56 protein-coding genes and 1 tRNA gene (2 of these 57 cut by a window edge) are annotated in these 55,186 nt (G+C 70.1%); 26 read left to right on the top strand and 31 right to left on the bottom strand.

Translation table 11 applies throughout. The features are described 5' to 3' along the window. From JUB13_RS09485 to JUB13_RS09415, 15 genes are all read right to left on the bottom strand, one after another. Window positions 1-228, bottom strand: partial view of a LysM peptidoglycan-binding domain-containing M23 family metallopeptidase gene (locus JUB13_RS09485; protein WP_328702900.1) — the start only. 1,062 nt of this gene lie to the left of the window's left edge; 228 of the gene's 1,290 nt are visible here — the first part of the coding sequence; the start codon lies at window positions 226-228; its stop codon lies beyond the left edge, outside the window. Next, on the bottom strand, window positions 153-821 hold the full coding sequence (locus JUB13_RS09480) for a protein-L-isoaspartate(D-aspartate) O-methyltransferase (protein ID WP_207478546.1): 669 nt from the start codon (window positions 819-821) through the stop codon (window positions 153-155). The genes JUB13_RS09485 and JUB13_RS09480 overlap by 76 nt, the downstream gene beginning before the upstream one ends. Further along, window positions 818-1,594, bottom strand: coding sequence for a 5'/3'-nucleotidase SurE (gene surE, locus JUB13_RS09475; RefSeq protein WP_207478545.1), 777 nt, complete (start codon window positions 1,592-1,594; stop codon window positions 818-820). The genes JUB13_RS09480 and surE overlap by 4 nt, the downstream gene beginning before the upstream one ends. Next, on the bottom strand, window positions 1,587-2,867 hold the full coding sequence (gene serS / locus JUB13_RS09470; RefSeq protein WP_207478544.1) for a serine--tRNA ligase: 1,281 nt from the start codon (window positions 2,865-2,867) through the stop codon (window positions 1,587-1,589). The genes surE and serS overlap by 8 nt, the downstream gene beginning before the upstream one ends. Window positions 2,868-2,992: 125 nt before the next feature. Next, entirely contained in the window at window positions 2,993-3,787 is a 795-nt protein-coding gene (tatC, locus tag JUB13_RS09465; protein ID WP_407928105.1) for a twin-arginine translocase subunit TatC, read from the bottom strand. A gap of 4 nt (window positions 3,788-3,791) precedes the next feature. Next, entirely contained in the window at window positions 3,792-4,313 is a 522-nt protein-coding gene (tatB, locus tag JUB13_RS09460; RefSeq protein ID WP_207478543.1) for a Sec-independent protein translocase protein TatB, read from the bottom strand. A 25-nt stretch (window positions 4,314-4,338) separates the two neighbouring features. Next, window positions 4,339-4,617, bottom strand: coding sequence for a twin-arginine translocase TatA/TatE family subunit (tatA, locus tag JUB13_RS09455; protein ID WP_207478542.1), 279 nt, complete (start codon window positions 4,615-4,617; stop codon window positions 4,339-4,341). Between the two features lie 101 nt (window positions 4,618-4,718). Next, window positions 4,719-5,984 carry an ABC transporter ATP-binding protein gene (locus JUB13_RS09450; RefSeq protein ID WP_207478541.1) on the bottom strand — a complete coding sequence of 422 codons (1,266 nt, stop codon included), beginning with the start codon at window positions 5,982-5,984 and terminating at the stop codon, window positions 4,719-4,721. A gap of 117 nt (window positions 5,985-6,101) precedes the next feature. Continuing rightward, window positions 6,102-6,749 carry an SMC-Scp complex subunit ScpB gene (gene scpB / locus JUB13_RS09445; protein WP_207478540.1) on the bottom strand — a complete coding sequence of 216 codons (648 nt, stop codon included), beginning with the start codon at window positions 6,747-6,749 and terminating at the stop codon, window positions 6,102-6,104. Between the two features lie 4 nt (window positions 6,750-6,753). Continuing rightward, window positions 6,754-7,548, bottom strand: coding sequence for a segregation and condensation protein A (locus JUB13_RS09440; RefSeq protein WP_207478539.1), 795 nt, complete (start codon window positions 7,546-7,548; stop codon window positions 6,754-6,756). A gap of 2 nt (window positions 7,549-7,550) precedes the next feature. Continuing rightward, window positions 7,551-8,234, bottom strand: a complete 684-nt coding sequence (locus tag JUB13_RS09435) for a site-2 protease family protein (RefSeq protein ID WP_328702899.1) — start codon at window positions 8,232-8,234, stop codon at window positions 7,551-7,553. A 5-nt stretch (window positions 8,235-8,239) separates the two neighbouring features. Continuing rightward, window positions 8,240-9,268 carry a beta-N-acetylhexosaminidase gene (gene nagZ / locus JUB13_RS09430; RefSeq protein WP_207478537.1) on the bottom strand — a complete coding sequence of 343 codons (1,029 nt, stop codon included), beginning with the start codon at window positions 9,266-9,268 and terminating at the stop codon, window positions 8,240-8,242. Window position 9,269: 1 nt separating this feature from the next. Next, complete coding sequence (locus JUB13_RS09425; protein ID WP_207478536.1) at window positions 9,270-10,151, bottom strand: SPOR domain-containing protein; 882 nt, start codon at window positions 10,149-10,151, stop codon at window positions 9,270-9,272. Next, entirely contained in the window at window positions 10,148-11,905 is a 1,758-nt protein-coding gene (gene argS, locus JUB13_RS09420; RefSeq protein ID WP_207478535.1) for an arginine--tRNA ligase, read from the bottom strand. Before argS ends, JUB13_RS09425 begins: the two co-directional genes overlap by 4 nt. Then, the gene (locus JUB13_RS09415) at window positions 11,905-13,116 is read right to left on the bottom strand and encodes a deoxyguanosinetriphosphate triphosphohydrolase (protein ID WP_207478534.1); all 1,212 of its coding nucleotides are present in this window, start codon (window positions 13,114-13,116) and stop codon (window positions 11,905-11,907) included. Before JUB13_RS09415 ends, argS begins: the two co-directional genes overlap by 1 nt. Window positions 13,117-13,236: 120 nt before the next feature. Here JUB13_RS09415 and erpA point away from each other — a divergent pair, with 120 nt between their 5' ends. The 3 genes from erpA (at window position 13,237) to JUB13_RS09400 (ending at window position 15,091) form a co-directional block, all read left to right on the top strand. Next, window positions 13,237-13,608 (top strand): iron-sulfur cluster insertion protein ErpA, encoded by a 372-nt coding sequence (erpA, locus tag JUB13_RS09410; protein WP_207478533.1) that lies wholly within the window; start codon window positions 13,237-13,239, stop codon window positions 13,606-13,608. 58 nt (window positions 13,609-13,666) lie between these two features. Next, on the top strand, window positions 13,667-14,440 hold the full coding sequence (locus JUB13_RS09405; RefSeq protein ID WP_207478532.1) for an exodeoxyribonuclease III: 774 nt from the start codon (window positions 13,667-13,669) through the stop codon (window positions 14,438-14,440). 75 nt (window positions 14,441-14,515) lie between these two features. Continuing rightward, window positions 14,516-15,091: a hypothetical protein gene (locus JUB13_RS09400; protein WP_207478531.1), complete on the top strand. Its 576-nt coding sequence runs from the start codon at window positions 14,516-14,518 to the stop codon at window positions 15,089-15,091. Window positions 15,092-15,137: 46 nt separating this feature from the next. Here JUB13_RS09400 and JUB13_RS09395 read toward each other — a convergent pair whose 3' ends face one another. Then, window positions 15,138-16,532, bottom strand: a complete 1,395-nt coding sequence (locus JUB13_RS09395) for a BON domain-containing protein (RefSeq protein WP_236024832.1) — start codon at window positions 16,530-16,532, stop codon at window positions 15,138-15,140. A gap of 139 nt (window positions 16,533-16,671) precedes the next feature. On the opposite strand from JUB13_RS09395, the gene JUB13_RS09390 reads away from it, so the two are divergent. The 9 genes from JUB13_RS09390 (at window position 16,672) to JUB13_RS09350 (ending at window position 22,022) form a co-directional block, all read left to right on the top strand. Beyond that, complete coding sequence (locus JUB13_RS09390) at window positions 16,672-17,223, top strand: ATP-dependent Clp protease proteolytic subunit (protein ID WP_207478530.1); 552 nt, start codon at window positions 16,672-16,674, stop codon at window positions 17,221-17,223. 169 nt (window positions 17,224-17,392) lie between these two features. Beyond that, a complete protein-coding gene (locus JUB13_RS09385; protein WP_207478529.1) occupies window positions 17,393-17,890 on the top strand; it encodes a tetratricopeptide repeat protein in 498 nt (165 codons plus the stop codon). A gap of 64 nt (window positions 17,891-17,954) precedes the next feature. Then, a tRNA-Ser gene (locus tag JUB13_RS09380) sits at window positions 17,955-18,044 on the top strand. Window positions 18,045-18,088: 44 nt separating this feature from the next. Then, complete coding sequence (locus tag JUB13_RS09375) at window positions 18,089-18,541, top strand: hypothetical protein (protein WP_207478528.1); 453 nt, start codon at window positions 18,089-18,091, stop codon at window positions 18,539-18,541. A gap of 142 nt (window positions 18,542-18,683) precedes the next feature. Beyond that, a complete protein-coding gene (locus tag JUB13_RS09370; protein WP_207478527.1) occupies window positions 18,684-18,875 on the top strand; it encodes a hypothetical protein in 192 nt (63 codons plus the stop codon). A 350-nt stretch (window positions 18,876-19,225) separates the two neighbouring features. Further along, entirely contained in the window at window positions 19,226-20,110 is an 885-nt protein-coding gene (gene rpoH, locus JUB13_RS09365; RefSeq protein ID WP_207478526.1) for an RNA polymerase sigma factor RpoH, read from the top strand. A gap of 80 nt (window positions 20,111-20,190) precedes the next feature. Beyond that, window positions 20,191-20,439 (top strand): hypothetical protein, encoded by a 249-nt coding sequence (locus tag JUB13_RS09360; RefSeq protein ID WP_207478525.1) that lies wholly within the window; start codon window positions 20,191-20,193, stop codon window positions 20,437-20,439. A gap of 4 nt (window positions 20,440-20,443) precedes the next feature. Beyond that, window positions 20,444-21,328 (top strand): CopD family protein, encoded by an 885-nt coding sequence (locus JUB13_RS09355; RefSeq protein WP_207478524.1) that lies wholly within the window; start codon window positions 20,444-20,446, stop codon window positions 21,326-21,328. 331 nt (window positions 21,329-21,659) lie between these two features. Continuing rightward, entirely contained in the window at window positions 21,660-22,022 is a 363-nt protein-coding gene (locus JUB13_RS09350) for a response regulator (RefSeq protein ID WP_236024856.1), read from the top strand. 58 nt (window positions 22,023-22,080) lie between these two features. Here JUB13_RS09350 and JUB13_RS09345 read toward each other — a convergent pair whose 3' ends face one another. Continuing rightward, window positions 22,081-23,409 carry an HlyD family type I secretion periplasmic adaptor subunit gene (locus JUB13_RS09345; RefSeq protein WP_207478522.1) on the bottom strand — a complete coding sequence of 443 codons (1,329 nt, stop codon included), beginning with the start codon at window positions 23,407-23,409 and terminating at the stop codon, window positions 22,081-22,083. 12 nt (window positions 23,410-23,421) lie between these two features. Next, window positions 23,422-25,137, bottom strand: coding sequence for a type I secretion system permease/ATPase (locus JUB13_RS09340; protein WP_207478521.1), 1,716 nt, complete (start codon window positions 25,135-25,137; stop codon window positions 23,422-23,424). 264 nt (window positions 25,138-25,401) lie between these two features. On the opposite strand from JUB13_RS09340, the gene JUB13_RS09335 reads away from it, so the two are divergent. Continuing rightward, window positions 25,402-25,770, top strand: coding sequence for a YbaN family protein (locus tag JUB13_RS09335; RefSeq protein WP_207478520.1), 369 nt, complete (start codon window positions 25,402-25,404; stop codon window positions 25,768-25,770). A 6-nt stretch (window positions 25,771-25,776) separates the two neighbouring features. Here the strand turns inward: JUB13_RS09335 and JUB13_RS09330 are convergent, their stop codons facing one another. Further along, window positions 25,777-26,271, bottom strand: a complete 495-nt coding sequence (locus JUB13_RS09330) for a hypothetical protein (RefSeq protein ID WP_207478519.1) — start codon at window positions 26,269-26,271, stop codon at window positions 25,777-25,779. Window positions 26,272-26,367: 96 nt separating this feature from the next. Further along, complete coding sequence (locus tag JUB13_RS09325) at window positions 26,368-26,757, bottom strand: acyl-CoA thioesterase (RefSeq protein WP_207478518.1); 390 nt, start codon at window positions 26,755-26,757, stop codon at window positions 26,368-26,370. A 103-nt stretch (window positions 26,758-26,860) separates the two neighbouring features. Between JUB13_RS09325 and parE the strand changes: the two genes are divergently transcribed. The 3 genes from parE (at window position 26,861) to JUB13_RS09310 (ending at window position 32,563) form a co-directional block, all read left to right on the top strand. Next, entirely contained in the window at window positions 26,861-28,852 is a 1,992-nt protein-coding gene (gene parE, locus JUB13_RS09320; protein ID WP_207478517.1) for a DNA topoisomerase IV subunit B, read from the top strand. A gap of 454 nt (window positions 28,853-29,306) precedes the next feature. Further along, window positions 29,307-31,898, top strand: coding sequence for a cation:proton antiporter (locus JUB13_RS09315; protein WP_207478516.1), 2,592 nt, complete (start codon window positions 29,307-29,309; stop codon window positions 31,896-31,898). Window positions 31,899-32,074: 176 nt separating this feature from the next. Next, window positions 32,075-32,563 (top strand): hypothetical protein, encoded by a 489-nt coding sequence (locus JUB13_RS09310; protein ID WP_207478515.1) that lies wholly within the window; start codon window positions 32,075-32,077, stop codon window positions 32,561-32,563. A 57-nt stretch (window positions 32,564-32,620) separates the two neighbouring features. Here the strand turns inward: JUB13_RS09310 and JUB13_RS09305 are convergent, their stop codons facing one another. From JUB13_RS09305 to pehA, 9 genes are all read right to left on the bottom strand, one after another. Next, window positions 32,621-33,601 carry an aldo/keto reductase gene (locus JUB13_RS09305; RefSeq protein ID WP_207478514.1) on the bottom strand — a complete coding sequence of 327 codons (981 nt, stop codon included), beginning with the start codon at window positions 33,599-33,601 and terminating at the stop codon, window positions 32,621-32,623. A gap of 118 nt (window positions 33,602-33,719) precedes the next feature. Beyond that, the gene (locus tag JUB13_RS09300) at window positions 33,720-35,189 is read right to left on the bottom strand and encodes an alkaline phosphatase family protein (protein WP_207478513.1); all 1,470 of its coding nucleotides are present in this window, start codon (window positions 35,187-35,189) and stop codon (window positions 33,720-33,722) included. A gap of 43 nt (window positions 35,190-35,232) precedes the next feature. Continuing rightward, window positions 35,233-36,087, bottom strand: coding sequence for an ABC transporter permease (locus tag JUB13_RS09295; RefSeq protein WP_207478512.1), 855 nt, complete (start codon window positions 36,085-36,087; stop codon window positions 35,233-35,235). A 3-nt stretch (window positions 36,088-36,090) separates the two neighbouring features. After that, window positions 36,091-37,023 (bottom strand): ABC transporter permease, encoded by a 933-nt coding sequence (locus JUB13_RS09290; RefSeq protein WP_207478511.1) that lies wholly within the window; start codon window positions 37,021-37,023, stop codon window positions 36,091-36,093. Further along, on the bottom strand, window positions 37,023-38,015 hold the full coding sequence (locus JUB13_RS09285; RefSeq protein WP_207478510.1) for an ABC transporter ATP-binding protein: 993 nt from the start codon (window positions 38,013-38,015) through the stop codon (window positions 37,023-37,025). The genes JUB13_RS09290 and JUB13_RS09285 overlap by 1 nt, the downstream gene beginning before the upstream one ends. Then, the gene (locus JUB13_RS09280; protein ID WP_207478509.1) at window positions 38,012-39,010 is read right to left on the bottom strand and encodes an ABC transporter ATP-binding protein; all 999 of its coding nucleotides are present in this window, start codon (window positions 39,008-39,010) and stop codon (window positions 38,012-38,014) included. The genes JUB13_RS09285 and JUB13_RS09280 overlap by 4 nt, the downstream gene beginning before the upstream one ends. Before the next feature lie 16 nt (window positions 39,011-39,026). Continuing rightward, a complete protein-coding gene (locus JUB13_RS09275) occupies window positions 39,027-40,664 on the bottom strand; it encodes an ABC transporter substrate-binding protein (RefSeq protein ID WP_207478508.1) in 1,638 nt (545 codons plus the stop codon). Between the two features lie 45 nt (window positions 40,665-40,709). Further along, entirely contained in the window at window positions 40,710-42,359 is a 1,650-nt protein-coding gene (locus JUB13_RS09270; protein ID WP_207478507.1) for an ABC transporter substrate-binding protein, read from the bottom strand. Further along, on the bottom strand, window positions 42,359-43,927 hold the full coding sequence (gene pehA, locus JUB13_RS09265; protein WP_207478506.1) for a phosphoric/sulfuric ester hydrolase PehA: 1,569 nt from the start codon (window positions 43,925-43,927) through the stop codon (window positions 42,359-42,361). The genes JUB13_RS09270 and pehA overlap by 1 nt, the downstream gene beginning before the upstream one ends. 367 nt (window positions 43,928-44,294) lie before the next feature. Here pehA and JUB13_RS09260 point away from each other — a divergent pair, with 367 nt between their 5' ends. The 5 genes from JUB13_RS09260 to JUB13_RS09240 are packed head-to-tail and all read left to right on the top strand — an operon-like array spanning window position 44,295 to window position 47,996. After that, window positions 44,295-45,296: an aliphatic sulfonate ABC transporter substrate-binding protein gene (locus JUB13_RS09260; RefSeq protein ID WP_207478505.1), complete on the top strand. Its 1,002-nt coding sequence runs from the start codon at window positions 44,295-44,297 to the stop codon at window positions 45,294-45,296. Between the two features lie 10 nt (window positions 45,297-45,306). Then, the gene (locus tag JUB13_RS09255; protein WP_207478504.1) at window positions 45,307-46,131 is read left to right on the top strand and encodes an ABC transporter permease; all 825 of its coding nucleotides are present in this window, start codon (window positions 45,307-45,309) and stop codon (window positions 46,129-46,131) included. A 10-nt stretch (window positions 46,132-46,141) separates the two neighbouring features. Then, window positions 46,142-46,915, top strand: coding sequence for an ABC transporter ATP-binding protein (locus JUB13_RS09250; protein WP_207478503.1), 774 nt, complete (start codon window positions 46,142-46,144; stop codon window positions 46,913-46,915). Window positions 46,916-46,923: 8 nt separating this feature from the next. Next, complete coding sequence (locus JUB13_RS09245) at window positions 46,924-47,436, top strand: OsmC family protein (RefSeq protein WP_207478502.1); 513 nt, start codon at window positions 46,924-46,926, stop codon at window positions 47,434-47,436. Continuing rightward, window positions 47,370-47,996: a nucleotidyltransferase family protein gene (locus tag JUB13_RS09240; protein WP_328702907.1), complete on the top strand. Its 627-nt coding sequence runs from the start codon at window positions 47,370-47,372 to the stop codon at window positions 47,994-47,996. Before JUB13_RS09245 ends, JUB13_RS09240 begins: the two co-directional genes overlap by 67 nt. On the opposite strand, the gene JUB13_RS09235 is transcribed toward JUB13_RS09240, so the two are convergent. Both JUB13_RS09235 and JUB13_RS09230 read right to left on the bottom strand, forming a co-directional pair. After that, window positions 47,987-48,691, bottom strand: a complete 705-nt coding sequence (locus JUB13_RS09235) for an alpha/beta fold hydrolase (RefSeq protein WP_207478501.1) — start codon at window positions 48,689-48,691, stop codon at window positions 47,987-47,989. The two genes, JUB13_RS09240 and JUB13_RS09235, sit on opposite strands and share 10 nt — an antisense overlap. An 11-nt stretch (window positions 48,692-48,702) precedes the next feature. Continuing rightward, a complete protein-coding gene (locus JUB13_RS09230; protein WP_236024831.1) occupies window positions 48,703-49,248 on the bottom strand; it encodes a hydrolase in 546 nt (181 codons plus the stop codon). Between the two features lie 190 nt (window positions 49,249-49,438). Between JUB13_RS09230 and JUB13_RS09225 the strand changes: the two genes are divergently transcribed. The 5 genes from JUB13_RS09225 to JUB13_RS09205 all read left to right on the top strand — a co-directional run. After that, the gene (locus tag JUB13_RS09225; RefSeq protein WP_207478500.1) at window positions 49,439-51,058 is read left to right on the top strand and encodes a DEAD/DEAH box helicase; all 1,620 of its coding nucleotides are present in this window, start codon (window positions 49,439-49,441) and stop codon (window positions 51,056-51,058) included. 4 nt (window positions 51,059-51,062) lie between these two features. Then, on the top strand, window positions 51,063-51,305 hold the full coding sequence (locus JUB13_RS09220; protein ID WP_207478499.1) for an Lrp/AsnC ligand binding domain-containing protein: 243 nt from the start codon (window positions 51,063-51,065) through the stop codon (window positions 51,303-51,305). Between the two features lie 220 nt (window positions 51,306-51,525). Continuing rightward, on the top strand, window positions 51,526-52,668 hold the full coding sequence (locus JUB13_RS09215; RefSeq protein WP_207478498.1) for an efflux RND transporter periplasmic adaptor subunit: 1,143 nt from the start codon (window positions 51,526-51,528) through the stop codon (window positions 52,666-52,668). A 104-nt stretch (window positions 52,669-52,772) separates the two neighbouring features. Next, window positions 52,773-54,722, top strand: a complete 1,950-nt coding sequence (locus JUB13_RS09210; RefSeq protein WP_207478663.1) for a MacB family efflux pump subunit — start codon at window positions 52,773-52,775, stop codon at window positions 54,720-54,722. Between the two features lie 14 nt (window positions 54,723-54,736). Then, a protein-coding gene (locus tag JUB13_RS09205; protein ID WP_207478497.1) for an efflux transporter outer membrane subunit crosses the window boundary here: on the top strand, window positions 54,737-55,186 show its 5' portion. 915 nt of this gene lie beyond the right edge of the window; the window shows 450 of its 1,365 coding nt (coding positions 1-450); it begins with the start codon at window positions 54,737-54,739; its stop codon lies off the right edge, out of view.

The raw sequence follows: 55,186 nt of genomic DNA, 5'->3' as shown, positions 1-55,186 counted from the left end.
CACCACCAGCGCGCCGCCGGCGCTAGGCGGCGGCGGAGCCTCCACTCCGTGCTGCGTCACCGGGATCAGATCGCCCATGGCGGCCGGTCGCGGCGCCGGGGCGCAGGCTCCCAGCACCAGCGCCGCGGCGAACGCGGGCAGCGCGCCCCGGGTCAGGCCGGCGCGCCCGCCGGCGAGAACGCCTCCGGCACGGCGTTCGGCAGCAGGGGTACGAAACGCGTGGGCCACAGCTCCTCCCGCTCCAGGCCGGATTCGGTCCTCCGGACGCGCCACACGCTCTGCGCGCGGCCCCGCCCCTCCATCGGGAGAATCATGATACCACCGACGGCAAGCTGATTGGTTAATGGCTCCGGTATTTCCCGCTGGGCAGCGGCTGTCACGATGATGCGGTCGAAGGGCGCCTGCTCGCGCCAGCCGCGCATCCCATCGCCGTGACGGGTCGTGATGTTGTGCAGCCGGAGCGCGGCGAACCGCGCCTCGGCCTCGCGCAGGAGCGGGCGGTGCCGCTCCACCGTATAGACCCGGCGGCACAGGCGGGAGAGGACGGCCGCCTGGTAGCCGGAGCCCGTGCCGATCTCCAGGACCTTCTGCCGGTCGGTGAGCTCAAGGGCCTGCGTCATCTGGGCGACCACCAGCGGTCTGCTGATCGTCTGCCCCTCGCCGATCGGCAGAGCCTTGTCCTCCCAGGCCTGGTCGTGGAAGGCGGGAGGCAGGAAAGCCTCGCGCGGGAGCCGTTCGATGGCGCCGAGGACTGAGGTGTCCGTCACCCCGGAGCGCCGCAGTTGCATGATCAGGCGGATCTTCCGGGCTTGCAGGCTCACCGGAACAGCTCCCCCAGCGGCTCCAGCGTCGGGTAATGCGTGAGGTCGAGCTGCAGTGGCGTGACCGAGATGCCGCCGTTCAGGACGACGCCCACGTCGGTGTCCTGGCGGACGTCCTCCTCGCCGCGCAGCGTGCCGATCCAGAAATAGGCGCGCCCGCGCGGGTCGACGCGCTCGTGCAGGTCGTCGCCGATCTTGCGCTTGCCGTGGCGGACGACCTGGATCCCCGAGACCTCATCCGGCCCGACCGCCGGGAAGTTCACGTTCATCAGGACATTGCGGCTCCAGGAAGCCGTCAGCAGGCGCCGCACCACTTCCGGACCCCAGCGCAGCGCCGTGGACCAGTCCGGCGGCCTCCCGGCGAGGTGCTGGGACAGCGCGACCGCGCGGACCCCCAGCAGCGTCGCCTCCATGGCCGCCGCGATGGTGCCCGAATAGGTCACGTCCTCGCCGATGTTGCTGCCGCCGTTTACGCCCGACAGGACCAAGTCGGGCCGGCGGTCCTTCATCACGTGGTTGATCGCCAGCAGCACGCTGTCGGTCGGCGTGCCGTCCACTGCGAATCGCTGCGGATCGAGCTGGCGCAGCCGCAGCGGCCTGTGGATCGTCAGGGAGTGGCTGGCGCCGGACTGCTCGACCTCCGGCGCGACGACCCAGACATCGTCCGAGAGCTGCCGGGCGATCTCCTCGAGCACGCCAATCCCCGGCGCCTGGATCCCGTCGTCGTTGGAGATCAGGATCCGCGGGGCGCGCGGGGCTCCGGTGTCAGCCATGCCGCTCGATCCTCTCAAGACCGCCCATATAGGACCGCAGGACGTCCGGAACGGCGATGGATCCGTCCTCCTGCTGGTAGTTCTCCAGCACCGCGATCAGCGCGCGCCCGACCGCAGTCCCCGAGCCGTTCAGCGTGTGCACGAAGCGCGTCTGCTTCTCGCCGCGCGGCCGGCACCGCGCCTTCATGCGACGCGCCTGGAAGTCGCCGCAGTTCGAGCAGCTCGAGATCTCGCGATAGGCGCCCTGCCCGGGCAGCCAGACCTCGATGTCGTAGGTCTTGCGCGAGGCGAACCCCATGTCGCCGGTGCACAGCACCACGGTCCTGAAGGGAAGCCCCAGGCGCCTGAGGACTGTCTCGGCCGCCTCCGTCATGCGTTCGTGCTCGGCCTCCGACTGCTCCGGCGCCGTGATCGAGACGAGCTCGACCTTGTAGAACTGGTGCTGGCGGATCATGCCGCGCGTGTCGCGCCCGGCGGCCCCCGCCTCCGCGCGGAAGCAGGCCGTGCGCGCCGTGAAGCGCAGCGGCAGCTCCTCCTCGTCCAGGATCTCGTCCGAGACGAGGTTCGTGAGCGGGACCTCGGCGGTCGGGATCAGCCAGTGCCCGGAGCTGACGGCGAACTGGTCCTCGCGGAACTTCGGCAGCTGGGCGGTCCCGAACATCGCCTCGTCGCGCACCAGGAGCGGCGGCGAGACCTCGGTGTATCCGAACTCGCGGGTATGGACATCCAGCATGAAGTCTCCGAGCGCGCGCTCGAGCCGGGCGAGCGGGCCCTTCAGGACCGTGAATCGCGCACCCGAAAGCTTGGCGGCCGCGCCGAAGTCCATGTAGCCCAGAGCCTCGCCGAGTTCGAAATGCTCGGCCTCCCTGCCGGGATGCCCGGGCGTGCCGACTCGCCGCAGCTCGACGTTCCCGCTCTCGTCGGGACCGTCCGGCACGTCGGCTGCGGGCAGATTCGGCAGGCCGGCCAGAATGCCGTCGAGCTCCGCGCCGAGGTTGCGTTCCTGCGCCTCGGCCTCGGTCATGCGGTCCTTCAGGGACGCAACCTCCTCCATCAGGGCGCGGGCCCGGTCCTCGTCGCCCTGCTTCTTGGCGGCTCCGATCTCCTTGGAAGCGTCGTTGCGCCGCGCCTGGAGGGTCTGCAGCTCGGTCTGGGCGGCACGCCGGCGCGCGTCGATGTCCAGGATCCCGGCTGAAAGCGGAGACATGCCCCGACGTTCGAGCCCCTTGTCGAAAACCCCGGGATTCTCGCGGATTTGTCGGAGGTCGTGCATGGCGTCCGAAGCGTGCGCTGGAGTGGGACGCCGTTATAGGCCGGGCCGAGTCGAGGGTCCAGGGGCGCCGGCCGCCTCGATGCCGTTACGCCACGCCCTGTTGCTCCCGCGCTACGCGCCGGCCCTCAGCCGGCGTTCGCGGCAGCGGCGCTGGACTCGCGCTTCCTCTCGATCCGGCGGGCGATGAAGATGGAAATCTCGAACAGCAGGTAGAGCGGGATCGCCAGGCCGATCTGGCTGATGATGTCCGGCGGCGTCATGATCGCCGCGAAGATCAGGATGACCACGATGGCGTAGCGCCGCTTCGAGGCGAGCTGGGCCGCGCTGACGAGCCCCGCGCGGACCAGGAGCGTCAGCAGCACCGGGAGCTGGAAGGCGATTCCGAAGGCGAAGATCAGCGTCATGACCAGCGAGAGGTACTCGCTGACACGGGCCTCGAACTGGATGGGCAGCGTGTCGCTGCCCGGCAGGGCTGCCTTCTCGAAGCCCAGGAAGAACTGCCAGGCGAGCGGGAAGATGAAGTAGTAGACGAGCGCGCCCCCGAGGAAAAACAGGACCGGCGTCGCCACGAGGAAAGGCAGGAAGGCCTGCTTCTCGTGGCGGTACAGGCCGGGCGCCACGAACTTCCAGAGCTGGATCGCGATTACCGGGAAGGACACGAAGCACGCCGCCCAAAAGGCCACCTTCACATAGGTGAAGAAGGCCTCCGTCAGCCCCGTGTAGATCATCCGGCGCCCTTCGCCGGGCAGCAGGTTGGCCAACGGCCGGACCAGGAACCCGTAGATGTCCGCCGAGAAGTAATAGCAGACCAGGAACGCCGCCAGGACGGCACCGACCGAATACATCAGGCGGTTGCGCAGCTCGATCAGATGGTCGAGCAGCGGCATTTTCGAATCGTCGAGGCTCTCCTGGTCGCTCACGATATCACGCGTTCTTGTCGGTCTCGGCCGAGGCCGGCGCGGCGGCCGGCGGATGGGCGGCCGACGGCGGGGCAGGCGCCGTGTGGATGGGGGATGGCTCGACCGACGCGGGCGCCGAGCTCGCCGAAGCGGCGCTTACGGCGCCGGGGAGCGCGGCCGGCTTCTCGATGGAAGCGGTCTCGAGCGAAGCGGTGGCCGGCTCGGCTGCCGCGGGCGCGGGCGCGGTGGCCGGCTTCGCAGGATCCATCTCGAAGGCGGTCCGCAGGCTGCCGGTCGGGTCGATGGTGTTCTCGACCTGCCGCGCCAGGTTCATGTCCTTGAGTTCGAGCGCCTTCTTCCGGACGTCCTCCAACTCCGCCTCGCGGATCATGTCGTCGATATGGCCCTGGAACTCGCGCGTCAGCATGCGCGCCTTGCGCACCCACAGCCCAACAGTCTTCAGGACCTGAGGCAGGTCCTTGGGCCCGATGACCACGAGCGCCACGACGGCGATGAGCGCGAGTTCGGACCAGCCGATATCGAGCATGGGGATTCGTCCAGGCGCCGGGCGGTCAGGAAGACTTGACCGTCTCGTCCTTGGCGGGCTGGGTGCCGCCCACCGCGACCGTTCCGGCGGCCGGCGACGCAGGGGCGACGGTGCTGGCCGTGGCCGGCGCCTCGTGCTCGATGACTTTGGGCTTGGCAGCGGGCTCGTCCTCGTCCTTCAGCCCGGCCTTGAAGTTCTTCATGCCCTTGGCGAGGTCGCCCATCACGTTCGGCAGCTTTCCAGCGCCGAAAATTATCAGGACGACCGCAAGGATCAGGATGACCTGCCAGATACCGATACTCATGAATGGACTCCGTCTTGGCCGGTCGATGCTGTCGGGCCGGGATAATGGCAGAAAGCCATATACCCCGCAACGCAGCACCCGGCCCGCCGCCTTTCTTCCCCTCAAATGGGGCTGGCCATCGGAAATGCGAAGGCCTGGGCAGGGTCGAGCGCGACCGCGACGTGCGTTCCCTCGGCGGGCAGGTACTGCCCAGGCATGCGCGAATGCAGGTGCAGCGTCCCACCCCGGCCGTCCGGCACCGACAGGTGGACGAGGCTGGTGCGTCCCAGCAGGCGCGCCGCCTCGACCCGCGCGAGAACGGGCATCGCGGCGCCCGGCTCGACCGCGCCGAGCCGCAGCGCCTCGGGCCTGATCATGATCCGGGCCGCCTCCCCGTCCCCGAGATGACGGGCCGGCACGGCGCCCACTGGCGTCGCCACCCGGCCGTCCCGGACGGTGCCGGCGATCTCGTTGACCTCGCCGAAGAAGCGCGCGGCGAAGGCCTCGGCCGGTCGGGTGTAGAGCTCCACCGGAGTTCCGACCTGCACCAACCGGCCGCGGTTCATGAGGGCGATCCGGTCGGCCAGGAACATGGCCTCCTCCGGATCGTGGGTGACCAGCAGCGTCGCCGCGCCGTTCCGCTTCAGGACGTGCAGCGTCTCGTCGCGGACCTGCTCGCGCAGCCGGGCATCCAGGCCGGAGAACGGCTCGTCGAGAAGCAGGACCGCCGGATTCGGGGCGAGCGCGCGGGCCAGCGCGACGCGCTGCTGCTGTCCGCCCGAGAGCGCGTGCGGGTACACGTCCGCGTGCCCTTCCATGCCAACCTGGCGCAGCGCCTCGACGGCGCGCTGCTGCTGGCGCGCCGCCGGCAGCCCGGTCAGCCCGAACCGCACGTTCTCGATCACCGTGAGATGGGGGAAAAGCGCGTAGTCCTGGAACACGAGCCCGACTCCGCGCCGCTCGGGCGCGAGCGAGCCGGCTTCGTCCGCGACCACCCGGCCGCCGATCCGCACAACGCCGCGCTGCACCCGTTCCAGCCCCGCCGCCAGACGCAACAGCGTCGACTTTCCGCACCCGGACGGCCCGACGAGGCAGAGGATCTCGCCCGCGGCGACCGACAGGCTGACGCCGCCCACGGCCTCGACCCCGCCATACCGGTGGAACACGCGCTCCAACGCCAGCGCCTCGGCCGGGGTGGCGGCGCTCCGCGGAAGGGGGCCAAGAGCGTCCAGCGCGACGGGTGGGGGTGCATGGATGGGGCGAGGCTGCGCAGCCTCGGCCGCAAGGCCGTGGCGCCGGACGCTGCGGCTGCGCAGCCACCTTCCGGCGCGCTCGCGAAGCCCATGGCCCGGATGGTTCCTGCCGTCGTCGAAGGTCGAGCTCGTCATGGCCGTATCGGCTGCGCGGTTCGCATCGCGCTAGTTAGGCGTCCGCGGGCAAGGTTTGCAAACGGTTCTTAACCGCAGCGCCTGCGCTCCAGTGCCGCGCCGGGATCCTGGCTGCGCCTATTCCTCCGGACCGTCTGCGTCCTCGTCCGCGCTGGCGGATTCTGGAAGCGCGTCGCCGCCGCCGGGAACGCTCGCCAGAACGGGCCGCGAATCCAGGAGTCCGGCGGCCTTCAGCTCGTCCACCCCGGGCAGGTCCCGGAGCGATTCTAGACCGAAATGGTCGAGGAACCCGTCGGTCGTCAGCCATGTCAGGGGTCGGCCCGGCGTCTCCTTGCGCTTGCCCGGCCGCACCCATCCCGCCTCCATCAGCAGGTCGAGCGTCCCCTTGCTCGTCGCGACGCCCCGGATGCTCTCGATCTCGGCGCGGGTGACAGGGTCGCCCTTCGCGTGCTGATAGGCGATGATCGACAGCGTCTCCACCGCTGCCCGCGAAAGCCGGCGCGTGACCTCGGTGTCGACCCGCAGCTTGTCCGCAAGGTCGGGTGCCGTGCGGAACCACCAGCGCCCGCCGGTGCAAACGAGGTTGACGCCCCGGAACCGGTAGATCTCGCGGAGTTCGTCAAGCAGTGCGCCGAGATCCGCCTCATCGCCCATGCGTGCCGCCAGCGTTCGCTGGTCCAGAGGCTCCACCGCCGCGAAGAGCAGCGCCTCGAGCAGCCGCAGCTTCTGGTTTCGGGGATCGAGATCGGGCGAAAGGCCGGTCATGACCTCATTCCATCGCCCGCGCGCGCCGCAGGTAAATGGGGGCGAATGCCCCGTCCTGGCGCAGCTCCAGCGCCCCTTCCTTGGCGAGCTGGAGGCTTGCGAGGAAGGTCGAGGCAAGGGCCGAGCGGCCGGTCAGCCCGTCCGTGATGCCGGCGGGCATGAAGCTCGCCAGGGTGGACCAGTCCGGCATCCGCCCCAGGAGCCCCGAAAGCCGTTCAAGCGCCTCCTCCAGCGAGAAGAGCTGGAGCGGCGGCGGCCGCCACGTCCCGAACTCCTGGCGCCGCTTGTGGTCGGCATAGGCCTTCAGCAGATCGTAGAGCGAGAGGTCGTAGACGGAAGTCGCGACCACCCGGATTCCCTCGGGCGCCCCACGCGGATGGACGTCGCGTCCGAGCTGTGGGCGCGCCAGCAGCCGGGCTCCGGCCTGCTGCATGGCTTCGAGCCGCCGCAGCTGGAACGCCAGCGCCTCGGCCATCTCCTCGCCCGAGGGCTCCTGGCTCTCGGGCTCGGGCAGCAACAGGCGGGACTTCAGATAGGCAAGCCAGGCAGCCATCACGAGGTAGTCCGCGGCCAGTTCCAGCCGCACCCGCCTGGCCGCGGCAACGAAAGCCAGGTACTGGTCGGCGAGCTGCAGGATCGACAGGCGCGTCAAGTCGACCTTCTGGTCGCGCGCAAGCGCCAGCAGCAGGTCGATCGGCCCCTCGTAGCCGTCCAGCGAGAGCACCAGCGCGCCGTCCTCCGCCGCGGGAGCGTCGCGGGGCGGATCCTCCTCGAAGGGCGCGGTCGGGGGCGCGCACATGATCACGCCAGGCCCGCCAGGCCGAAGATCGCTTGCTGGATCGCGCGGATCGGGGGGCCCAGCAGCGTCCCGAAGAGATTGAAGCTATAGCCGAGCCGGCTCGCCAGGAAAGGCAGCAGGAACAGCGCGCCGAGAAGGATCAGGATGCCGTAGGGCTCGATGCGGCCATAGACCTGCGCGAGCCTCGGCGGCAGCAGCCCGGCGACGACACGCCCGCCGTCGAGCGGCGGCAGCGGGATCATGTTGAAGACCGCCAGGAGCACGTTCACCTGGACGGATACCACCAGCACCCGCTCGAGCCATGCGCCGACGAACTCCGGGAGCAGGATGGCGAGGTGGATCAGGAAGGCCGAGGCGAGCGCCAGCAGGATGTTCACGCCGGGCCCCGCCAGCGCCACCAGCATCATGCCGAAACGCGGATTCCGCAGCCGGTGGAACGCAACGGGCACGGGCTTCGCCCAGCCGAACAGCGCGCCGCCGGCCAGGGCGAGCATGCCGGGGAGGATAATGGTCCCGAACGGGTCGACGTGCCGGATGGGGTTGAAGCTCACGCGGCCCAGCATCCGCGCCGTGTCGTCGCCGAGCTTCCAAGCGGCCCAGCCGTGGGCTGCCTCGTGAAGCGTGATGGCGACGATCACCGCGGGGGCGATGAAGGACAGCTCGAACAGGAACTGTTCGATGGACATGTCCATCATGCGTCGGCCCCGCCCAGCAGCTCGTCCATGCGCGCGCGCAGCGCCTTCGGATCAATGGGGCTCGGCACGCGCAGCCGCTCATGCGCCGCGATCCAGCGAGCCCAGCCGGCGTCGTCCATGGGCCGGACCGCGCCTGCGACGGCCCGCATCTCGGCCATGTCGCCGTTGCAGTGCACGGCGACATCGCAGCCTGCGTCCAGCAGTGCCCGCGTCCGCGCGGCCATGTCCCCGGCCAGCGCCTGCATCGACATGTCGTCGGACAGCAGCAGGCCCCCGAAACTAAGCGCACCCCGGATCGTCTCGCCGATCACCGTCGGAGAGACGCTCGCCGGGCGTTCGGAATCGATGGCGGTGTAGACGACATGGGCGACCATGCCGATGGGCATGTCGGCCAGAACGGTGAACGGGACGAAGTCGGTGCGCGCGAGTTCGACCCGGTCGGCCTCGACCACGGGCAGCTCGAGATGGCTGTCGGCGAAGGCGCGTCCGTGACCCGGCAGGTGCTTGACCACGGGCAGGACCCCGGCATCGAGGAAGCCGAGGCAGCTCACCCGCGCGAGCGCCCCGACCATCTCCGGGTCGTCGCAGAACGCGCGGTCGCCGATCACGTCGTGCGCGCCCTGCACGGGCACGTCGCAGACCGGCGCGCAATCGATGGTGATGCCGAGCTCGTGGAGCATGTGGCCGATCAGCCGCCCGTTGATCCAGGCGGCCTCGGCCGCTGCTTCCGGGTCGCCGAGCGCGATGTCCCCGATGCGGCGCAGTGGTGGGTGGGCCGGCCAGTGCGGCGGCCGCAGCCGAGCGACGCGCCCTCCCTCCTGGTCGATCATCACGGGAGCGTCCGGACGGTCGACGCTGGCGCGCATGTCGTCGACAAGGCGCCGGACCTGCTCGGGGTCGCCGCAGTTGCGCCGGAACAGGATGAAGCCGAAGGGATCGGCGTCCCGGAAGAAGGCGCGTTCCTCGTCGGACAGCGCCAAGCCGGAGCAGCCGAAGACGGCTGCGGCAGGTTTTGATCGGGTCACGTCAGGGTCGTACCAGGAGGCAGCCCACGTTCTGGGCCTTCAGGGCTGTGCAGACCGCGGAGGCGCGGGCCTCGTCCACCGGTCCGAGCTGGACGCGGTAGTAGGTGCCCTTGGCGCCGAGATCGGCACGGGTGATGGTGGCGGGCAACGATCCCAGCTCCGACGGGAAGCGGCGCTGCAGCCGGCTCAGCTCGGATTTCGCGGTCTCGGCGCTCGGCACGGAGGCGATCTGGAGTCGTATCCCGCCCCGCGCCGGGGCCGCAGGGGCGGCCGCGGGCGGTAGCGTCGCGACCTGCGGCAGCCGGGCGACGGGCGGTGCGGTCGACACCGCCGCGGCCGGGGGCGCATGCTCCATCGGGGCCGCCGGCGCGGGCTGGATCTTCGCGATCGGCGGGGCGACCACCGGACCTTCGGCCGCGACCGAGATCGCCGGGGACGGCTCCGGCTCGTCCGGGGCAAGCGGAGGGGCCGACGGCGACGCGGCCGGCTCCGGCGCGGGTGCCGGCTCCGGCTTCGGCATGGGCTCCTCGGGGCCCGGGAGCAGGCGCTCGATCTTTCCGGTTCCGGCGCGGCCCGGGTGAAGCCGCTCATAGACCAGCTTGTCCTGGTGCGGCACCTCCATGCCGCCCGGCTGGTCAGGCCGGATCTTGGTGGGCGCGGTGCTCGCCTGGATCAGGGGCGGCGGCCCATCGGACCGCCCGCCGGATCCCGCGGCGTACCAGGCCACCGCAGAAAGGGTCGCGAGCAGCGCGCCGCCTCCGGCGAGCACCACCAGCCGGCGCGGACCCGATCGGCCGCGGGGCTGCCAGCGGGGATCGCGGTCCCCGCCATATCCCGGATCGGACCCGTCCTCCGCGCCCGGGCGGCTTGCGAACAGGCTCATCCGCGCATCTCCTCGACCGGGACCACGCCCATGACGCCAAGGCCGGACGCGATCACCGTGGCGACGGCCTTTACGAGCGCGAGGCGGGCGCGCGTCAGCTCGGTGTCGCCCTCGATCAGGAATCGCAGCGTCGCGTCGTCCTTCCCCTTGTTCCATAGCCCGTGGAAAGCGGCCGCCAGGTCGTAGAGATAGAATGCGATGCGGTGCGGCTCCCGGCTTTCGGCCGCGCTCTCGACGATGCGGGGCCAGTTGGCCATCAGCTTCACGATCTCGAGCACCTCGGGCTCGGCCAGCCGATGCAGCGGCGCATCCGCCAGGGCGGGACCCGACAGGTCGGCGCCCGGATCCGCCTCGGCGGCGTGGCGCAGCACCGAACAGCAACGCGCATGGGCGTACTGCACGTAGAAGACCGGGTTGTCCTTGGACTGCTCGGTGACCTTGGCGTAGTCGAATTCGAGCGTCTGGTCGGAACGCCGCGTCAGCATGATGAAGCGGACGACGTCGCGGCCGACCGCGTCGAGCACGTCGCGCAGCGTCACGAAGGTACCGGCGCGCTTGCTCATCTTAACCGGCTGGCCCTTGTCCATCAGGTGGACGAGCTGGCACAGCAGCACCTCGAGCGAGCCCTGCCCGCCCGAGACCGCCCGGGTAGCGGCCTGCATGCGCTTCACGTAGCCGCCGTGGTCCGCCCCCAGCACGTCGATCAGCAGCGGCGCGCCGCGCCGGAACTTGTCGTAATGGTAGGCGATGTCGTTGGCGAAGTAGGTGTAGGAGCCGTCCGACTTCTTCAGCGGCCGGTCCACGTCGTCGCCGAACTCGGTCGCCTTGAACAGCGTCTGCGGCCGGGGCTCCCACTCCTCGGGCTTCTTGCCCTTGGGCGGCTCCAGCACGCCGGTGTAGATCAGCCCCTGCCCCTCCAGCGCGTTCAGCGCCGCGTCCACGGCCCCGCTGCGGACCAACGCGCGCTCGGACGAGAAGACCTGCTCGCCCACGCCCAGCGCCTTCAGGTCCTCGCGGATACCCTTCATGATCTCGTCGATGGCGAAGTCTCGCACCGCCGGCAGCCACTCGGACTCCGGCGCATCGGCCCAGCGGCGTCCGTCGCGCGCCGCCAGCGCCTCGCCCACGTCGCGCAGGTACTCGCCGGGATAGAGCCCAGGGGGGATGGTCCCGACATCCTCCCCGAGGGCCTCGCGGTAGCGCAGGTAGGCCGAGCGGGCCAGCACCTCGACCTGCGCGCCGGCGTCGTTGATGTAATACTCGCGTGTGACGCTGTATCCCGCCTTCTCCAGCAGGTTGGCCAAGGCGTCGCCGACCACTGCGCCGCGGGCATGGGCGGCATGCAGGGGACCCGTCGGGTTCGCTGAGACGTACTCGACGTTCACGCCGCGTCCGGCGCCCGACCGGCCGGAGCCGTAGACGGTTCCCTGCTGGAGGATCGGGCGCAGCCGCTCGCGCCAGGATTCGTCGCTGAGCCGCAGGTTCACGAAGCCAGGGCCCGCCACCTCGACCGCGGTCACCTGCGGCAGCGCCCGCAGGCGGCCGGCGATCGCCTCGGCGAGGTCGCGCGGCTTCTGGCCCGCGGGCTTGGCGAGCACCATCGCCGCGTTGGTGGAGAGGTCGCCATGGGCGGCCTCCCGCGGGGGCTCCACCGCCACCCGCGCGAAGTCGAGGCCGGCCGGCAGGGCTCCCTCGGCAACCAGGGCGTCGAGGATGCCGCGGAGATCGGCGGCGAAATCGTGGAACAGATTCATCAGACCTTGGAATCCATGTCGAACAGGCGCCGGTGCTCGGCCAGGGCGAAGCGGTCGGTCATGCCGGCAATATAGTCGGCGACGAGCCGGGCGCGCAGAGTCATGTCGGTGACGCCCCCCTGCTCCGCCATCTCGGCCTGCCATTCGCCGGGCAGGCATTCGGGTTCCGAGAGGAAGAGCTCGAACAGGTCGCGCACGACCCGGCGCGACTTGCTCATGACCCGGTTGACCTTATAGTGCCGGTACATGCGGGTTTTCAGGAAGGCGCGCAAGACCCGATCATGGTCGCGCATCGTCTCGCTGAAGGCGATCACCGGCCCGCCGGACCGGCGCACGGCGGCGGGATCCCCGGGCCCGAGGGTGGCGAGGCGTCGCCGGCTTTCCGTCAGCAGGTCCGTCACCATCGCGTCGATCATGCGCCGGACCGTCTCGTGAATCAGGCGGCCGCGGTCGAGATGGGGATAGCGCGCGCAGACGTCGCGGGTGATCGCCCCGACCAACGGCAGCTCCTCGAGATCGGCGAGATCGAAGAGCCCGGCCCGCAGGCCGTCATCGACGTCATGATTGTTGTAGGCGATATCGTCCGCCAGCGCAGCGACCTGGGCCTCTGCCGAGGGCCAGGTGTCGAGTTCCAGGTCCCAGACGTCGCGGAACGCTGCGATGGTGCTCGGCAGCGGCCGGCCGGGCTGCTCGGGCAAGACCGGGCCATTGTGCTTCACGACTCCCTCGAGCGTCTCCCATGTCAGGTTCAGCCCGTCGAACTCCGCATAGCGGCGCTCCAGCCGCGTCAGGACGCGCAGTGTCTGGTCATTGTGCGAGAATCCGCCATAGGGCTGCATGCACAGGTCCAGCGCGTCCTCTCCGGCATGCCCGAAGCAGGTGTGGCCGAGGTCGTGGGCGAGCGCCACCGCCTCGGCCAGGTCCTCGTCCAGGCCGAGGTTGCGCGAGATCGACCGGGCGATCTGGGCGACCTCCAGGCTGTGGGTCAGCCGCGTCCGGTAGTAGTCGCCCTCGTGGTAGACGAAGACCTGAGTCTTGTACTTGAGCTTCCGGAACGCGCCGGAATGGATGATCCGGTCCCGGTCCCGCTGATATGGCGAGCGCGTGGCGCTCTCCGGCTCGGGGAAGAGCCGCCCGCGGCTGAGCCCGGCCCGGCACGCATAGGGAGCGAGGCTCGCGGTCCAGTGCGCTGCGGGCGGGTCCGTGGTCATGGACCCGGACAGTACCGAGACAATCGGGCCGATTTCAACTGGATCCACCTGTTTGCGGATCGGCTCCGAGACCCTACATTTGCAGGGAATGATCCACACTCGGTGCGACAGGAGCGAATCATGGCCGAACAGGCGCTTCGGGACGAGGCCCCTACGGACGGCGCGCGCGCGGTTGCGCTGACGGAATCGGCTGCGCGGCGGGTTGCCGCCCTTCGCGCGGCGGAGGGTGACCCGGCCCTGATGCTGAGGATCACCGTTTCCGGCGGTGGCTGCTCGGGCTTCCAGTACGGCTTCGGCTTTGACCGCGCGGTGAACGAGGACGACGCCGTCTTCGAGCGTGACGGCGTGAAGCTGGTCGTCGATGAGGTTTCGCTGGACCTGCTGGCCGGGTCGGAGGTCGACTTCGTCGAGGACCTCATGGGCGCCGCGTTCCAGATCCGCAACCCGAACGCGACGTCCTCCTGCGGCTGCGGATCCAGCTTCGCGATTTGATGGGCGGGGCGCGGCGCGCTATCCAGGAGCACTGGATCAACCGCGGCCCGGCCCTGCCATGAAGATCGCAACCTGGAACGTGAACTCCGTCAAGGCGCGCCTGCCGAACGTGACGGGCTGGCTCGCCGCGGCGCGGCCCGACGTGCTGCTGCTTCAGGAGATCAAGTGCGAGACCGCCGCCTTCCCGGCGGCCGCCTTCGCCGATCTCGGCTATAATGCCGCGGTCCTCGGGCAGAAGAGCTACAACGGCGTCGCGATTCTCTCGACGGCACCCATCGAGGACCTGCGAGAGGGGCTGCCGGGCGATCCCGACGACCCCCAGGCCCGCTACATCGAGGCGACGGTCCGCGGCGTCCGCCTAGCCTCCATCTACCTGCCCAACGGAAATCCCGTGGGCACCGAGAAGTATCCCTACAAGCTGCGATGGATGGAGCGTCTGCGCGCCCATGCGCAGTCGCTGCTGAACCTCGCTGTGCCAGTCGTTCTCGGCGGCGACTACAACGTGATTCCCGAGCCGCGCGACGTCTACGCACCGCAGCAGTGGGCCGAGGACGCCCTTTTCCGCATCGAAACCCGGCGCGCCTTCCGTACGATCGTCAACCTCGGCTACACCGACGCGTTCCGGGCCGTGAACCCCGATCAGCAGCGCGCCTTCACCTTCTGGGACTATCAGGCGGGCGCCTGGCCCCGCGACCTCGGGCTGAGGATCGACCATTTCCTGCTGAGCCCGCAGGCGGCCGACCGGCTGCAGGACTGTCGCATCGACCGCGCCCCTAGGGGCGAGGAGAAGGCGTCCGACCACACCCCGGTCATCCTCGACCTGCTCGACTGAACCGCGAATAGCGCCCGTCCGGCTCCTGCCCGCAACGCCCCTTGCACCTCTCCGCCGCCGTCCTACACTCGCGCGATGGTTGATCGCTACACGGCCGCACACTTCCTGGACGACGGGAAGAAGGTGCAGGAGGACCGCCGCTCTGCGACCGAGCTGGTCAGGGCACTGGAACGCTTGGCCGCGGAGGCGGTCGGCTTGGCCGGGCGCGCGACCTCCGGGCGCCAGCGCCATCCCCTCGGCGGCTACCGGCGCTTCCGGCAAAAATATGATGATTGCCGCGCACTGGTATCGCTCATCGAGATGCGGCTTGCTGCGCTAGACGGGGAAAGGGCGGATCGGTTGCGCGAGGAGTTCTCGCGTCTCGACCAACTCATGCTGACCCTGCTGGTGCGCACCGCCAGCCGGTTTTTCGGCCGGCTCGCCCAAGCGCCGGCGATCCCGCTGGGCGCGCGCGAGGCCTTCGAGAACGAGATCGCCCTTCTGGCCGAGACTCGCGCCCGCCTTCTGGCGCAGGACGATGCAGGCGGCATCGATCCGGCGCTTCCGGTCCTGCTGGAGGCTGCCGTGAGCGACATCGCCGCGGTGATGGAACGCGTCCCGCCCCTGCCGGACTTCTCGCGCCGCGCCAGGAAGGCGCTACCGGTTCCCTGAGCCACTGCAGGCCCCGGGACCGCGCTGCGGTCCCGGGGCACAGCTGTCAGTAGCTGTCGGAGCGCCCGGAGGCGGCCGTGGCCCCCGCGCCGGCACCGCCTGTCGTCGCCGCGGACGTGCCGGTCGTACCGGTCGTGCCGCTGGCGCTACCGGCTCCCAGGCCGGTCCCCAGACCGGATCCCAGGCTCCCGGTTCCTGTCCCGCCGAGCCCACTTCCGGTGCTGCCGGTCCCGGTCCCCAGTGCGCCGGATGCGCCCGTCGAGCCGGTTGCCGTTCCGGATTGTCCGCTGGAGGAAGAGCCGGTCCCGCCAGCGTCGCGCAGCCCGCCGGTCATGCCCATCCCGCCGGTCGCGCCGGCGGTGCCCCGGCCCTCCATCATGCCCATGGTCCCGGAGAATCCGCCGGAACCCTGCTGGCGAACCCGGAGGTTGTTCTGGACGTGCCGCACGCCCGAGACCGCCTCGGCGATGTCCTCCGCGCGCCGCTTGGCGTTGCGGTTATCGACGGTACCGCTCAGCGTGACTTCGCTGCCCGAGACCGTCACGTCGATATCCGTGGCATCGACCAGCGAGTCGTCGGTCAGGCGGTCGCTGACATCCTCGCGGATCCTGTCGTCCGAACGGGTGTAGCCCCGCGGACCACGGCCCCGGTGATGCTGCGCGCCGGAGTCACCCGCCTCGGCGTCGCGGCGGCGGCGGCGCTCGGCATCGTCGTCGCCGAACCAGGAGGCGATCTCGTCGCCTGCCCGCTCGAAGAAGCCGCGGTCGTCGCCGCGACCACCTTCGCCCCTGCGGCCCCGCTCGGCGCCGTAGCGGCCCGCATAGCCGGTCTCGGACTGGCTGCCGCGGATCGGCTGCCCGTAATAGGGCCCGCCCCATTCGCGATTGCCGTAGTTCGACCGCTCCTCCGAGGCATAGCCGCGACGGTCGCTGCCACCCTCATAGCCGTAGCCCTGCCCCTCACCATAGCCGCGGCCCTCGCCGGAGGCCCGGCTTTCGCCATAGCCCCGGTTCTCGCCGTAGCCGCGCCCGCCACCATGGCCGCGCTCGCCACCATAGCCGCGATCTGCGCCGTAACCGCGACCGCTGGAATACCCGCGATCCTCGCCATAGACGTTGGCCGAGCCGTAGCCGCGGTTCTCATAGCCCGGGCTGTCGCCATAGCCCTGGCCGCCGAAGCGGCCGCGACGACCGTCGTCCTCACCGCGTTGCGGCCGGTACTGGCCGCCGGCGCCGCCGGAATATTCGCCGCCGTAGAAGCCGCGCTGATAGTCGCCGGTCTCATCCCGGCGGCCTCCATAGCCCTGTCCATATCCCTGGCCGCGATAGCCTTCGTCACGGCTGCCGTAGCCCATTCCCGTGCTGCGCCCCTCACGCCCGAAATCCTGGTCCTCGTCGTAGACCCGGTAGCGTCCGCGGCGCCGATCCTGGTAGTCGGCCATGGTCGGAATCCTCCGTTTCGTGGTGAGCCGTCTTACGGCGGCATCCCAGCAACAGGACCCGTATGGGCCGGTTCCGGCTTCACGATCCCTCAACGATTGAGAACGAGTTTATTGCGTATCCAGAACGATCCGGTGGCCCATGCTCGCGATCTCCTTCTGCGGACCGATGACCCCGGCGGCGGTGAAGCCCCTGAAGGCCGCCTGCTGCAACGCCGTGAACAAGCAGGCGGCCGAGCTGACCCTGCTTTTCGGCAGCGCCGGCGGCTCAATCGACGTGGCCTTCGACCTTTATCATTTCCTGAAGGCGCTGCCGTTGCGCCTGACCATTCACAACACGGGGATGGTCGGGTCCATGGCGACGCTGGTCTTCCTTGCGGGACAGGTCCGGCGCACGGCCGAGCAGGCGGTCTTCCTGTTCCACGACATGAGCTGGACCTACGGCGAGCCGCAGACCGTCGCGGCCACGACCCTCGGCGAGCAGGCCCTGCTTCTGGAAAGCGCGCGCAGCCGCATGAAGCAGGTCTTCCGCAGCCATACCGCCCTTGACGAGGAGCGCCTGGAACGCCTGCATTTCATGCGCGAGCCCGTGATCCTGGACGCGCGGGCCGCGCTCGACGCGGGGATCGTGCAGGAGATCTGCGACCCGAAGCTACGCTACGGCACGGAGCTTTATGCGGCCGAGTGGCCATGAGGCGCCGATCCTAGCTCCTCCGTTCGGCTGGACGCCCCCGCCCTATGGGAAGGGACCGGCCGGACGGGCCAGCTTGTGGAATTAAGCCGGGCGCGGCCGTGATCCCGGCGGCCTTCCCGTCCGTTCGCTCTTCGGCACCGGACGGCAGGCACGCTCACAGGCACGGTCAATGGCGGCGACGCGAATTCCCTCCTTCGAGACGCGCGACGGGTTCGGCCCCGTCCCGCCCCATGTGGACGATCGGCTGTCCTGGGCGCTGGAGGCCTGGCTGGACAGGGACTATGCCCGTTGCGAAGCGCTGCTGTGGGATGCGCACCGGCTCGGTCCGGGCGTGCCGGCGCCGCTCTTCGAGCTGTGCCGCTTCTATCAACGCCAGGGAGAACTGGCCGAGGCCGAGCGCGTCGCTTGGATAGGCCTTGCCGCAGCGGAGCGGACCGCCGGGCTGTCCGCGGACTGGCGCGACCTATCGGTTGCCGACATCGGCGCAGCCGCGCGACCGATCTCCCAGTTCGCGCTCGTGATGCTGAAGGCGCTGGCCGAGATCCGGCTGCGCCGCGGCGCCTATGCCGAGGCAGGAGCCATGCTGGAGCGTCTCGAGGAGCTGGACCCTTCCGACACCGTCGGGCATCGCGCCGTGTCGTCCCTGTTCGGCTGGCCGGAGGGCTGATCGCCCACCCTCGCGCGGCTTGACCGCGCCGTCACCCATCCTGTAATCGCTGGACGCCCGCGCCGGATGGGTGGCCGAGTGGTTTAAGGCTCCAGTCTTGAAAACTGGCGTACTCGCAAGGGTACCGTGGGTTCGAATCCCACCCCATCCGCCATGCGGTCGCACACGGCTCCGCTCCTTCTATGACGGCCGCCCGCCATGAGTTCCGTGCATCGCGCCTTTTCGCAGGTCTCGCCCGTTGCCGAGCTCTACAAGGTCGCGGTCGAGACGGACGACCGGACCTTCCTGTTCCCCGCGGGCAAGTACGTGTCCCAGGTCGTGGTGTCGGCCCATGGCGACCGAACGGTTCGCTTGTCAGCGATCTTCGGCTTCAACGAGAGCCACACGGATCCGGAGTTCGCCCGGTTCGGCCTGGACGAGGCCCGGGACCTTGCCCGCGCGATGGTCGAAGCCGTCTATCAGGGCCGCACGCAGCACGTGCTGAGCGACGCCGCCAAGGCCGCGATCGTCTTCAACCCCAACGGCTTCGTCCTGCGTTTCGGCGAGGGCGCCGCGCTGGTCGAGCTCTTCATCGCGTCGCCGGCGATCCTGCGCCTCGCGCAGGGGATCATGCGCGCAGTGGACCGGCTGGAGGCACCTGCCCCTCATTGAGCGTGGCGGCCCTGCGTGGGGGTGACTCGGAGTCGCCCTTGACCTCCGCGCGGAAGGATAAATTTCAGGTCCTGCCTCCCGGAACGTGCACGCACTCGCGATGTTGGCAACCAATATGGCCCCAACAGCGCAAGGATCCTCGATGCACCTCGATCCCAAGCGCCGCGAAGAACTCGCGATGCGCCGCTATCAGGCCTCCGATCGGGCAGGCGTGGAATGGCACCGGCGGCCCGAATGGGTGCGCCAAGCCTTCCGCGATGCCGTCGAGCGCGAGCACGAAGCCGTGGCGCCGTCCGCCTTCGACCCGTCCGCCGCGGGCCTCGTCCCACGGTGAACCCGCGCTTCCCCACACACCGGCCGGGAATGCCGGCGTGATGCTTCGGGAAGAGACTTGTTGACCCGTTCCATGACCCGGCCGCCCCGTCCGATCCGCGGTGCGTCCGGAGGGAGGACCGACGGCGGCGGGCGCTGACCTGCCCTTCCGCCGGGCGGGGATCCCGCCCCCGAGCGCCGAGCGTCCTGAACAGGTTCCCGTCGCCGGGAGCACTGCCCCGGGCATGTCGGCGGCGGGGCCGCAGGAGCGCCGCGACAGGCGAAGCGGCCTCCATGATCAGTTCGAGGATCTAGGTGGGACCGGCCTCAACCGTCCGGACCCCGTAGTGCCGAGGAGGGGGAAGCGAGAGCATGGTGAATTCCGCGACCGCCCAGGACACCGGGCTCAACCGTTACGTTCAGGAGGCCAACGGCTTCCCGATGCTGTCCGTCGAGGACGAGCAGGCCTATGCGACGGCGTGGCGGGAGCGCCGCGACGCGGCCGCCCTGCGCCTCCTCGTCGGCAGCCATCTGCGCCTGGTGATCAAGATCGCCCGCGGCTTTTCCGGCTATGGACTGCCGCTCTCCGACCTGATCGCTGAAGGAAACGTGGGCCTGATGCAGGCTGCCGAGAAATTCGAACCGGCCAAGGGTTTCCGCTTCGCCACCTATGCCATGTGGTGGGTCCGGGCGGCGGTGCAGGAATACATCCTCCACAACTGGTCGCTGGTGAAGATCGGAACCACCGCGGCTCAGAAGAAGCTCTTCTTCAACCTTCGCCGCATCAAGGGCCGAATGCAGGCGCTCGAGCAGGGCGACCTGCCGCCGGATGCGCTCGCCACCATCGCGCGCGAGCTCGACGTCTCGGAAGCCGAGGTCCGGGAGATGAACCGGCGCCTCGCGGCCGTCGACAGCTCGCTGAACGTCACGGTCGGCGAGGAAGGCGAGAGCGACTGGCTGGAGATGCTGGCGGACGACCGCCCGACCCAGGAGGCCGTGGTGGTCGAGGCCGGAGAGATGCGCCTGCGCCGGCAGCTCCTCGACCGCGCCATGCGGACGCTGAACCCGCGTGAGCGCCACATTCTGGCGGAGCGCCGCCTGAAGGACGAGCCCTCGACCCTCGAGGAACTCAGCAGCCAGTACGCGGTCTCGCGCGAGCGGATCCGGCAGATCGAGGTGCGCGCCTTCGAGAAGCTGCGCCGATCCGTGCTCGTCGCCGCCCAATCCCTGCGCACCCGCCAGCCGATCCACGCCTGACGGCGCCGCGCCCGTTCCACCGGTGGCTCCGGGCCGTTACCATCCGCGCCACCACATCTGCGGGGCGCGGGTAAGGGAGCATGAGCCTGCCTGATGCGGCGGAATGTCTGGCGGGACGCGTCGGCGCGGCGCTGGCGACCGCGGAGGATCCTGCGGGGGCCTTCCTGGCCGCTGTGGCCGAGGGCCCACTCGACGATCCCGTCTATGTGGTCTCGGCCATCCGCCTCGCCTTCGCGCTCGGGCTCGAAGACGCCGTCGTGATCGCCAACACGCTCGAAATTCTGGTAAATCCCCCGGAGCCGGACTGGACCGGCGACGAGGACGCCTGAAAACATGGACCTGACCCTTCCTGCTCTTCCCGCCCTGGCCGCGACGGTGCGCGTCCTCTATGTGCTCGCGATGTTCGTGGCGGCGGGCGGCGCCCTGTTCCTGACGCTGAAGACGCGGGACATGCCCGACCTCGCGCAGCGAATCCGTCCCGGGCTTCTGGCGGTGGCCGCCGCCGCGGGGAGCCTCGCCGTGCTCGACCTGGGCCCCCACGGCGCGATCCTGCGCGGCCGCGGGATCGACGGACTGTTCGAGACGGAATCCTGGTGGACCGGCTTCGCCAGCGATCGTGGCCTCGCGGTGTCGCTGCTGCTGCTGGGGCTCGGCCCGCTCGCCCTCGGGGTCGCCGGGCTCGGGCGCGGCCTCTCGGCCGTCGGCACGGTGGCGGGCGCGCTGATCGCCGTGGCATCCATGGCGGCCGACAGCGTCGCCGCCTATGCGGATCCGCGCTGGATCAGCACCACCGCCATCGTCCTGCACGGCTATGGCGCGGCCCTGTGGCTCGGCGGTCTCTGGCCGCTAACGGTCGCGCTCACGACGCAGAGTGACGAGGCGGCCGCAACCCTCGTGCGACGCTTTCTGAAGACGGCCATGGGCGCCTGGACCCTGCTCTTCGTCTCGGGTCTCGCGCTGAGCCCCGTCGCACTCGCCGAGCCCGAGGCGCTGCTCGGCACGGGCTACGGCCGGGCGTGGATCCTCAAGCTCGTCCTCGCGCTGGGCCTACTGGGTCTGGCAGCGCTGCGCACGGCCCATCTCTGGCCGCTCTTGATGGCGCACCGCCCCGGTGCCGCCGCGGCCCTGCGCGGCGCGGTTCTGACCCAGGCGGCGCTCGGATTCTCGCTCGTCCTCGTCAGCCTGGCGCTCGACATCGCACCCGTGCTGGCACCCTGAAAAGGAATCATACCACCCGTCGCAGGGGCATCGCGCGGGCCCGCTCCCCCGCCAGGCGGGATCGAGGCCCCTGCGCCGATGCCGTGTCGCGCGATGGTGCCGCGCCGGTCGAGCCGATTCAGGCTTGCGCGGCGGTAATAAAGCGTTTACCTCCACCCACCCAGCCCAACCAAAGGCATTGGGCCACTCATTTCATAAACGTAATGTTTGTATCACCGACGAATATCGATCGGCCCATGAAGAGATTCCGCCACATCGCCTCTCGTCTGCCGGCCCCGCACCGATGACGGAGACGGCGCAGAATGCCGGATCGCGGAGCCGGCCTCGCGTGATGGTGGTCGAGGACGATGCGCTGGTCGGGCTTGCGGTCCGCGTCACGCTGACGGAGCTCGGATACGAGGTGACCGGCGTCGCGGCCTCGGAGCCCGAGGCGGTCCGCTTGGCGGAGGCGACCCGGCCCGCGCTGGCCCTGATGGATATCCGCCTCAAGGGTTCCGTCGACGGTATCGACACCGCCCGCCGGCTGCGCAGCGAGTTCGGCATCCGCTCGGTCTACCTGTCGGCCTACACAGACCATCACACCATGGCGCGGGTTCACGACACCTACCCGCTGGGCTTCGTGCAGAAGCCCTATTCCGCCAGCCAGCTCCGCACCGTGCTGGACCTCGCCTTCCGCCGTCTCGGCGGCGCCTGAGCCGGATCCCCCGCCGCCATGTGGGGTCCCCTCCACCGCGGCGGAGGGGACCCGCGGGTCACTTCTGCACGAAGGCCCGGTTATAAGAGGTCACAATGGGCGAGATCAGGTAGTCCAGCGGCGTCCGCGGCGAGACCAGAATCTGAGCCTCGACCGGCATGCCCGGGATGATCCGCAGGGACCCGACCTCGTGCGGCGTCGCCCCGACGAGGCTGACGCGGACATTGTAGTAGGGCTGCTGCGTGGCCTGGTCGATCAGGCGGTCGGCCGAGACGTGCTCAACCCTGCCCGGCAGCGTGCCGATGATCCGCGTATCGTAGGCCGAAAGGGTCAGCTTCGTGTCCATGCCGGGATGGACGGCCTCGATATCCTGGGGGCGCACGCGCGCCTCGACGATCAGAGCCTGCTCGCCGGGGACGACGTCGAAGATCGCCTCGTTGGGAGCGATGACGACGCCCGCTGAGAGGTGGCGCAGCCCGACGACCAGCCCGTCCTCCGGCGCCTTGATCTCCCGCGTGGCGAGGCGGTTCGCCGCATCGCGGCGCTGCTCGACCAGCTTCGAGATCTCGGCGCGCGCGGTGGTCAGCTCGGTGAGCGACTTCTCGCGCCGCTCGTCGCGCCTCTGGGCGATCTCGCTGCGCGCTTCTGCTGCCTGCTGGCGCGACTGCGAGATGCGGGCTGCCAGTTCGCGGTCGCGGCTCTGCAGCCGCGCCTCCTCCTTCTGGAGCTCCAGCATCTTGTTCCGGGTGGCGTTGCCGTTCTCAAGCAGCCGCCGGGTGCCCCCCAGCTCCTCGCGGAGCAGTCCGAGCTCGGCACCGGTGAAGCGGCGCTGCTCGGTCAGGTTCACGGCCTCGGACTCCAGGTGCAGGACCCGCTCCTGGAGGATCTCGATCTCCTGGCGGAGCTGGACGCGGCGCACGTGGAACAGCTCGCCCTGGTTCGTGATCAGGCGTGCGACCTTGGGATCCTCGCGATAGCCGGACAGCTCGTCGGGCCAGGCGATGTCGTCCCTGTCGACGACCTCGGCCTCGAGCCGCGCCGAAAGCGCGAGCTGCGTCAGCCATTCCGCTGTCAGGATGTCGAGTCGCGCCGCGGCCTCGGTGGCATCGAGCCGGACCAGCACGTCGCCCGCGCGGATCCTGTCGCCTTCCTTCACGAGAAGCTGGCTGATGGTACCGCCCTCGGCGTGCCGGACGGTCTTGCGGCCGGTCTCGGGAACGAGGACGCCGGGCGCTATCACGGCACTGTGTAGCGGCGCGAGCGCGGCCCAGGCGCCCATGCTGCCGAAGCCGGCGACCAGCACCATGCCGCCGCCGAGAAGCAGCCCCTTTAGGGACAGCTTCGGCATCGTCGGGACGTCGGGCGACCCGCTCACGGTCTTCATCATCGGGGTTCCTTCCTACTCTGCGCCAGCTGCAACGGCGGCGCGCCGGGGCTGTGGGCGGACGACCTGGTCGCGCGGCCCGTAGGCGGCGACGGTTCCGTCCTTCAGGACCAGCACCTTGTCCGCGACCTCGAGGAAAGTGCTCTGGTGAGACAGCACCACGACGGTCGCGCCACGCTGCCGGCATCGGGCCAGGAAGCGGCGCACGGCCTCGTGTCCCGGCATGTCGAGGTTGGTGACGGCCTCGTCGAGCACCACGATGCGCGGATCGCCGAAGCCTGCGCGGGCAAGCGCGATCAGCCGCTCGGTGCCACCGGAGAGCTGGCCGTTCGTGCGTGCCTCCAGGACGTCGGTGTCGTAGCCCTGCGGCAGGGCCCGGATCACCTCGTGCAGGCCGAACTCGCTGGCGGTCCGCTCGATTTCGGCGCGGTCGACGTCGATGTAGCGGGCGATGTTCTCGGCGATCGTGCCGGGCAGCAGGTCCGCCTGCTCGGAGACATAGGCGATGCCGCGCAGGGGGTCCGCCGGACGAATATCCGCGGCATCGATCCCGTCGATCCGCACCGCGCCGGCATAGGGGCGCAGCGAGCCCGTCAGCAGCTTGCCCAGCGTGGACTTCCCGCTGCGGTTCGGGCCGAAGACGCACAGCAGTTCGCCCGGCTGCAGCTCGAAGGAGACGTTGCGCAACACGGGCTTCTGCTCGCGTCCGGCGAGGACCAGGGCATTGTCGACGACGATACGGCCCCTGATGTCCACGCCGGCGCGGCTGCGCTCGTGGCCGGACAGGAGGCGGAGGGCCGGAACCACACGGCGCCAGGCGCCGATGGACCGCAGCATGGGGCCCCAGCCGCCCGTGATCTGGTCGATGGGGGTCATCGCCTTGCCGATCAGCATGGAGGTGGCGATCATGGCCCCGAAGGACAGATGATGCTCCATGACCAGCGTGGCGGCCACGCCGTAGGCGCCGATCTGCACCATGTAGCGAACCCAGCGCGTAATGGTCCCGAGTACGGCGACCCGGTCGGCCGCGACGCCGCTCTGGGCGTTGGCGGCCAGGGCGGCCTCGGACCAGCGGTCGAGCAGCGCTTCCTGGACGCGGAGCGCGCGCACCGTCTCGCCTTGGGCGGACAGGCTCTCGGCCAAGCGCTGCCCGCGGCTGCCGACCTGGCGGGCGCCCTCGTTCCAGCGCGCCGTCAGCATCTCGCTGATCACGGCCAGCGCGACCAGCGCCAGCGTGCCGACGGCCAGCACGGCGCCGAGCAGCGGGTGGATCACGAAGATCGCGACGGCATAGAGCGGGAACCACGGCAGGTCCAGAAGGCCCTGGAACTGGGGTCGCCCCAGGAAGGCGCGAAGCTCCGAAAGGTCGTTCAGCAGCGGCTGGGCAGCCCGGCTGCGCTGACCTCCCTCCGCGTGCTCGGCCAGCAGGCGCGGCCGGAACGCGACGTCGAGATAGGTGCCGGCACGCGCGAACAGCTTGGTTCGCAGAGCCTCCAGCGCGGAGGCCATGGTCAGCGCGAGCACCGTCACGACGGTGATCATCACAAGTGTGTCGTAGTTCCCCGTGGGGATCGCCCGCGTGAAGACCTGCAGCGAGTACAGCGGCAGGGCGAGCATCAGGATGTTGATCGCGGCGCTGAACGAGATGCCGGCGATCAGAGCGGTACGGAAGGTCCTGAGACCCGGGACTGGCACTGCGCGCTTCGGGCGCGTCTGGAATTGGGTCGACATGGTTCCTCTACCTGTTTCCACCCACAGCGGAATGGCCCAATACCGACGCCTTCACGGTAAACGCGGTCTTAACCTTGCGCGCTGTGGCGGCGGTGTCACAGGTTTCTCACGTCGCGCGGCGGGCTATCCTCGCCACACGGATATGACTGGACACGGAGTTTCGATGCCGCCCGGCCGGACGATGAGGAATGCGCGCACGGGTCCGCCGCCGCCCGCCGCGTGCGGCCCCGGCCTCACGCAGTGTTCCGCGCTGGCGGGATCCCGATGACCCGCTGGCTTCTGATCGGCTTTGGCTGGGCCATGGTTGTCCTGGGTGTCATCGGCATCTTCCTGCCGGTGCTGCCCACGGCGCCCTTCGCGATCCTTGCGGCCTGGGCGTTCTCGCGGAGCTCGGAACGGTTCCACCGCTGGCTCCATGAGCACAGGGTGCTGGGCCCGCCCATACGGAACTGGGAGCGCCATCGCGTGATCCCGCCCAAGGCCAAGCTGCTGGCCGTGTTCGGAATGTGGTCGAGCCTCGTGATCGTGATCATGTTCGTGGCCGGCGACTGGACGCTGCCGGTCGTCCACGGCGCCGTGATCAGCGCGGTAACGGCCTACATCGTGACACGGCCGGGAGCGCCGCCGGGCTGACGCTGGTCAGCCGCTCCGGCCCGAAAGCAGCGCCGTGGCCTGCTCGAGCTGGCGGCGGCACTCGGCCTCGTCGCCGCGCTGTGCCGCGATGCGGGCCGAGGAGAGCATCGCCTCCGCCTGCAACCGGACCGAGGCGCGTGGCTCCGGCGAGACGGTGCCGCCCTGCGCGCCTGCCTGCGGCTCGATGGCCGGCGCTGTAGGCATGGAGTTGGGACCCGCGGGCGGCGGCGTGATCGTCGGCGTCGATCCGCCGGTGCCCAGCGGCGGCGCGATCACGCCTCCCGACTGGGCGAGCTTGTCCGTGAGCTCCTCGCCGGTCTCGTCGCCGCGCGCGACCGGCACGCCCGCGTCCAGGTCGTTGCGGGTCGCCAGCTCCTCCACCCTCCGGGCGCAGTCCTGCTGGGCCGCAGCCGGGATGGCTGGGAGGCCGCCGAGAAGGAGCGCCGACGGCAGGATGGCTGAGGCAAGAATGAGGGCACGCATGGCCGGAAACCTCTGCATGTGCGGTCCTCCATGTGAACCGCCGGGGTGGCCGCGCGTCCCGCGCCGCAGCCGTGTTAGCCCCTCAGCGGGGCCGGCGGCCGACCATCCCCGCGATCACGCCTCGGGCACCGGGCGCGGCCGCCGATCCTCGCCGATCGCCACATAGGTGAAAATTCCCTCGGTCACTCGGATCGGTTCTGCGAGCGTCCGGCGCCGGATCCAACTGTCGACGCGTATCGTGATCGAGGTGCGGCCGACCCGCTCGATCGTGCAGTAGCAGCTCACCTCGTCGCCCACCAGGACGGGAGCGTGGAACTTCATGGCCTCGATCCCCACGGTGGCGACGCGTCCCTGCGCGCGCTCCATGGCGACCCAGCCGCCGGCCAGGTCCATCTGCGAGAGCAGCCAGCCACCGAAGATGTCCCCGTTGGGGTTCGTGTCGGCCGGCATTGCGATGCTGCGCAACGCGGGACCCGCGCCGGAATGAGGAAAAGGAGATGTCATAAAGGGTCTCCGATACTATATTTTGGGGATGCATATGGCGCCGGGACACAGCCCTTCGCCCGATGCCTTGCCACCGCCTCGACTGAATACCACCGATACGGCCATGAGCGACCTGTTCCAGAACACCGCCCGCGAGCGCGAAAGCTATACCGCCGGAGACATCGAGGTCCTCGAGGGTCTGGAGCCCGTCCGGCGCCGGCCCGGCATGTATATCGGGGGCACCGACGAACGGGCGCTGCACCATCTCGTCGCCGAGATCCTGGACAACGCGATGGACGAGGCCGTCGAGGGCCACGCCACGCGCATCGACCTGGAACTCGCCGCCGACGGCAGCGTCGTGGTGCGGGACAATGGGCGCGGCATTCCCATCGACGAGCATCCGCGCTTCCCCGGAAAGTCGGCGCTCGAGGTCATCATGACCACGCTCCATTCCGGCGGAAAATTCTCCGGCAAGAACTACGCGACCTCGGGCGGTCTGCACGGCGTCGGCCTGTCCGTTGTGAACGCCCTGTCGGACCGACTCGTGGTCGAGGTGGCGCGCGACCGCCAGCTCTGGACGCAGAGCTACAGCCGCGGCACGCCGCTGGGCCCACTGGTCTCGCTGGGCGCGGTGCCCAACCGCCGCGGCACCACCGTCCGCTTCCACCCGGATGCCACCATCTTCGGCGAGGGGGCGACGTTCCGTCCCGAGCGCCTCTACCGCATGGCGCGCTCCAAGGCCTACCTCCACAAGGGCGTCGAGATCCGGTGGAGCTGCGCGGCCGAACTGCTGGGCCCGGAAGCCGCGACGCCGCAGAGCGAGACGCTGCGCTTTCCCGGCGGCCTGCAGGACTACCTGACGGCGGCGCTGAAGGACCGCGAGACGGTCACGCCGACCGCCTTCGCCGGCGAGGCGGTGTTCCCGGGCGACCAGGGTCGCGTCGAGTGGGCCATCGGGTGGCCCGATGACGACGAGGGCTTCGTCCACTCCTACTGCAACACGATCCCGACGCCTCAGGGCGGCAGCCACGAGATGGGCCTGCGCGCGGCCCTGCTGCGGGGCCTCAAGGGCTTCGCGGAGCTGACCAAGCGCAAGGGCATGGACCAGGTCACCGCGGACGACGTGGTCGGCGGCGCCACGATCCTGCTTTCCGTGTTCATCAGGGACCCGCAGTTCCAGGGCCAGACAAAGGAGAAGCTCGCCACCGCCGAGGCGGCGCGCCTGGTCGACCAGGCCATGAAGGACCATTTCGACCACTGGCTGTCGGGCCAGCCCCAGGCCAGCCAGGTCCTGCTCGACCGGCTCATCGAGAAGGCCGAGGAGCGGCTGCGCCGCCGCCAGGCCAAGGAGACCTCGCGCAAGACTGCGACGCGCAAGCTCCGGCTGCCCGGAAAGCTCGCCGATTGCGCGCGCAACACGCCCGAGGGAACCGAGATCTTCCTGGTGGAGGGCGACAGCGCGGGTGGCTCCGCCAAGCAGGCCAGGAACCGGGAGACCCAGGCCATCCTGCCCCTGCGCGGCAAGATCCTGAACGTCGCCAGCGCCACCAACGAGAAGATGCGTGCCAACCAGGAGCTCTCCGACCTGTCGCAGGCGCTTGGCTGCGGCATCGGCAAGGAGTTCTCGGTGGACAGGCTGCGCTACGAGCGCGTGATCATCATGACGGACGCGGACGTGGACGGCGCCCACATCGCCTCGCTTCTGATGACCTTCTTCTACCGGGAGATGCCGGGCCTGATCCAGAACGGCCATCTCTACCTGGCGCTGCCGCCCCTGTACCGCCTGAGCCATGGCGGAAAGTCGGTCTACGCCAGAGACGACCGGCACAAGGACGAGCTGATGGCGACCATGTTCAAGGGCAAGAAGCCTGAGATCAGCCGCTTCAAGGGCCTGGGCGAGATGCAGCCGGCGCAGCTCAAGGAGACCACCATGGATCCCGGCAACCGAACCCTGCTGCGCGTGGTGGTCCCGGACCCGCACGATCCCGTGCAGGAGCCCGAACACAAGGAAACGCTGTCGCTTGTCGAGAGTCTGATGGGACGTCGGCCAGAGCTGCGGTTCCAGTTCATCCAGGAGCGCGCTCGCTTCGTGCGCGACGAGGACATCGACGTCTAGTTCGCTCGCCGGCGAGCGAGCCGGCGCGGACCGTGGCACGATGGCGGAAGCGGGTCGACCGCGAAGCTCAGCTCTCTCCAGGACCTCCGAAAGCAAAAAGGGCCGCCCTGCCGGGCGGCCCTTTCGCGCATGGTGCGGCCGGAGATCAGCCGCGCGCCCCGCTCGGATTGGTCGTGCCCGGCTGAGGTGACGCGACGGATTCGTTCGTCGTGGCGCTTGCCGAATGGGTCGCGTGACCCGGACAGGCGCTGGCAACCCCGGCGCTCAGAAGAGCGGCGAGACCGACGACGATGGCAACCGGCCTGGCTCCATGAGACATCGGATCACCTCCTTTCAGTTGGTTGGCACTGCGATGAGTATGGCCGCTGCGGGCGCCAAGGTCCAGGGCATCGTCCAGGTCATACCGGGCCAGGAATGACATGTCCCGGCATTGACCCCCACGCGGTGGGGCGACATGGTGCAGCGTCCGGCCGACCAGCCCCGGCCGCTCCTCCGGAACTCCATGAACCTTCCCTCGATCCTCCTGGCGCTGGCGGTGCTTCTGTGCCTCGTCGGGCTCATCCAGCCCGTCGCCCTGCGCCTCCGCCTGCCCCATAGCATCCTGCTCGCATTCGTCGGCGTCTGCGTGGCGCTGGTGCTTGGCTTCCTGCTGCACAGCAACCTGACGGACGCCTTCAACGACATCGCCGAGCTGGTCCTCGGCCTGCCCATCAACTCGGGCGTCTTCATCTATGTCTTCCTGCCGCCGCTGCTCTTCCAGGCCGCCATGGGGCTCGACGTGCGCCGCATGGCGGAGGACGCGGCTCCCATCCTCCTGCTCGCCGTGGTGGCCGTGGTCATCACCACGGCCTTCGTCGGGTTCGCGCTGGCGCCGCTGACCGGTCTGCCGCTGGTCGCCTGCCTGCTGCTTGGCTCCATCGTCGCGACCACCGATCCCAGCGCGGTCGTCGCGATCTTCCGTGACCTCGGCGCGCCGGAGCGCCTCACACGCCTCGTGGAAGGCGAGAGCCTGCTGAACGACGCGGCTGCGATCGCGATCTTCGGGATCCTCCTCGGGCTCCTCGTCTCCGGCCGCCCGCCCGACCTCGCGGCGGGGATCGCGTCGTTCCTGCACGCCTTCGTCGGCGGCATGGCGACCGGAATCATCGCCGGCCGCCTCGTGCTTGCCGCGATGCCGCTGATGCGCGACCTGCGGACCGCCCAGATCACCTTGACCGTCGCCCTGCCCTACGTCGTCTTCATATTCGGCGAACAGTATCTCGAAGTCTCGGGGGTGGTCGCCGCGGTCGCCGCCGGCCTGGTGATGGCCGCTCTGGGCCGTACCCGCATCTCGCCGGACAACTGGCGCTTCCTCGAGGAGATGTGGGAGCAGATCGCGTTCTGGGCGGGTTCGCTCGTCTTCCTGCTTGCGGCAATCCTGGTCCCGCGCATCCTGATGGATGTCGAGCGCTCGGACGTGTTGCCGCTTCTGGCGCTGGTCGCCGCCACGCTGGCCGCGCGCGCGACGGTTCTCTTCGGGCTCCTGCCGATGCTGAGCTGGGTCCGGCTGGCCGAACCCGTCAACGCTGCCTACAAGCTGGTCATCCTGTGGGGCGGGCTGCGCGGCGCCCTGACGCTGGCCCTGGCGCTGGCGGTCACCGAGAACCGCGGGATCGAAGCGGGCATCAAGCAGTTCGTCGCGGTCGTGGCAACCGGCTACGTCCTGTCCACGCTTTTCGTGAACGGGCTGACGCTGCGCCCGCTGATCCGCCTGCTCGGGCTCGACCGGCTATCTCCGGTCGACGCGGCGCTGCGCCAGCAAGTTTTGGCGCTGTCCCTGGGCAATGTCAGGGATGCACTGCGCGAGGCCGCGCGCGAGCACGAGATCGGCCCCAAGGTCCTTCGCGACGCCACGGGGCCCTACGAGGCCCGCATGGCGGAAGCGTCCCGCCGGGCGGACATGGACGATGCGATCACCGACCGCGACCGTGTCGCCATCGGCCTCGTCGCGCTGGCGAACCGTGAGCGTGAGCTCGTCCTCGATCACCGGCGTCAGGGAACCGTATCGCCCCACATCGCCGAGCGCCTCCTTCTGATGGTCGGCCGCATCGTCGAGGCAGCGCGCAGCGGCGGCCGCCTCGGATACCTGCGCGCGGCACGGCGCATGGTCGCGTTCGGACCGGACTTCCGCGCAGCGCACCTGCTGCACCGGCGCTTCCGCATCGACCGGCCGTTGATCGGTCGGCTCGCCGACCGTTTCGAGACGCTGATGGTGTCGCGCATGGTGCTGCGCCAGCTCGGCACCTTCACGGACCGCAAGCTCGCGCCGCTGCTGGGACGCCGCGTCGCGGACCTGCTGGCCGAAGTCGTCCGGGGGCGCATCGACGCCACCGGCAAGGCGCTCGACGCCCTGCGCCTCCAGTATCCCGAGTATGCGGATGCGCTGGAGCACCGCATCCTCAATCAGACCGGAATGCGGCTGGAGCGGTACGAGTACGACACGCTGCGCGACGAGCACCTGATCGGACCGGAGCTTCACGGCGACCTGCTGCGCGAGCTCCAGGCCGCCGAGGACCGCGAAGCGGCCCGCCCCAGTCTCGACCTGGGGCTCGACACCCCCGACCTCGTCCGCCGCTTCGAGATGTTCGACGGCCTGGACGACGCGGACCTCGACAATGTCGGCCGGCTCTTCGTCGCGCGCTTCGCCGTGCCCGGCGAGACGATCATCCGCAAGGGCGACAGGGGCGACAGCGCCTACTTCATCTCCTCCGGCGCGGTCGAGGTGCTGCTCCCCGGCCGCGCCGTGCGGCTGGGCCGTGGCGACTTCTTCGGCGAGATGGCCCTGATGAGCGGAAAGCCGCGCAGCGCGGACGTGCGGGCGCTCGGCTATTGCCGGCTCCTCGTTCTGCGGGCCGCGGACCTGCGCCGCTTCCTTCGCGTCAATCCGGCGCTGCGGGCCCGCTTCGAGGCCGCGGTTCGGGCCCGCAACACGGCCGACCACGCGGCCGGCGAGGCGGCGCTCGCCTCCCGCAGGCCCCCAACGCCCGGCGCCAAGGCCGCCGGCTGAGCGCAAAGGGACGGCGGCACCCCTTTTTCCCTGCATGCAGGGCTCTCGGTCCTGGTTCCGATTAGCCGAACGTTAACCTTAACCGGGTCATAAACGGAGTGCGCGGTCGCCGAGGCGGCCATCGGGTTCCGCCGAGACGGGATCCGCCCGACCCCCTACGCGGTAAGGACGAAGTCATGCACGACGCCCAGACCCTCGATGCCGAAATCACCCGGATGTACACCACCGGGGAGAGCACCACGGCGATCTCGCGTAACCTCGGCCTTCGGGCTTCCGAGGTGATCAGTCGTATCCGCGCGCTGAATCTGGTTCCCCCGGGCATGGGCTTCCGCCGTCCCACCAATCCCGAGGCCGTGGCACCGGTCAAGGAGACCGCCCCGGCCTGCAGCATTTCCCCCGCCCCGGCCCAGCCATCCCGCGAGCCGGCGCCGGAGCGCGCGGCCCGCAAGTCCCCCGCGGCCGCCGAGAAGCCCCGCTCGCGTCGTGCCACCGCGGCCGCCGACGCGGCGCTGGTGGGTTACGACGAGGACGAGGATGGCGACGATCTCGCGACGCTGCCCGGTCGACCCAAGGGCTGGCTCGTCACCGAGTCCGAAATGAACGCGATCTTCACCCGCGGCCGCGGACGGTTCGAGGACGTCCGCCTGCGTCAGGTCCGCCGCTGACGAGGCCCGGAAGGGCCCGCCTCGGGATCGCGCCCGGGCCCTTCCGCCCCGAGTGATTCAGGCGAAGCCCGCGACGGCGTGCGGCACGTAGGGCGCCTCCAGCGCGGCGATCTCTTCCGCCGTCAAGCGGACGCCCAGAGCTGCGACGGCATCATCCAGGTGATGCAGCTTCGTGGCGCCGACGATCGGGGCCGTCACCCCCGGCTTCTGCAGCAACCAAGCCATCGCCACCTGGGCCCGCGGAACCCCGCGCGCCGCCGCAATTGCCGCCACCGCCTCGACGACCTGGCGGTCCGCCTCCTCCGTGGCGGCGTAGAGCGTCCTCATGTACTGGTCCGTCTCCGACCGGGCGCTGGTCTCGGCCCAGTCGCGCGTGAGCCGGCCGCGGGCCAGAGGGCTCCATGGAATGACGCCGATTCCCTCTTCCCGGCATAGCGGCAGCATCTCGCGCTCCTCCTCGCGGTAGAGGAGGTTCAGGTGGTTCTGCATGGTCGCGAAGCGCGCCCAGCCGTTCCGCTCCGAGATCGCCAGGGCCTTGGCGAACTGCCAGGAATACATGGACGACGCACCGGTGTAGCGGGCCTTGCCGGCGCGCACGACGTCGTTCAGCGCCTCCAGCGTCTCCGCGATGGGCGTCTCCGGATCGAAGCGGTGGATCTGGTAGAGGTCCACGTAGTCCGTCCCGAGGCGGCGCAGGCTGGCGTCGATCTCGCCCAGGATCGCCTTGCGCGACAGGCCGGCGCCATTGGGGCCCGGGCGCATCCGGCCGTGCACCTTGGTGGCAATGACGATCTCGTCACGGTTCGCGAAGTCGCGAAGCGCCCGCCCGACGATCTCCTCGCTCGTCCCCGCAGAATAGACGTTGGCGGTGTCGAAGAAGTTGATGCCGAGCTCCAGGGCCTTGCGGATGAAGGGCCTGCTCTCCTCCTCCGGCAGCGTCCAGGCATGGTTGCCGCGGCCGGGATCCCCGTAGCTCATGCAGCCGAGGCAGATCCGCGACACATCGAGGCCGGTGCGGCCGAGCTTCACGTATTCCATGCGGCTCCTCCTGGTTCGCGCCGCGAATACTGGGCACCAAAGGCGTGCGGTCGCAAAGATAAATCGGGACCACCTTCCCCTTCGGGGCTGGCTTCCGCCCCAGCGGGGCTGGCTGCATTCAGGCGACGGCGCCGCCCTGCAGGGTGACGGAGAGGGAGCCAATCTCGGCGCGAACCAGCTTCTGGCGGAACGCGGCGGTCCCGGTCTCGAAGGTCGTGACCCGGCCGGCTCCATGGCCGCGCACGAGGCTCCTGCCCCGCATGCTTGCGGCCGGCGGGACGCCGAGCAGATCCAGCACCGTCGGCGCGATGTCGATGATGCCCGCGGGCGCGCTGCTGACACGCCCGTCCGTCAGGTCGCCGGCACGGCAGATCAGCACGGTGTTCAGCTCGAGCCGGTTCAGGCCGCCATGCATGCCGCCCCCGACGGGAACGCCCCCGGTGATAAGGCCCAGGCCCGGCAGCCCGAACGGGTCCGGCTCCTCGGACGAACGCAGGACGTAGACGAGGTCGGGCTGCCGGGCGTGGTCCAGCCCGACCAGCGACAGCGCGAAGCTGCCGGGTGCCTGACCTTCAACCTCGTTCCGTGCCGGCGAGAAGATCATGCCCGTGAAGGACTGCTCGGCGAGCCAGGCGGCGATCCGGTCGCGCCGGCCCGCATCGCCGTCGAGTACGCGGATCTCGCCCATGTTCCCGCCGGTCACCGAGATCGCCGCGCCGGCCAGCGTGCGCGCGCTGGCGGCAAAGGCCGGGTGCCCGGCCTCGCGCAGGCGCTCGACGATCGGGACCTCGCCGCGGCTGGAGATCTGCCCGTGGTCCGAGGCGGCGATCACCGCCCAGCGCTCGGCGTCGGGACGGCTGTCGATCCAGTCCAGGATACGGCCGAACGCCGCATCGACGTGCCCCAGCACGGCCAGGGTCTCGGGCGCGCCCAGGAACTTGTAGTGGTAGGAAGTGTCGGGCTCGTTGAACCAGATCAGCGCCGCGTCAGGGCGCATCGTGCCGAGGACGTGCCCGACGAAGACCTCGGTCGCGTATGTGATCTCGTCGAAGCGCGGCAGCGCGCGCGCCGGCGGCGGGCCGAACCGCGCCGTCACCTCCTCGACCGCCTCCGGCGTCGGCGTGTGGTCGCGGCCGAGGATCGAGAAGGTCCAGTGACCGTTGGCGCGCGCCCTGGGATTGATGAGATGGGCCGAGCCCGCCGATCCCGTATGCACCACCGCAAGACGGCGGCCCTCGGCAGCAAGGCGGTCGCCGAAGGTCTCTGCCGTCACGAAGCGGCCGCCGGTCGCGGATTCGGCAAGGGCGATGTCGGCGGCGCGGCTGGTATCCAGCACGTGACCGACGGCTGCCTGGGGGAACAGGAACGCGTTGCCGACGATACCATGGACGGCCGGCGGCGCGCCGGTCGCGATGGAGGTCGTGGCGACCCGCGTCATGGACGGAAAGACCGACCGCGCCTCCCGGAACCACCTGCCCTGCCGTGCGAAGCGCGAGAGGTTGGGCGTGAGCTCCGGAGTCAGCATGTCGGGCCTCAACCCGTCGAAGACGCAGATCACGACGTGGTCCGCCCGCGTGGGCGCAGTCATGGCAATCCCCTTTCTGGTGAGGCGTGTCGGAAGGGCTCCGCCCTCAGCGGAGCGTCGGGTCAAGCCGGTCCCGCAGCCAGTCGCCCACGAGGCTGACGGCCAGTGTCGTCAGCACGATGACCGTCGCCGGAGCCAGCATGATCCACGGCGCGCGCGTTATGTACTCCCGTCCGTAGCCCACCATGTTGCCGAGGCTCGTCATGGGCGGCTGCACGCCTAGCCCCAGGAAGGACAGCCCGCTCTCCAGCAGGATCACCTCCGGGAAGGTGAGGGTCATGGAGACGATCAGGGTCGAGGCGATGTTCGGCAGGATGTGCCGGAGATAGACCCTGGCCGGGCCGGCGCCGATCTGGCGCACCGCGCCTGCATAGCTCTGCGCCCCCGCGGCAATCGCGAGGCCGCGAGCGATCCGCGCATAGCGCTCCCAGCCGTAGAGCCCCATGAGGCAGACGAAGAGCGGAAGCGAGTTCCCGAAGAACGCCAGCACCGCCAGGGCCAGCACGAGGAACGGCATGGCCGCCTGGAAGTCCGCGAGCATGAGCACGACCTGCTCCACGATGCCGCGAAAATGCGCGGCGAGGAACCCCATCAGCGTCCCCAGCGCGGCAGATATGACCGTGGCGCCGAAGGCGATCATCAGGGAGATCCTGATCGAAACGATCAGGCGCGACAGCACGTCCCGGCCGAGCTCGTCCGTCCCCAGCGGATGCAGCGGATCGCCCGGCATAGCCAGGCGGTTGCGCAAGTCGTAGGCGGTGAAGCGGTAGGGCGCCGCGACGTCGGCGAGGAGCGCGGTTGCCAGCATCAGCAGGATCCAGCCGATCCCGAACCAGACGAGCGGCGGGATGCGTCGCCGCGTGGGAGCGCTGCCCCCGGCCGCTGCCGCGAGTTCGGCCATGGCTCAGTGTCCTCCCTTGGCGCCGGACCTTAGGCGCGGGTCGAGCAGCCCGTACATGAGATCCACCACGAAGTTCGCGGTCACCATCGTGACCGCCACGAGAAGCAGGATGCACTGCACGACAGCGAGGTCCCTATTGGAGACGGCGACGACCAGGAGGCGGCCCACGCCGGGCCAGGAGAAGACGCTCTCGACGACCACCGCTCCCGCGATCAGGCTGCCGACCATGAAGCCCACGATCGTCACGGTCGGGATCGCGGCGTTCGGCAGAGCATGGCTCAGCACGGCCCGGCGCCAAGGAAGCCCCTTGGCGCTGGCCGTTCGCATGTAGGGCTGGCCGAGGACCTCCAGCATCGCGCTGCGGGTGAACCGTGCCAGCACGGCGGCCCCGCCGATGCCCAAAGTCATCGTCGGAAGCACGGCGTGGAGCCATCCGTCCTGCCCGCCCGATGGCAGCCAGCCGAGTTGCACCGAGAAGACCAGCACGAGAACGAGTCCGAGGACGAAGCTCGGCACCGTGAACCCCGCCACAGCCGCGACCATCACCAGCCGGTCGACGGCGCTGTCCCTGTGCAGCGCCGCGTAGATCCCGGCGGGAATTCCGAGGCCCAGCTTGATCAGGAGGGCCGGAAGGGTCAGGGCGAGGGTCGCGGGGATTCGCTCGGCGACGAGTTCGATCGCCGGGCGCCCGTCGCGCATGGACTGGCCGAGCTCGCCCTGGGCGATGGCGCCGAAGTAGCGCAGGTACTGCTGCCAGATGGGATCGTCGAGGCCCCAAGCCCTGCGGAAGGCCGCGATCGCCTCCGGCGGGGCGTCGACGCTCATGATCAGGAGCGCGGGATCGCCGGAGAGGCGCAGCACCACGAAGGCGAAGGTCACGACCAGCGCAACGGTGAGCAGCGCCCGTCCCGAGCGCAGGAGCAGGAAGCGCAGCATCAGACCGCCGCCCTCAGAGGTTGTGCCCCGTCCTGTGCCAGGTGGCACGCGACATGGCGCCCGCCCGGCAGGGGCAGCAGCGCCGGGCTCTCGACCCGGCAGACCGAAGCCGCCACCGGGCAGCGGGGATGAAAGGCGCAGCCTGCGGGTCGCGCCGCCGGGTTGGGCGGGTCCCCCGCCAGGATGATGCGCGGCCGTCCCCGGCGGGCCGGGTGCGGAGAGGCCGAGACCAGCGCCGCGGTGTAGGGATGCGCCGGCGCCGCGAAGACGGCGTCTGCCTCTCCCTCCTCGACGATGCGGCCGAGATACATGACCGCGACCCGGTGGCTGACCTGGCGGACGACCTTTAGATCGTGGCTGATGAACAGCATGCCCAGGCCGAACTGCGCCTGCAGGTCGACGAGCAGGTTCACGACCTGAGCCTGGATCGACACGTCGAGCGCCGAGACGGGCTCGTCGCAGACCAGAAGGTCCGGTCCGGTCGCGAGGGCCCGCGCGATCACGGCGCGCTGGCGCTGCCCGCCCGAGAGCTCGTGCGGATAGCGCTGCCCCTGATGGACCCCGAGGCCGACCGCCGCGAGCAACTCCGCCGTGCGCGCCGCGCGCTCGCTGGCGGAACCGACGCCATGGACGTCCAAAGGCTCGCGCACCTGCAATGCGATCGGCAGCCTGCGGTCGAGGGCGCCGAGCGGGTCCTGGAAGACCATCTGCATGCGGGCGCGAAGGCGCCGCCAGTCGCGGCTGCCCGGCGCGGGTAGGTCGACGCCGCGATAGCGCACCCGCCCTCCGTCGGGTCGTTCGAGGCCGAGCACGAGGCGCCCGGTCGTCGACTTGCCCGAGCCCGACTCCCCGACGAGGCCGAGCGTTCGACCCTTCTCTATGGCGAGCGACACGCCGTCCACGGCCTGCACCGTCGTCGGACGGCCGAAGAGCCCGCGGCGCGTGGAATACAGGCGGACCAGCGCGTCCGCTTCGAGCAGCGGCGCCGTCATGCGCCGACCGCCCGCCGATCCGCCATGGCAGGTCCATGCGCGCGGATGCAGGCCGCCGCCCAGCCCGGCACCTTCTCCGAAAGCGCGGGGACCACGTGATCGCAGGCCGGAACGCGGCGGGGGCATCGAGGGGCGAAGGAGCAGCCCGGCGGAAGGTTGCCCGGGGGCGGCACCGTCCCCGGGATGGGGTCGAGCCTGCGCCGCGGCCCGTCCAGCGGGGGCAGCGCCGCCAGCAGCCCCTGGGCATAGGGATGGAGCGGCTCGTCGAAGACGGCTTCGGCCGGCCCCGCCTCGACCATGCGCCCGGCATACATCACGCATACCCTGTCGCTCGTCTCGGCGATCACGCCGAGATCATGGCTGATCAGCACCAGCGCCATGCCGGTCTCGCGCCGGACCAGGGTGAGGAGGTCCAGGATCTGCGCCTGGATCGTGGCATCCAGTGCCGTGGTGGGCTCGTCCGCGACCAGGAGGTCGGGATTGCCGGCCAGCGCCATTGCGATCATCACGCGCTGGTTCTGGCCGCCCGAGAGCTCGTGCGGGTAGGCGTCGAGCCGCCGCGAGGCATCGGGAATGCCGACGAGTTCGAACAGCCGCCGCGCCTCAGCCCGGATGGCGGCGCCGCCGAGGCCCCGATGAAGCGCCAGCGCCTCGCCGACCTGCCTGCCCAGCCGGATCACCGGATTCAGCGCGCTGGCGGGGTCCTGAAAGATCATTGCGATGCGCCGGCCGCGGACCTCGTCCAGCACCGCCGGCGGCACGCCAAGGAGCTCGCGCCCCTGGAGCCGGACGCTTCCGCTCACCCTTGCCCTCGCCGGCAGGAGGCCAAGTGCCGCCAGCCATGTCACCGACTTGCCGCAGCCGGATTCCCCGACGATGCCCACGGCCTCGCCCCGCGCGATCGCGAGGTCAATCCCGTGAAGGGCCCGGACGCCGTCGAAATCGACCGTCAGGCCACGGATCTCGACGAGGGGTGCTTCCTGGTTCCGGTGCATGATGCCCTCACCTTGTTCAGCTGCGCATGCCGCCCCAGTTGCGGCCGCGGAAGTCCATCACGAAGGACTGCGCGGCCCGCCACTGGATGTCCCGGCGCTTGGCTGTGAAGTTTGCGGTCTGATGCAGCACGGTGTAGGCGGGATCCTCGCGCTCGCAGATCTCCAGCATCCGGCGAAAGGCCTTCCGGCGCCTGTCGCGGTCGGTCGAGGTCTCCATCTCGGCCGAGAGGGTGCCCATTTCGTCGTTGCGCCACTCCCCGATCTGCCATTGCTGGCCCGTCGGCCCGTGCTGGGCGACGAGTGACGAGACGGGGTCGTTGAAGGGAGCGCTGTTGGACCAGTCCCGCACCGCCCGCGTCGCGCCCTTCTCGAGCACCTGCGGGAAGTTCTCCTTCATCTGGATCTCGACGTTCAGCCCGATCTCGCGCCAGCTCTCCACCAGTACCTGGGCCGTCGCGACCTGGTTCGTGTAGTAGTTGCTCAGGAGCCTGTAGGGGATCGGATCGCCGGCATAGCCGGACTGCTTCACGAGCCTCCGAGCCTCGGCCGGGTCGTAGGCAGGCACCGCCCAGTCCGCCTGGAACAGGTCGCCGTAGAACTCGAACTGAAGGCCCCTGGGCACCTGCGTCCTCCCGCCCCACAGCGCATCGACGATGGCTTGGCGGTCGATCGCATGCGTCATGGCGCGCCGGACCAGCGGATTCGCGAGCTGGGGATGGTTCTTGTCGAAGACGGTCATGCGATGGTTGGTGATCAGGCCACCGACCACCTCGTGACGGGGGTCGCGCTCGATCTCGGCGATCTGGTCCGGCGGGATGTCGCAGGCGAAATCGTACTCGCCGGAGCGCAGCCCGTTGATGCGCGATGCGACCTCGGGCACTTCCACGAAGCGGATCTGCTTCAGCGGCGGACGACCGCCCCAGTACTCGTCGAACGCCTCCAGGACCAGCACCTGGTCCGGACGGAACTCACCCACGCGATAGGGGCCCGTGCCCACCGGCCTGCGCGCCCATTCCAGCCAGGAAGACGCCTCGGCAAAGGCACGGCGGGAAACGACGACACCGATGTTGCGCGAGATCCGGCCCTCCAGGGTCACGTCTGGGGTCCGGTTCACGAAGCGCACCGTGCGGGGATCGACGACCTCCACCCGGTCAAGGGCCGGGAAGCCGCGCTTGGCCACCGCGACGACCTCAGCCGGGGCCTCCCTGCCCGCAGCGCCGCCCGTCACGCTGCCGAACAACCCCTTGGCCCCGGCCTCGGTGGCGCCGCCCCACATACGCTCGGGCCCGAAGCTGAACGCGACGTCCTCCGCCGTCATCAGGTCGCCGTTGTGGAAGCGCACGCCCTCGCGCAGCGTCAGCTCGACCGTGCGCTCGTCGATCCGGCGCCAGGCCGTTGCTAGCCCCGGACGCAGCGACAGGTCGCCCGCCCAGTCCATGTCGATCAGCGTCTCGGCATAGCTGTAGAAGGTGCGGGTACCGACGTTCGACTGCTCACGCAGCGTCTCGAGCGTGTTGGAGTTGGCGATCTTCTGGACCGCGACCGTGATCGACGGCCGGTCGTCCCCCTGGGCGATCGCGAAGCGTGGCAGGATCAGCGGCGCGGGTGCCGCTGCCATCAGCCCGATGGCATGGCGACGCGTAAGCATGGGCATGGAAGGCTCCTGGATGGCGGCCGGCGAATGGTCCCGGTGCGGCGATCAGCTGCGCATCCCGCCCCAGTTCGGGGAGCGGAAGTCCATGGCGAAGGCCGGCGCCGCCCGCCACTGGAGGTTTCGGGGCTTTGCGGTGAAAGTCGCGTTCTGGTGCAGCACGGTATAGGCCGGATCCTCGCGCTCGCAGATCTCCAGCATGCGCCGGAAGGCATGCTTGCGCCGTGCCCGGTCGGTCGAGGTCTCGAGCTCGACGGAGAGCCTGTTCATCTCCTCGTTGGTCCACTCGCCGACCTGCTGCTGCTGGCCGTTGGGCCCGTGCTGGCTGACGATCGAGGAGACCGGGTCGTTGAACGGCGCCGAATTCGACCAGTCGCGCACGGCGCGGCCGGGCGTGCGCTCCAGGACCTGCTGCCAGTTCTCCTTCATCTCGATCTCGACGTTGAGCCCGGCCTCCTTCCACATCTCGGCTAGGAGCTGCGCCGTCGCGGTCTGGTTGGTGTAGTAGTTGTTGAGCAGCCGGTAAGGGATCGGGTCGCCCTTGTAGCCGGCCTGCCGGACGAGATCGCGGGCCAGCTTCGGGTCGTAGTCCGGGATCTTCCAGTCCTCGACGAACATCTCGCCGTAGTAGTCCCACTGCAGGCCCTTCGGGATCCGCGTGCGGCCGGCCCACAGGCTATCCACGATCGCCTGCCGGTCGATGGCATGGCTGAAGGCGCGCCGGATCAGCGGGTTCGCGAGCTGCGGATGGTTCTTGTCGAAGACGGTCAGGCGGTGGTTCAGGATCGTGCCGCCCTGGACCTCGAAGGCCGGGTTCCTCTCTATGCCCGCAATCTGATCCGGGGGGATGTCGCATGCGAACTGGTATTCGCCAGCGTAGAGGCCGTTGATGCGCGATGCGACCTCGGGCACCTCGACGAAGCGGATCTGCTTCAGGGGCGGCCGACCGCCCCAGTATTCATCGTGGGCCTCGAGGACCAGCATCGAATCCGGACGGAAGTCCGCGACCCTGTAGGGGCCGGTGGTGATCGGCCGCCGGGCCCAATCCAGGTAGCTCGGCGCCTCGTCCCAGCCGCGCCGGCTCATGATCTCGCTGCCGTAGCGCGAGATGCGGCCCTCGATCGTCACGTCGGGCGTGCCGTTCACGAAGCGCACGGTGTACTTGTCCACGGCCTCGACGCCCAGAAGGGCCGGCCAGGCTCGGCGCGCCACGGCCGGAACCTCGGGCGGCAGCTCCTTGGTCACCCGGTTCAGCGGGTTGCGCTCGTCCACGCGGATGGTCTCGCCGGCGCTCGGCCTGGTGTCGCCGAACATGCGTTGCCGGCCGAAGGAGAAGACGACGTCCTCGGCCGTCATCTCGTCGCCGTTGTGGAAGCGCACGCCCTGGCGCAGCTTCAGCTCGACGGTCCGGTCGTCGATGCGGCGCCATTCGGTCGCGAGCAGCGGCACGGTCTCGAGGCTGCCCTGCCAGTTGCGGCCGATCAGCCCCTCCCAAAGGGACGAGAAGAAGATCCGCTCGCCCACGTTCGACTGCTCGCGCAGCACGTCGAGCGTGTTGGAGTTCGAGACCTTCTGCACCGCGATGGTGATCGACGGGCGGCTGTCCGCCTGGCCGATCGCGAAGCGCGGCAGGACCAGCGAGCCGGCGGCGGTGCCGGCGGCCAGGCCGAGTGCGCCTCGGCGCGTGATGTCAGCCATCATTCCTCTCCCGTTCCGGTGGTTGCCGTGCCGCGCTCCTCGAGCCCGCGGGGCGTCGCGCGGAAATGAGTCAGCGTTCGGTCCGCATGGCGGAGCCGCCAGGACAGCGCCTTCTGGGCGTAGTCGCGCACCAGCGCGGCGTATTCGGGGTCCTCGGCCCGGTTCACGAACTGCTGCGGATCGCGGGCGAGGTCGAAGAAGAGCGGCGGCAGGGCGGCGAAGTGCACGTATTTGTACCGGGCGTCCTGGATGACGCAGAGGCTCGACTCGTCCATGCCGAGGCCCAGCACGGGCTCCGGCCGGTCGTAGAAGACGTCGCGGAAGTCGAACTCGTAGTGGAGCTCCGTTCGCCAGTCGCGCGGGGCCCCGCCCCGCAGCAGCGGCAGGACCGACCGGCCGTCGCAGGCGCGCGGCACCTCGCCTCCGAGCCAGTCGATCACCGTCGGCATGACGTCGACGCTCTCGGTGAAAGCATCCTCGATGACGCCGCGGCGCCCGGGACTGTCGGGATCCTTCACGACGAAGGGAATGCGGAAGCTCTCGTCGTGATAGCCGATCTTGCCGAGCAGGTGGTGGTCGCCGAGCTGCTCGCCATGGTCGCTGGTGAAGATCACCAGCGTGTCGTCCCACTGTCCGGTTTCGTCGAGATAGGCGAAGACCCGGCCCAGGCAGTCGTCGATCTCGGTGATCAGGCCGCAATAGGTCGCCCGCATCTGGCGGATCTCGCGCTCGTCCAGCGTCGCACCGGAACCCTCGGCCCCGTGGAAGAAGGAACCGCGCCGGATCGAATCCACGTAGTGCCGCAGCAGCGGATGCTGCGCCGCCTCCTCGTCTGCGCTGGCCGCACGCACGGGCGCCGGCATGTCCTCCGGCCGGTACATGGCATGATAGGGCGCGGGCGCCACGAATGGCGGATGCGGCCGGTAGTAGCCGAGATGCAGGAAGAAGGGCCGGCCGTCGCGGCCCTTCAGGTAGGTCAGGGCACGTTCCGTGAAGAACGCGCTGTCGGAGAGCTCCTTGGGAATCCGCGCCGGCCGGTCGGTGGCGCCAGGCACGGCATCCTCGCCCTCGGGAAGCCAGATGTCCTCGCGCCGCGGCGGCAGCGGGAAGCCCCGCTGGGCAACCCAGCCGAAATACCCGTCCATGTTCGGCTCGAAGGCGCCGACCGAGCGGAAGCCGTCCATAAGATCCCCGAGCACCAGGAAACGGGGGTCCTTGGCAGAGGTCGTGCGGGGATCCGGCGTCGTCGTGGTGTAGCCGATCAGCGCGGGGTCGTAGCCGAGCCCGCGGAGTGCCTTGCCGAGGTTGAAGTGACGCTGGTCCAGCGGGACGGTGTTCTGAACCGCCCTGTGGTTCATAAGGTACAGGCCGGTCAGCAGGCTGGCGCGGGCGGGACCGCAAGGCACGCAGGTCGTGACGTGGTTGCGGAATGTGACGCCCTCGCGGCACAGCCGGTCAAGGTTCGGCGTCTCCAGGAAGGGCGCCTGCCCGTTCGCGCGCAGCAGATGCGGCACGAAGTCCGCCCGCCACTGATCCACAACGATGAGCAGGACATTGCGGCGCGCCATTCCGATTCCCCTTCATTGCCCGGAAGGGGATGTAGCCGCGCCATGCTACGGCGGCATGTAACTGTGGTTTACGTTTTGTTAAGAAGGCGAATGAGCTGGCACACGCCCGAAGACGAGCGCCCTCCCATCTTTGCCCGCGCTGGTTCTACATTTCTATAATGGCCCAATTCGATCGCAGTTGACACTGCTGACGTTGTAGAATACGAGACTACCACGCGCCGATTTGAGCCATCAGCTTGCGGGCGCGAAACAAATGCAGCTAAAGCGCGTGGGCATTCCGCCCCGGCACGACGCTGCGGCGGACCCCGCGCGGTCCGCCACCGGTGCAATGCGCGCGCCTGCCGCGCGTCCATGGAGGTGGTGAAGAATGCTGTCGTCTCCCCTGTTCCGTTCGGTATCGCGCTCCCTCTCGCGCGCCGCCCTGGCTGCGGCCGCGCTGCTCTCCGCCGCCTCGCCGGCCCTGGCCGCGGAGAAGCTGGCCGAGCTGCGGATCGACTATGCGACTTACAACCCGCTGAGTTTGGTGCTGAAGAGCAAGGGCTGGCTGGAGGAGGACCTGAAGAAGGATGGCACCTCCGTCCGATGGGTGCAGAGCCTCGGCTCCAACAAGGCGCTGGAGTTCCTGAACGCAGGCAGCCTCGACCTCGGCTCCACGGCAGGCGCCGCGGCGCTGCTCGGCAAGATCGGCGGCAATCCCATCAACTCCGTCTACGTCTACTCCAAGCCGGAATGGACAGCGCTGGTTGCGCGCGGTGATTCTCCGATCAAGGCCATCGAGGACCTGAAGGGCAAGCGCATTGCGGTGACCCGCGGCACGGACCCTCACATCTTCCTGATGCGGGCACTGGCCTCCAAGGGCCTGACGGACAAGGACGTGAAGCTGGTGCTGCTGCAGCACCAGGACGGCCGCCTCGCCCTCGAGAAGGGTGACGTCGACGCCTGGGCCGGGCTCGATCCGCTGATGGCGCAGGCTGAGCTGGAGCTGGGGGCCCGCCTCTTCTACCGCGACGCCGCCGCCAACACCTGGGGGGTGCTCAACGCCCGCGAGGAGTTCGCCCGCGAGCACCCCGGCACCGTAGCCCGCGTGATCGCGGCCTACGAGCGGGCCCGTGACTGGGCCAAGGCCAATCCGGCCGAGCTGCGCTCCATCCTGGCCGCGGCCGCCCGCCTGCCCGAGAACGTCGCGGCCCGCCAGCTCGAGCGGACCGACCTCGCCTCGGGCGCCATCGGCGCCCCGCAGACCGAGACGATCGTCGCCGCGGGCCTCGCGCTGCAGCAGCAGGGCGTGATCGCGCCCGAGATCGACGTGAAGGCGACCACCGCCGCGCTGATCGACGACAGCTTCGTCAGGCAAGCTGGCCTTCGCTGAGGTACGTGCCATGGCCCTGACCGAGCGCATCGCCGCCCCCCTCCCCGCCACGGCCGCCCCTTCCAGCCGGCCGTCCTGGCGCTGGGCCCTCGGGCTCGTGGTGCCGGTGGCGCTGGCGCTCGGCTGGGAGGCGGCGGTCGCCCTTGGCTGGGTGAACGGCCGGCTTCTGCCGCCGCCCTCGCGCGTGCTCGCGACGCTCTGGGGCCTCGCCCTCTCGGGCGAGCTGATCGTGCATGTCCTCGCGACGCTCTGGCGCGTCGCGCTCGGCTTCGTGTTCGGCGTCGTGGCCGGCACGGTCCTGGGGGCGCTCACGGGATACGCGCCGCTGGCCCGGGCCATGCTGGACCCCATGGTCCAGGCGCTGCGCAGCATCCCGTCGATCGCCTGGGTGCCGCTCTTCATCCTGTGGTTCGGGATCTTCGAGACCTCCAAGGTGACGCTGATCGCGACCGGGGTCTTCTTCCCGATCTACCTCGCGCTTTCGGATGCGATCCTCTCGGTCGACCGCAAGCTGGTGGAAGTCGGGCGGATCCATCGCCTCTCCGGGCCCGAGCTGGTCTGGCGGATCCTGCTGCCGGCGGCCCTGCCGAGCTACGTCACGGCCCTGCGGGCGGGGCTGGGGCTCGGCTGGATGTTCGTCGTCGCAGCCGAGTTCATGGGCGCGTCGGAGGGCCTCGGCTACCTGCTCGTCGACGGGCAGATGACCGGCGCCGCGCCGGTGATCATGGCCAGCATCCTGTGCTTCGCCGTCCTCGGCAAGGTCACCGACCGGCTGCTCGGCGCCCTGGCAACGCCTTTCCTGCGCTGGCAGGATGGTTTCGGAACACGACGCTGAGGACCGCGGAATGCTGAGCGTCCAGGATCTTTCCAAGCGCTATCCCACGGGCACGCTCGCGCTCACGGGCATGGACCTCACCGTCGAGGCGGGGGAGATCCTGGCGATCGTGGGCGGCAGCGGCTGCGGCAAGAGCACACTGCTGCGCCTGGTGGCCGGACTTGAGACGCCCACGACGGGCAGCGTCGTCCTCGACGGGACCCCGGTGCGTGCGCCCCGGGCCGAGATCGGGCTCGTCTTCCAGGAACCGCGCCTGCTTCCCTGGCTCACGGTGCGGCAGAATGTCGGCTTCGGCCTGCGCGAGCTGCCGGAGGCGGAGCGCCGCCGCCGCGTCGACGAGGTGCTCGCCCGCGTCGGCCTCGCCGACTTCGCCGATGCCTGGCCGCGCGACCTCTCGGGCGGCATGGCACAGCGGGTCGCACTGGCCCGCGCCCTGGTCGCGCGGCCGCGGGTCCTGCTGCTGGACGAGCCCTTCTCGGCCCTGGATGCCTTGACGCGCTACGATCTCCAGGATCACCTCCTGCAGCTCTGGGAGTACGACCGGCCGACCATGGTGCTGGTCACCCACGACATCGAGGAGGCCCTGGTGCTCGCCGACCGGATCATCGTGCTGCAGCCGCGGCCGGGCCGGATCCAGGCCGCCTTCGCGCCCGGCCTGTCGCGTCCGCGGGACCGGACCGACCCGGCGCTGGAGGCCTGGAAGCGGCGGCTGCTGGGCGAACTCGATCTTTCCTTCAAGTCGCGACGCACAGGCGAGGAGCAGTTCCCCGCCGCAGCCATCTGAGGACGAGCATGAACGCAGACGAGCTCCGCAACCTGCAGGCCCCGCTGAAGGACCGCTACCGCGAGGATCCTGACGCGGCCGTGGTCACGCTGAAGGCACGCGGGAGCCTCGACGAGTCCGCCATCGCCTGCAAGGTCGAGACCGGGCGCGCCCTGGTCGAGGCGGGCCTGCACCCGGCGACCGGCGGCCCCGGCACCCAGGCCTGCTCGGGCGACATGCTGCTCGAGGCCCTGGTCGCCTGCGCCGGCGTCACGCTGAAGGCGGTGGCGACTGCCCTCGCCTTCGACCTGCGCGGCGGTACCGTCTCGGCAGAGGGTGACCTCGATTTCCGCGGGACGCTCGGCGTGTCGCGCGAGGCGCCCGTCGGCTTTCGCGCGATCCGGCTGAAGTTCGAGCTCGATACGCCGGAGCCGGAGGACCGCATCGCGACGCTCACCAAGCTGACCGAGCGCTACTGCGTGGTCTACCAGACCCTCGCCAACCCGCCGCCGCTGAAGCTCGACATCGCGGCCCAGGCCTGAGATCCGTCTCCGACATCGCGGCGTTCCTCGCCTCCGACCCGGAGATCCGCGGCATCCTCGCGGCCGTCGCCGCGCTGGAGCTCCAGGATTCCTGGGTTGGGGCGGGCCTGCTGCGCAATGCCGTCTGGGACGGCCTGCACGGCTTCCCGCGCAGTCCTGCGGCGGACATCGACGTCATCCACTTCGATCCCGCCAGGGCGGGCCCCGAGGCCGATGCCGAGATCGAGGCGCGGCTCCATGCCGACCGGCCGGGGCTGCCGTGGTCCGTCAGGAATCAGGCGCGCATGCACCTGCGCAACGGCGACGCCCCGTATCAGAATTCTCTCGACGCCGTCGCGCGCTGGGCCGAGACCGCAACGGCGATCGTGGCCCGGCTGCGCGACGGCCGCGTCGAGGTCGCGGCGCCACACGGGGTGGAGGACCTGCTGGCCCTGCGCCTTCGCCCCGTTCCCGACTGCCGCGGCGGGATAAAAGCTCTCCATGCGCGCTGCCGCGACAAGGGCTGGCTGCGCCGCTGGCCCCGGCTCGTCATGGTGGCGGGCGAACGGTCTCAGGCGTAGAGGATCCAGTCGCGCATCAGCACCGTCGCAGCCTGCGGCTGCTCCATGGTCGCCATGTGCCCGCAGTCCTCGATCACCGCGAGGCGCGCGCCGGGTATCATATCGGCCATCTCGGCATGGACCGCGACATCCGACAGGGGATCCTGGCGCCCGCACAGCACCAGCGTCGGGCAGGCGATCTGCGGCAGGCCCGGCCAGGAATCGGGGCGGGCGATGATCGCCGCCTGCTGGCGTGCGAAGCCGTCGGGACCGACGCGGCCCGCCATGGCCTTCATCCGCGCCACCAGCCCGGCATCCTCCAGCCGCGCGGGATGCAGGAAGCTCGGCAGCAGCGCGGGCAGGATCCGGTCGAACCCGCCACGGGCGGAAATGTCCAGCAGCGCACGCCGCCGCTCGGTCTGCTCGGGGGTGTCCGCCCGCGCATTGGTGTCCAGGAGGGCGAGCTTCGCCACCCGATCCGGGGCGCGGCGCAGGATCTCGAGCGAGACGTACCCGCCCATGGAGAGACCCGCGAGGGCGAAACGCCCAGGCACCGCCCGGAGCACCGCCTCGGCGAGTTCCCCCACGCTGTCGGCGAGATCCGTCCGGACCACCACCGGCTCCGCGACCTCGGAGAGATGGGCGGTCTGGTGGGCCCACAGCTCCGCATCGCAGAGCAGGCCGGGCAGGAGGACCAGGCGTATGCGTGCGCTCATCGGGCGTGAACTCACTTGATCAGGGCCAGGACGTCCTTGAAGACGGGCGTGCCCGCGCGCCCCATCCATTCGAAGGCGACCATCTCGGTGGAGACGACGCGGATCCCTGCGCCCATCATGCGGCTGAGGGCCAGCGCGCGATTCTCGGGATCGCGGGAACCCGTCGCGTCCGCGGCCACGTAGACGTCGTAGCCGAGGGCGCGAAGGCCGACGGCCGTCTGAAGGACGCAGACATGGGCCTCGGTGCCGCAGATCACGATCTGCCGCCGCTCCAGGGACCGGATGCGATCCAGGAATCCTGGCTCGGCGGCGGCCGAGAAATGGATCTTCTCCACCGTCGCCCCTGGCCCGATTGCCGCGGCGAGTTCGGGCACGGTGGCGCCGATCCCCCTCGGGTACTGCTCGGTCGCCAGCACCGGCACCTGGAGAATGCCGGCGGCTTTCACCAGGATTCCTGCGCGCTCGACGACCCGCTCGGCGCCCGCGATTGCGGGCAGCAGGCGCTCCTGAAGGTCGACGACGAGCAGGATCGAATCCTCGGCAGCGAGCAGCATCATCCGGTCCTTCGAGCCCGTCTTTCCTTGTCGCGGCAGCCTAACGCAAGGGGCGATGTGCGAAAAGCGCCGTGGAATTGCCCGAAAAGTGCCGAACGGGTTGACAATTGACCTTGGTATTCAGTACAGCGGCACCATCTGTGCGGAGTGCCGGACCGATCCGGCACCGACACTTTCCGAATGAACAGGATTGATGACCTTCTCGGAACTTGGGCTCGGGCCCGAAGTCCTTCGCGCCGTTGAGGACGCGGGCTATACCCAACCGACGCCGATCCAGGAAAAGGCAATTCCGTGGGTGCTGCAGGGCCGTGACGTGCTCGGCTGCGCGCAGACGGGAACCGGCAAGACGGCGAGCTTCACGCTCCCGATGATCGACATCCTCGGCCAGGGCCGGGCGCGGGCGCGCATGCCGCGCTCCCTGATCCTTGAGCCGACGCGCGAGCTCGCGGCCCAGGTCGCGGCCAATTTCGAGACCTACGGCAAGTACCACAAGCTCAGCATGGCGCTGCTGATCGGCGGCGAATCCTTCGGCGACCAGATCAAGAAGCTGGAGCGCGGGGTCGACGTCCTGATCGCGACGCCGGGCCGCATGATGGACCTGTTCGACCGCGGCAACATCCTGCTGACGGACATCAAGGTCCTGGTGATCGACGAGGCCGATCGCATGCTCGACATGGGGTTCATCCCCGATATCGAGCGCATCGTCTCCCTGCTGCCGCGCATCCGCCAGACGCTCTTCTTCTCGGCCACCATGCCGCCGGAGATCCGGCGCCTGGCCGACGCCTTCCTGATGAACCCCAAGGAGATCACGGTCGCCCCGCCGGCCTCGACCGCGGGAACCGTGACGCAGGCCCTCGCCATCGTGCACCGCGAGGACAAGCGGGCGGCGCTGCGCCACCTGCTGCGGACGGAGGATGTGAAGAACGCCTTCATCTTCTGCAACCGCAAGCGCGACGTGGCGATCCTGCACAAGAGCCTGCAGAAGCACGGCTTCAATGCCGGGGCGCTGCACGGCGACCTGCCGCAGAGCGTGCGGACCGAGACGCTGGAGGCGTTCAAGCAGGGCGACATAACGCTGCTCGTCTGCTCCGACGTCGCCGCTCGCGGCATCGATATCAAGGGCGTCAGCCACGTCTTCAACTTCGACGTGCCGATCCATTCCGAGGACTACGTGCACCGGATCGGCCGGACGGGCCGCGCCGGCATGTCCGGCCGCGCCTTCTCCCTGGCGACGTCCGAGGACGGGAAGTACGTGGCCGCCATCGAGAAGCTGATCGGCAAGGAGATCCCGGTCATCGCGATCGACGGGCTGGAGCAGCCGGCCTTCGAGGAGGGTGACGACCGCCGCCGCCGGCGTGGGGCCAAGAGCTCCGACGAGCCCCGCGAGAGCCGAGGCCGTCGGGACCGCCGGCGTGGCCGCGAGGACGAGGGCCGCGCGGACGAGCGCCCGGAAACCCGGGCGGACGAGGCCGTGGAGCGCGTCGAGCAGACCGCGCGCCCGGAACGCCCCGAGCGATCGGAGCGCGGAGAACGGCTGGAGCGCGCCGAACGGGGCGACCGCGCCGAGCGGTCCGAGCGCTCGGAGGGCGGCCGGCACGATCACCGGCGCGACTTCCGGGCCGACGGGCGGCCCCGTCCGGAGCGCGGCCACCGCGACGAGCGGCGTGACGAGCGGCGTGACGATCGTCGGCGCCGCCGCGACGACGACGATCTTGACGAAGCGGTGCTGGGCTTCGGCGACCACGTCCCCGCCTTCATGATGCGCCAGCGCGCGCGCCCGGCAGCGCTGGAGACCGGCGGCGAGGAGGGCTGAGGCCTTGCAGACGATCTTCGTCCAGGTCAAATGCGAGCTCGGCCGCGCCTACGAGGTCGCGGATACGGCGATCCAGCAGGTCGAGCAGGTCTCCGAGGTCCATTCGACGTCGGGTCAGTACGATCTACTGATGAAGTGCTACCTGGACGACGGCACGGATATCGGCCGCTTCGTGACCGAGCAGATCCAGACGCTGCCCGGCGTGAAGGACACCTTCACGCTGATCACCTTCAAGGCCTTTTCCTGATCCCCGCGGCGCCGCTCGGCGCCGCTCTCCACCCCGACGCGACACGGCCCCCGCGCGGCGCCGTGCGGCCGCCGTTACACTTTGTTACAGTTGGCGCATCCGCGGGACACAAAGGGGAAACGAGTCGGCGCTAGCCTCCCGGACGAGGCAAACTGCTCCCGATGGTCATGACCCGCTCCCGTCCCGTTCGTTCCGGAAGGCACCCGTTCGGAGTGCGCACGTGCTGACGCGTCTTCTCGCGACCGCCATCATTGGTGGCGCGCTGGCATTCGGCGGCTGGTGGTACGGTGGCGTCCATGCCGACCAGGGTCCGGCGCACACGACGGTCGCCGTCAAGCGGGGATCGGTGGAGCGGTCGGTGACCGCCGTCGGCAAGATTGAGCCGCTCCAGTTCGTCGACGTCGGCACCCAGGTCTCGGGTCAGCTCCGCAAAATTCACGTGCAGCCCGGGAACGTGGTCGCCACCGGCGACCTGCTGGCCGAAATCGACCCGACGGTCTACGTGACCCGCGTCGAATCCGACCGCGCCAACCTGCTGGGGCTGGAAGCGCAGCTTGCCGAGCGGCGCGCGACCCTGAAGCTCGCCCAGCAGCAGCTGCAGCGCCAGGGCGAGCTTCTGAAGGCCAATGCCACGAGCCGCGAGCTCTACGACAGCAGCGCGACCGAGGTCGAGGTGGCCCGCGCGCGCATCGGCGCGCTCGAGGCCGAGATCGGGAAGGCGCGGTCCAGCCTCACCGCCAACGAGGCCAATCTCGGCTATACGCGGATTACGGCGCCCATGGCCGGCACCGTGATGTCGCTGACGGCGCGGCAGGGCCAGACGCTGAACGCGAACCAGCAGGCCCCCATCATCCTCCAGATCGCCGACCTGGAGACCATGACCATCCGGGCCCAGGTCTCCGAGGCCGATGTCGGAAAGCTGCGCATCGGCATGGACGCCTACTTCACGACGCTGGGCGACGCCGAGCGCCGCTGGACCGGCAAGCTGCGCCAGATCCTGCCGACCCCCGAGGTCGTGAACGAGGTCGTCTTCTTCAACGCGCTGTTCGACGTCACGAACGCCGACCGCCGCCTGATGCCGCAGATGTCGGCGCAGGTCTTCTTCGTCCTGGACCGCGCCGCCGACGCGCTGGTGGTGCCGGTCGGCGTCCTTAAGGGACGCCGCGGGCCGGGCGGGCGGCAGACGGTCGAGGTCCTGAAGGACGGCGTCGTCGAGACGCGGACGGTCACCGTCGGCGTCCAGGACCGCGTCTCGGCGCAGATCCTCTCGGGTCTCGAAGAGGGCGAGCAGGTGGTCGTCGGTCGCGGCGGTCCCGGCGGCAGGAACGGCGCCGCTGGGCCCGGCGGCACGCCCAGGTCGTGAGCGGGACCATGAACCGCATCGCCCCATCCCCCGCGCTCCCTCCCGCGCCGCTGCCCGCCTCCGCGAACGCAGCGACGCCGGCCGCTGCGATCCCCACCATCGGGATGCCGGCCAGCGCCTCGCCGCCGCGCATTGAGCTGCACGGCATCGAGAAGACCTACCGCAACGGCGATGTGGCGACGACCGTGCTGCGTGGGGTGTCGCTGGCCATCGAGCCCGGCGAGTTCGTTGCGATCCTCGGCGCATCGGGCTCCGGCAAGTCGACGCTGATGAACATCTTGGGCTGCCTGGACCGGCCAAGCGGCGGGCGCTACCTGATCGGCGGCGAGGACGTCGCAGGCTTCGGGCCCGACCGCCTCGCGGCTCTCCGGCGCGACGTGTTCGGCTTCGTCTTCCAGCAGTACAACCTGCTCCCCGGCGCCACCGCCGCGGAGAACGTCGAGATGCCGGCCGTCTATGCCGGACTGTCGCGCAGCGCGCGGGCCGAACGGGCCCACGCCCTGCTGGGCCGCCTCGGCCTCGCCGAACGGATGCACCACAGGCCGAGCCAGCTCTCGGGCGGGCAGCAGCAGCGAGTCTCGATCGCCCGGGCGCTGATGAACGGCGGCGGAATCATCCTCGCCGACGAGCCCACCGGCGCGCTGGACAGCGCCAGCGGGCGCGAGGTGATGGACCTGCTGCGCACGCTGAACGCCGAGGGCCATACGGTCATCCTGATCACCCACGACGCCGAGGTCGCGGCCGAGGCCCACCGGCGCATCCGCATCGCCGACGGCCGGATCGTCGGCGACGACGGGGACCGGCCCGGCGCCCCGCGCCCAAGCCCGGCGGCGCCGTCGGGCGGCCGCGGCCGGGGCGCGCGCTTCGCAGGGGATGCCGGTGAGGCCATCCGAATGGCGCTGCGGTCCATGCGCGGCAATGCCTTCAGGACGCTGCTTACGCTGCTCGGCATCGTGATCGGGGTGGGCGCCGTGATTGCGATGCTCGCGATCGGCGACGGTGCGAAGCGCGAGGTGCTCTCCAAGATCGAGGCCATGGGCACGGACCTGCTCCTGGTCCGGCCGGGCGGTGGCCCGGGGGTACGCGGCGGAAGCGCCAGCCTGACCTTCGAGGACGCGGCCGAGCTGGCCCGCGCGCCAGGCATCCTGAATGCCGTCCCCGAGCTCGGCGGCTCGGTGACCATCCGCTTCGGCAATCTCGACTACCAGAGCAGCGCGACCGCGACCTCCGCCGAGTTCCCGGTCGCGCGGAACTGGCCGGTCGTGCGCGGCACCTTCGTGCAGCCTGCCGACGTCACGGACTACGCGGCGGTGGTGGTGCTCGGCCAGACGGTGGCGGAAGCCCTGTTCCCCGAAGGGTTCGATCCCATCGGCAAGTACATCCTGATGAAGAACGTGCCGTTCCAGGTGATCGGCATCATGGGCGAGAAGGGCGCCAGCCCCTGGGGCAGCGACCTCGACGACGTGGTCTTCATCCCGCTGACCACGGGCAGCCTGCGCGTGTTCGGCCAGCGCCACTTGCGCTCGATCATCGTCCAGGTGGCGCCGGGGACCGACATGGCGGCCGCCCAGGAGACGGTGGAGCGCGTCCTGCGCGAGCGGCACGGCGCCGAGGACTTCCGCGTGCGGAACATGGCGTCCGCGCTGGAGACCGCGACCGCGACCCAGAACACCTTCACCGTCCTGCTGGGCTCCGTGGCCGCGATCTCGCTGCTGGTGGGAGGCATCGGCGTGATGAACATCATGCTGGTCAGCGTCACCGAGCGCACCCGCGAGATCGGCATCCGCATGGCGACGGGCGCGCGCTCGGCCGACGTGCAGATGCAGTTCCTGATCGAGGCGCTGGTCGCCTGCACGCTGGGCGGGCTGCTGGGAGTAGCGGGCGGGCTCGGCACCTCCTGGGTCGTGCAGCGCTTCGGAACGCCGATCGAGCTGTCGCTGGCCCCCGTGCTGCTGGCATTCGGCTGCGCCGCCGGGACAGGCCTCGTCTTCGGCTACCTGCCCGCCCGCAAGGCCGCGCGCCTGGACCCGGTCGCGGCGCTTTCCTCGGATTGAGAGACGGACCAGCCTTGCGCCTTCCCCCTGCCCCCGCACTCGCCCTCATGGCGGCACTCTCGGGATGCGCGGTGGCGCCCGACACGACGCCGGTCGCCCTCGATGTCCCCGCGGCCTGGACCAGCGCCGCCGACACGCCAGCAGCCGGCCTTGCAGTCGACACCGCATGGTGGCGGTCCTTCGGAAACCCCGAGCTCGACGCACTGATCGGCGAAGCGCTGGTCGCCAACCCCGACCTGGCGGCCGCGCGCCAGCGCATCGCCCGCGCCGCGGCGATTGCGCGCGGCGCGAGGGCCGACCTCTACCCCGTGGTCGACGCCTCGGCCTCGGCCTCGCGGAGCTGGCAGGGGCGCGACCGCGCCTCCAACGGCTTCCGGGCCGGCTTCGACGCCAGCTACGAGGCCGACCTCTGGGGGCTCGGGCGCGCGGGCGTCACGGCGAGCGAGGCCGATCTCGCCGCAGCC

This window comes from Arenibaculum pallidiluteum, from assembly GCF_017355985.1.
In the GTDB taxonomy this organism is placed as follows: Bacteria; Pseudomonadota; Alphaproteobacteria; order Azospirillales; family Azospirillaceae; genus Arenibaculum; species Arenibaculum pallidiluteum.
The sequence above is the reverse complement of the archived record's forward strand: the minus strand, read 5'-3'. Positions and strand labels throughout refer to the sequence as shown.

Excerpts from the sequence above, each read along its gene's own strand:
- surE (WP_207478545.1), bottom strand. The coding sequence starts at position 1,594 with ATGGCTGACACCGGAGCCCCGCGCGCCCCGCGGATCCTGATCTCCAAC.
- serS (WP_207478544.1), bottom strand. The coding sequence starts at position 2,867 with ATGCACGACCTCCGACAAATCCGCGAGAATCCCGGGGTTTTCGACAAG.
- tatB (WP_207478543.1), bottom strand. The coding sequence starts at position 4,313 with ATGCTCGATATCGGCTGGTCCGAACTCGCGCTCATCGCCGTCGTGGCG.
- tatA (WP_207478542.1), bottom strand. The coding sequence starts at position 4,617 with ATGAGTATCGGTATCTGGCAGGTCATCCTGATCCTTGCGGTCGTCCTG.
- JUB13_RS09450 (WP_207478541.1), bottom strand. The coding sequence starts at position 5,984 with ATGACGAGCTCGACCTTCGACGACGGCAGGAACCATCCGGGCCATGGG.
- scpB (WP_207478540.1), bottom strand. The coding sequence starts at position 6,749 with ATGACCGGCCTTTCGCCCGATCTCGATCCCCGAAACCAGAAGCTGCGG.
- JUB13_RS09440 (WP_207478539.1), bottom strand. The coding sequence starts at position 7,548 with ATGTGCGCGCCCCCGACCGCGCCCTTCGAGGAGGATCCGCCCCGCGAC.
- JUB13_RS09435 (WP_328702899.1), bottom strand. The coding sequence starts at position 8,234 with ATGTCCATCGAACAGTTCCTGTTCGAGCTGTCCTTCATCGCCCCCGCG.
- JUB13_RS09425 (WP_207478536.1), bottom strand. The coding sequence starts at position 10,151 with ATGAGCCTGTTCGCAAGCCGCCCGGGCGCGGAGGACGGGTCCGATCCG.
- argS (WP_207478535.1), bottom strand. The coding sequence starts at position 11,905 with ATGAATCTGTTCCACGATTTCGCCGCCGATCTCCGCGGCATCCTCGAC.
- JUB13_RS09415 (WP_207478534.1), bottom strand. The coding sequence starts at position 13,116 with ATGACCACGGACCCGCCCGCAGCGCACTGGACCGCGAGCCTCGCTCCC.
- erpA (WP_207478533.1), top strand. The coding sequence starts at position 13,237 with ATGGCCGAACAGGCGCTTCGGGACGAGGCCCCTACGGACGGCGCGCGC.
- JUB13_RS09405 (WP_207478532.1), top strand. The coding sequence starts at position 13,667 with ATGAAGATCGCAACCTGGAACGTGAACTCCGTCAAGGCGCGCCTGCCG.
- JUB13_RS09400 (WP_207478531.1), top strand. The coding sequence starts at position 14,516 with ATGGTTGATCGCTACACGGCCGCACACTTCCTGGACGACGGGAAGAAG.
- JUB13_RS09395 (WP_236024832.1), bottom strand. The coding sequence starts at position 16,532 with ATGGCCGACTACCAGGATCGGCGCCGCGGACGCTACCGGGTCTACGAC.
- JUB13_RS09390 (WP_207478530.1), top strand. The coding sequence starts at position 16,672 with ATGCTCGCGATCTCCTTCTGCGGACCGATGACCCCGGCGGCGGTGAAG.
- JUB13_RS09385 (WP_207478529.1), top strand. The coding sequence starts at position 17,393 with ATGGCGGCGACGCGAATTCCCTCCTTCGAGACGCGCGACGGGTTCGGC.
- JUB13_RS09375 (WP_207478528.1), top strand. The coding sequence starts at position 18,089 with ATGAGTTCCGTGCATCGCGCCTTTTCGCAGGTCTCGCCCGTTGCCGAG.
- JUB13_RS09370 (WP_207478527.1), top strand. The coding sequence starts at position 18,684 with ATGCACCTCGATCCCAAGCGCCGCGAAGAACTCGCGATGCGCCGCTAT.
- rpoH (WP_207478526.1), top strand. The coding sequence starts at position 19,226 with ATGGTGAATTCCGCGACCGCCCAGGACACCGGGCTCAACCGTTACGTT.
- JUB13_RS09360 (WP_207478525.1), top strand. The coding sequence starts at position 20,191 with ATGAGCCTGCCTGATGCGGCGGAATGTCTGGCGGGACGCGTCGGCGCG.
- JUB13_RS09355 (WP_207478524.1), top strand. The coding sequence starts at position 20,444 with ATGGACCTGACCCTTCCTGCTCTTCCCGCCCTGGCCGCGACGGTGCGC.
- JUB13_RS09350 (WP_236024856.1), top strand. The coding sequence starts at position 21,660 with ATGGTGGTCGAGGACGATGCGCTGGTCGGGCTTGCGGTCCGCGTCACG.
- JUB13_RS09345 (WP_207478522.1), bottom strand. The coding sequence starts at position 23,409 with ATGATGAAGACCGTGAGCGGGTCGCCCGACGTCCCGACGATGCCGAAG.
- JUB13_RS09340 (WP_207478521.1), bottom strand. The coding sequence starts at position 25,137 with ATGTCGACCCAATTCCAGACGCGCCCGAAGCGCGCAGTGCCAGTCCCG.
- JUB13_RS09335 (WP_207478520.1), top strand. The coding sequence starts at position 25,402 with ATGACCCGCTGGCTTCTGATCGGCTTTGGCTGGGCCATGGTTGTCCTG.
- JUB13_RS09330 (WP_207478519.1), bottom strand. The coding sequence starts at position 26,271 with ATGCAGAGGTTTCCGGCCATGCGTGCCCTCATTCTTGCCTCAGCCATC.
- JUB13_RS09325 (WP_207478518.1), bottom strand. The coding sequence starts at position 26,757 with ATGACATCTCCTTTTCCTCATTCCGGCGCGGGTCCCGCGTTGCGCAGC.
- parE (WP_207478517.1), top strand. The coding sequence starts at position 26,861 with ATGAGCGACCTGTTCCAGAACACCGCCCGCGAGCGCGAAAGCTATACC.
- JUB13_RS09315 (WP_207478516.1), top strand. The coding sequence starts at position 29,307 with ATGGTGCAGCGTCCGGCCGACCAGCCCCGGCCGCTCCTCCGGAACTCC.
- JUB13_RS09310 (WP_207478515.1), top strand. The coding sequence starts at position 32,075 with ATGCACGACGCCCAGACCCTCGATGCCGAAATCACCCGGATGTACACC.
- JUB13_RS09305 (WP_207478514.1), bottom strand. The coding sequence starts at position 33,601 with ATGGAATACGTGAAGCTCGGCCGCACCGGCCTCGATGTGTCGCGGATC.
- JUB13_RS09300 (WP_207478513.1), bottom strand. The coding sequence starts at position 35,189 with ATGACTGCGCCCACGCGGGCGGACCACGTCGTGATCTGCGTCTTCGAC.
- JUB13_RS09295 (WP_207478512.1), bottom strand. The coding sequence starts at position 36,087 with ATGGCCGAACTCGCGGCAGCGGCCGGGGGCAGCGCTCCCACGCGGCGA.
- JUB13_RS09290 (WP_207478511.1), bottom strand. The coding sequence starts at position 37,023 with ATGCTGCGCTTCCTGCTCCTGCGCTCGGGACGGGCGCTGCTCACCGTT.
- JUB13_RS09285 (WP_207478510.1), bottom strand. The coding sequence starts at position 38,015 with ATGACGGCGCCGCTGCTCGAAGCGGACGCGCTGGTCCGCCTGTATTCC.
- JUB13_RS09280 (WP_207478509.1), bottom strand. The coding sequence starts at position 39,010 with ATGCACCGGAACCAGGAAGCACCCCTCGTCGAGATCCGTGGCCTGACG.
- JUB13_RS09275 (WP_207478508.1), bottom strand. The coding sequence starts at position 40,664 with ATGCCCATGCTTACGCGTCGCCATGCCATCGGGCTGATGGCAGCGGCA.
- JUB13_RS09270 (WP_207478507.1), bottom strand. The coding sequence starts at position 42,359 with ATGGCTGACATCACGCGCCGAGGCGCACTCGGCCTGGCCGCCGGCACC.
- pehA (WP_207478506.1), bottom strand. The coding sequence starts at position 43,927 with ATGGCGCGCCGCAATGTCCTGCTCATCGTTGTGGATCAGTGGCGGGCG.
- JUB13_RS09260 (WP_207478505.1), top strand. The coding sequence starts at position 44,295 with ATGCTGTCGTCTCCCCTGTTCCGTTCGGTATCGCGCTCCCTCTCGCGC.
- JUB13_RS09255 (WP_207478504.1), top strand. The coding sequence starts at position 45,307 with ATGGCCCTGACCGAGCGCATCGCCGCCCCCCTCCCCGCCACGGCCGCC.
- JUB13_RS09250 (WP_207478503.1), top strand. The coding sequence starts at position 46,142 with ATGCTGAGCGTCCAGGATCTTTCCAAGCGCTATCCCACGGGCACGCTC.
- JUB13_RS09245 (WP_207478502.1), top strand. The coding sequence starts at position 46,924 with ATGAACGCAGACGAGCTCCGCAACCTGCAGGCCCCGCTGAAGGACCGC.
- JUB13_RS09235 (WP_207478501.1), bottom strand. The coding sequence starts at position 48,691 with ATGAGCGCACGCATACGCCTGGTCCTCCTGCCCGGCCTGCTCTGCGAT.
- JUB13_RS09230 (WP_236024831.1), bottom strand. The coding sequence starts at position 49,248 with ATGATGCTGCTCGCTGCCGAGGATTCGATCCTGCTCGTCGTCGACCTT.
- JUB13_RS09225 (WP_207478500.1), top strand. The coding sequence starts at position 49,439 with ATGACCTTCTCGGAACTTGGGCTCGGGCCCGAAGTCCTTCGCGCCGTT.
- JUB13_RS09210 (WP_207478663.1), top strand. The coding sequence starts at position 52,773 with ATGCCGGCCAGCGCCTCGCCGCCGCGCATTGAGCTGCACGGCATCGAG.